The sequence below is a fragment of the Nonomuraea mesophila genome, from assembly GCF_004352805.1.
GTDB lineage: Bacteria > Actinomycetota > Actinomycetes > Streptosporangiales > Streptosporangiaceae > Nonomuraea > Nonomuraea longispora.
Genome location: NZ_SMLD01000068.1, coordinates 1 through 44050 on the forward strand (window position 1 = coordinate 1; position 44050 = coordinate 44050).

Below are 44050 nucleotides of genomic sequence, written 5' to 3' on the forward strand. Positions count from 1 at the left end.
GAAACGGCCAGGCTGATCCGCTCACGCGGACCAGCTGTCACGGCACCGCTCGGGCCTGGAGGCCCTCCCGCGCTGTCGTTTCCTCCCGGGCGTAAACGCCCAGGGTTCCACGCCAGATTCGGCTGAAACAGGCCACCGAGCACGTACGCACCTTCGCCACCCTGCTCACCCAGCCCTACAGCAACGGCCCCACCGAAGGCGTCATCACGAAGATCAAACTGCTGAACGGCAGATGTACGGGCGAGCCGGTCTCGCCCTGCCCCGAAAACGGATCCTTCTCACCATCGCCAGAAACTGAGCGTTACCACAGGGATCTTGGCAGAGCCACTTCAGGTGTGTAAAGATCGTCGCCGGTAGTGACTGAGCGGCTATTACTTGATGCGGCCTGGATAGGTGAGATCAGTTCGATGAGCGCTTCGCGCCAGCCCGTCGCCGTGCTCACCCAGAAGCCCTTGGCCTTGCCGCTGCCCTTGGGCAGGAACATGGCCAGCCCGGTCGGCACGGGACGGGTGCCGCGTCGGACGGCCGGTTGACGAGGTCGGCCTGCTTCTGGCCCGGTTCGCGCACGACCACCTCGATGATCCGCGCGACGCCCGACCGGATGGCAGCGGCAGTACGTGCCCCAGCCCGGGGTGAACATCCCGATCTAGTCCTTGAGCAGCTCGGCCTTGTTGAGCGCGTCCAGCGGGACGGTCCTGCCGGGCAGCTTGACGGTGCCCTCGGAGCCGATCTCGCCGATGGCGCCGTCGGACCCGTGCAGCTCGACCGTGTTCAGCTCGACCGTGTTCAGCTCGACGCACGACGCTTCCGTACCGCCGGCCGAGCCTCGGGCCTGAGGAACACGCGCTCAGCGCGACCCGATCGCCGGTCGCTGTCAGCGCTTGCGGCCGATCGAGGCCGTCAGGGCTTCGCGGGCTTCTTCGTCGCGGCGAGGGCCGTCGCGAACGCCTCCCGCGCGGCATCCGACAACGCTCCGATGGTCTGTGCGCGCGCCTCGGCCTCCAGATGCGCCGCAAGTGGGGACTCCGCGGCGCTGTCAAGCAGGCGCTTGGTCGCCTGCACACCGTACGACGGGTAGGCGGCGATCTCCGCGGCGAGCTGCCGCGCCGCAGCAAGCGGGTCGGCCTCGATCGCCGACGCGAGCCCGTACTCGAGAGCCTGCCCGGCATCGAGCCGCCCCGCGGCGTAGATGAGGCTCGCGGCACGGCCATGCCCGATGAGGCGCGGCAGCAGCCACGACAGGCCGAAGTCGCCCGCGGTCATGCCCAGCCGGAGGAAGGGCGCGGAGAACTTCGCGTCAGGCGACACGATGCGGACGTCGGCCGCGGCCGCGAACGCGAAGCCGGCACCGACAGCGTAGCCCTGCACCGCCGCGATGACCGGCTGGGGGATGTCGCGGATCGCGGCCGTTACGGCGGCCCCGGCGCGCATGCCGGAGTGCATCGACTCCACCGGGTCGGCCGGTGACGGGTCGGCCAGCCCTTCGGCCAGGTCGAGGCCGGCGCAGAACGCGCGGCCTTGGCCGGCGAGCACGACAGCGCCGACATCCGCGCGGGCGCCGATGCCGGTCACGGCGTCGCGCAGGTCTCGCAGGAGGGCATGCGTGAGCGCGTTGAGCCGGTCGGGGCGAGTGAGCGTCACGACGCCGACGCCGCTGTCGATCTCGACCCGGACGGCTTCGCTCCGTCGTGAGATGCCGGAAGCCACGCTCATCACTATAACACCTAACATAGACTTGATCCGTCATCCTAGTCGTAAGCATACTGTGCTCGTCACGGCATGTGACGTCTGAGCGCCGCTGCGAAACGCGCGCCGGAACCGAGAGGAAATTGCCTTGTCCGACAGCAATGCCGTCATCGCCGGGGTCGGGATGATCCCGTTCGCCAAGGCGGGCCGGAGCGATCCGTACAACACGATGGGCGCCGAAGCCGCACGCCGCGCCCTGGCCGACGCGGGACTCGCGTACACCGACGTCCAGCGCGCGTATGCCGGATACATCTACGGTGACTCGATGGCCGGCGAGGCGACGCTCTACGGCCTCGGACTCACCGGCATCCCGATCATGAACGTCCACAACAACTGCTCGTCCGGGTCGGCGGCGCTGCTGCTGGCGCGCGAGGCCGTCGAGAGCGGGCTCGCCGACGTCGCACTCGCGGTCGGCTTCGAGCAGATGGAGGCGAACGTCGAAGGCCGCTGGCCGGAGCGCCCGCACCCGCTCACCGAGCTCGCCAAGGTCGTCGTCGGCAAGTACGGGATGCCCGAGGGCGATCCGGGCGCCGCGCTGTTCTACGGCGCGGCCGGCAAGCAGTACGTGGACGACGGCGTCGACCCGCGCACCTTCGCGCAGATCGCCGTCAAGGCGCGAAAGCACGCCGCGGCTAATCCCTACGCCGTCTTCCGCGACCCGCTGACGGTCGGGGAGGTGCTCGCCTCGCGCGCGATCTACGGCCCGCTCACGAAGTTCCAGTGCTGCCCCCCGTCATCGGGCGCGGCCGCGGCCGTTGTCGTCTCGAAGGCGTACGCCGCCAAGCACGGATTGCGCGGCGATGTGGTCATCGCCGGGCAGGCGATGGAGACCGACTCCCCGAGCACGTTCGAGGGCGACATGAAGAAGCTCATCAGCTTTGATCTCAGCGCCGGCGCGGCGAAGTCCGTCTACGAACAGAGCGGGATCGGCCCGGACGAAGTCGACGTCGTCGAGCTGCACGACTGCTTCACCACGCACGAGTTCCTCATCTACGAAGCCCTCGGGCTCACCCCGGAGGGCACAGCGGAACGGTTCGTGCTCGACGGCGACAACACCTACGGAGGTAAGGTCGTCACGAACCCGTCCGGCGGGCTGCTGTCCCGCGGCCACCCGATCGGCGCGACTGGACTGGCGCAGTGCGCGGAGCTGGTGTGGCAGCTGCGCGGTAGCGCGCAGGACCGGCAGGTCCAGGGTGCCAGGGTCGCGCTCCAGCACAACGTCGGCCTCGGCGGCGCCGCGGTCGTCACGATGTACCGGAAGGTGAGCGCCTGATGGGCAAGCTCGACGGCAAGATCGCACTCCTCACCGGTGGCGGCCGCGGCATCGGCCGCTCGGTCGCGCTCCGCCTGGCGGCGGAAGGCGCGGCGGTCGTGCTCAACGACCTCGACGCGGAGCCCGCCGAGGCGGTCGTCGAAGAGATCGAGGCTCTGGACGGACGCGCGGTCGCCGTGGTGGGCAGCGTCACGGCCGAGGGATTCGCCGGCCGCCTCGTCAACACCGCGGTCGAGACGTTCGGCGGCATCGACATCATCGTCAACAACGCCGGCTACACCTGGGACGCGGTCATCCAGAAGCTCACCGACGAGCAGTGGCACGCCATGCTCGACCTGCACCTCAAGGCGCCGTTCGACATCCTGCGCGCCGCGCAGCCGATCATCAGTGCCGCCGCGAAGAAGGAGAGGGCAGAAGGGCGGGCGGTGCACAGGAAGGTCGTCAACGTCTCGTCGGTGGCGGGCCTGCACGGCAGCGCCGGCCAGGCGAATTACGCCTCCGCCAAGGCGGGGGTCGTCGGGCTGACGAAGACCCTCGCCCACGAGTGGGGCCGCTACAACGTCAACGTCAACTGTGTGGCGTTCGGCTACATCGAGACCCGGCTCTCGGCGCCGAACGACCTCGGCACGATCGAGGTGGAAGGCCGCGAGATCAAGGTCGGCGTACGGCCCGAGGCGGTCGCGGGCCTGAAGATGCTGATCCCGCTCGGACGCGCCGGCACGCCCGACGAGGCGGCGGGGGCGGTGGCACTGCTCACCTACCCGGAGTCCGACTTCGTGTCCGGACAGGTTCTGACCGTCGCCGGCGGCTATGAGTACTGAGAGCGCGCGGATGAACGACGCCAACGGCATCGCAGACTTCGAGGGCCGGGTCGCCTTCGTCACCGGCGGAGCGCGCGGCATCGGCCGTGGCATCGTGCGCGCCCTGTTGCGGCGCGGCGTGAACGTCGCCATCGCCGACATCAGCGCCGCCGCGCTCGACGAGGTGCGCGCGAAATTCGGCGAACCCCAAGACCGCGTGCGCACCTACCGGCTCGATGTCTCCGATCGTGACGCCTACGCCGAGGTCGGCGCCGCCGTCGCCGGGGATCTCGGAGAGGTGACGCTGCTGTTCAACAACGCGGGCGTCATCGACTCCGTCAGCCCGAGCCGGCTGAACTACCGCATGTGGGACCACGTCATGGGCATCAACCTGACGGGCGTCTACAACGGCATCCAGACGTTCGTGCCCGCGATGCTCGCCTCGTCGCGGCGGTGCCACGTCGTGAACACCGCGTCCGAGGCCGGTCTGCTGGAGGCAGGATCCGGGTTCCTCTACCACGCCAGCAAGTACGCCGTCGTGGGCATGAGCGAGTCGCTGCGCCGCGAGCTCGCGCACTCGGGGGTCGGCGTGTCGGTCCTGCTCCCAGGGCCGGTCGCCACGGACATCGTGCAGAACGCCCGTCATCTGCGACCAGACGCGGCACCTGTGCACTCCGCGCGCGTGATCGAGATCCTCGACACGGCGCATCACATGCTCAAGGAGTCCGGCACGCGGCCCGACGGCGTCGGAGAGCTGGTGCTGGACGCCGTGGAACACGACCGCCCTTACGTCGCGACCCGCAACGAGCTGAGCGACCTGCTCGACGCGCGTAACGCCGAGCTGCGCGCCGCCATGGAGCACGCCGAAGCCCTTCTCGCGGCGTCGTAGGATGGCCAGGGTGAGCACTGCCCCGCGACGACGAATCGACGAGATCGGCGACGAGAGCCGTAAGCGCATCCTCGACGCGGCCGAGGAACTGTTCGCCGAGCGGGGGTTCGACCGCACGTCGTTCGTCGACATCGCCGAGCGGTCCGGCATCAGCCGCGGCAGCATCCCGTGGCATTTCAAGAACAAGGACGGGTTGCTCATCGCGGTCGTCGAGCGCGCGCTCGAGAGCTTCATGGCTCCCGAGCGCTACGAGCGGCCGCCGACCCTCGGCGAGATCCTCGACGACTACGCGGCGTGGGTGCGCGACGGCAAGTCGGCTCTCATGTTCATGCTGCTCACCGAGGCGATGAGCAGCACCGGCCTGGTGAAGTCGCACTACCAGGAGTTCCTCAAGCAGCGCCGGCGCGGGCTGCGCCACTGGCTGCGCGCGCTGCGTCCGGAGGGCGCCGACCCGGAGGTCGCGGCCGAGCGTGAGAGGGAGCTGGCGCTGGCCATGAACTCCGCCGTGCTCGGCCTGCACCTTCAGGCGAGCATCGACCCCGAGGGGATCGACTTCGAAAAGTCGCTGCGGTCGCTGGAGAATCTCCTCAACGCGCGCCTCGCCAAGCTGTGGACGGCCCGGGAAACCCTGAACGACGACGCCTGACGCCCGCCCGCGAAGGGCCCGCAACGCGGTGACGACCGCGTGGCGTGACATCCGGCTTGCCTACCTGTGCTGTTCAACATAGACTTGGCCAACATGACGGCGCCCCGCCGCGGCTCGGAGCCGGCCGAGCACGTCGAGACCCAGCCGCCGCTCCCACCCCGATCTCCCGGCCTCCGGGCACGCAGGAGTTCGGCCGAGTCACGGCCATGCCCGGCGCACGTCCCTGACCCACGCTCGATCTGAGGCCCCGGCCCGAGAACTCCTGACCCGAGCCGCCTACATCGCACCGACCGCTTGCCAACGCCGAGGGGTTTACCCATGGATGTATCCGACGTCATGGAACTGCTCGAGGCCAATCCGCCCGAGCCGTACGTGCGCTCGATGGCGCGCCTGGCCGACGACGATCCCGACTTCGTCGCGATCGTCCACGAGGACCGGACGATCACGCGGCGCGAACTGGAGCGCCAGTCGAACCGGCTGGCGCGCGTTCTACGGGATCGCGGAGTGCGGCACGGCGACTACGCCGCGATCGCGCTGCCCAACGGCATCGGCTTCTTCGTCGCGTTCTGGGCGACCCTCAAGGTCGGCGGCGTGCCGATCCCGCTGTCGTACCGGCTGCCGCGCACGGAGCGGCAGGCGATCCTCGACCTCGCGAACCCCGCGCTGCTCATCGGCGTCGATCCGGCCGACCACCCCGGCCACGCGGCGCTGCCCGCGGAATTCGTCCCCGACGCGTCGGTGAGCGACGAGCCGCTACCCGAGGTCGTGTCGCCCTCGTGGAAGGCTCCCACGTCGGGCGGCTCGACGGGACGGCCGAAGCTCATCCGGATCACCGCTCCCGCGCACGGCGCTCCGGCGCTCAACCGCGCGCTGTGGGGGCTCGAGCCCACCGATGTGCAGGCGGTCGTCGCGCCGCTGTATCACAACGCCGCGCTGCAGTTCGCGACGGCGGGCCAGATGCTCGGCCAGCGCCTTGTCGTGCTGACCCGGTTCGACCCCGAGCAGACACTGCGGGCGATCGAGCGGCACCGCGTCAGCTGGATGATGACGGTCCCGACGATGCTGCAGCGTATGTACCGCGTCATCGAGGCGGGCGGCGAGTACGACCTCGGCTCGCTGCGCGCGCTGTGGCACTCGTCGGCGCCGTGCCCGCCGTGGCTCAAGGCCGCCTGGATCGACCTCGTCGGAGCCGACAAGGTCTACGAGGTGTACGCGGGCACCGAGTCCATCGCGACCACCGTCATCACGGGCACGGAGTGGCTCGAACACCCCGGCTCGGTCGGACGGCCGACCGTCGGCGACATGAAGATCGTCGGCAACGACGGGGAGGAGCTGCCGCGGGGCGCGGTCGGCGAGATCTACATGCGCGGCCTCGAAGGCGCCGGCCCGTCCTACGAGTACGTGGGCGCCGAGCGGAAGCCGCGCGACGGGTGGGACTCCCTCGGCGACCTCGGCTGGATGGACGACGACGGCTACCTCTACATCACCGACCGGCGCGCCGACCTCATCGTCGCCGGCGGCGCCAACATCTACCCCGCCGAGGTCGAGAGCGCGATCGACCGGCACCCGAAGGTGGTCTCGTCCGTCGTCGTCGGCCTGAGCGACCCCGACCTCGGCCAGCGCGTGCACGCCGTCGTGCACGCGCAACAGGGGACGACGGCCGAGGAACTCCTGGAATTCCTCGCCGACCACCTCGTGCGCTACAAGATCCCGCGCTCGATCGAGATCACCGGCCAGCCGCTGCGCGACGAGTCCGGCAAGGTCCGCCGCAGCCAGGTCCGCGATGCTGCCAGCGGAAGGACGCAGTCCCGTGCCTGAGACCACCTACGAACAGATCCGCTACGACGAGCCGGTGCCGGGAGTCGCGCGCATCACCCTCGCGCGCGAGGACACCCGCAACGCGCAGGACTACCAGATGCTCCACGAGCTGGACGAGGCGTTCCAGCGCGCGACCCTGGACGACGACGTCCGCGTCATCATCCTGGCCGCGGACGGGCCGCACTTCTCCTCGGGCCACGACCTGCGGAACACCGCGACCGGCGCCGACTTCGAGCCGCACTGCATGACGGGCGGATACCTGCAGCCCGGCCAGGCCGGCGGGATGGCCAATGAGGAGGAGTTCTACCTCGGGATGTGCTGGCGCTGGCGCAACGTGCCCAAGCCCACGATCGCGCAGGTGCAGGGCAAGGTGATCGCCGGCGGTCTCATGCTGGTCTGGCCGTGCGACCTCATCGTCGCCAGCGAGGAGGCCACCTTCGCCGACCCGACCGTCGCGCTCGCGGTCAACGGCCACGAATACCACACCCACACGTGGGAGCTCGGGCCACGCAAGGCGAAGGAGATGCTGTTCCGCGGCTCGCCACTCACCGCAGAGGAGTGCCGTCAGCTCGGCATGATCAACCACGTGGTGGCGCGCGAGTTGCTGGAGTCGTTCACGCTCGAACTCGCGGCCGAGATCGCGCAGCGCCCGTCGTTCGGGCTCAAGCTCGCGAAGATGTCGGTCAACGGCGCCCTGGAGGCGCAGGGCCAGTACAACGCGCTGCGGCACGCGTTCGCCCTGCACCAGGCGGCGCATGCCAACGCGCGCGCGGTGTTCGACGGCATCCCCGTCGACCCGTCCGGCATCGCGGTCATGCGCGAGCTGGCGCGGCGCTGAGCTCCGCGCACGCAGCCCGCTCCCCCCGGGGGGCGGGCTGCGTGCGCGGGTCACAAGGTGGGCTCGTGGGCGCTGAACGAGCTGAGGAGCATGTCGCCGCGCATGCCGATGTACTTCTTCATCATGAGGTCGGTGTGGATCCAGGTCGCCTTGGCCTCCATGCCCGCGATAACGATCTCGCCGACCTCGTCGATGCCCACGCCCTGGGCGATGGCCGCCGCGCTCTCCTCGCTCCCTTCGCCGGGCTCGCGCACGAGGTGGCCGTCGGCGAGCGCCTGGGTGTTCCCGAGGATGCCGGTGCTGACGTAGCCGGGGCACAGCACGCTGACGTCGATGCCGTACTTCGCGCCCGCCACCTTCAGCGACTCCGACAGGCCCACGACGGCGTACTTCGACGTCGAGTACAGCACGTTCGAGCCGGCGACCAGGCCGGCGCCCGACGCCGTGTTCACCACGTAACCGCCCTGACCGCGCTCGATCATGCGGGGCACGAACGTCTGCACCCCGTTGACCACGCCGTGGACGTTGATCCCGAGCGCGAGGTCCCACACCTCGTAGGAGAGCTTCGACAGCGACGTGTACGGCGCGATCCCCGCATTGTTGAACAGCAGGTTCACCGGGCCGAGGTCGGCCTCGACGGCATCGGCGGCCGCGGCGAAGGCGTCGCGGCCGCGCACGTCGAGCGGGTGCGTGACGACGTCGGTGGTCGCCGACAGCTCGGCTCCGGCCGTCGCGAGCGCGGCCTCGTCGATGTCGGCGAGGGCCAGCCGCACACCGCGCTTGCCGAGTGCTCGCGCGATGCCGAGCCCGATTCCCTGAGCACCGCCGGTGATGAAGGCGACTGAGCCCTGCCAGTCCGTCACGGACGCACCTCTTCTCCTCTGCCAGGGACTTCTCTCTGGTCCAGGATCACAGCATACTATGTTGAGCAACTAGGTCTATGCTGTCCGTCATAGAACTGGCAGTGTGAGAAGCGTCGTGAGAGGAAGACGGATGCCGAACCAGGGCAGATCCCCCGCGGGGGTCGTTGTCGACGCGCCTGCGTGGTTCCGCGCCGCCCTCGCGGACGAGCCCCAGACGGGGTACGTCCGCGTCGATGGCGCGGACATCGCCTGGCGTGCGTGGGGGGACCCGGGCGCGGACGGCATCGTCCTCATCCACGGCGGCGCCGCGCACGCGCGGTGGTGGGACCACATCGCCCCCCTCCTCGTCGAGGACCGCCGGCGCGTGGTGGCCGTCGATCTGTCGGGACACGGCGACAGCGATCATCGCGACCACTACGACCTCGACAGGTGGGTCGCCGAGGCCGTAGCGGTCGCGGCCGGCTCGGCGGGGATCCGCGACGGTGCGACGGTCGTGGGTCACAGCCTCGGCGGCCTGGTCGCGCTGCGCGCCGGCATGCTCCACCCCGCGCACCTCGGCGAAGTCGTCGTGATCGACACTCCGCTGGGCGAGCCCAGCCCTGAGGAGCGCGCCGCCCGCGCGGGACAGGCCTTCGGCCCGCTGCGCGTCTACCCGAGCCGCGACCAGGCGCTCACGCGATTCCGCCCGATGCCCGGCCAGCCGGTGATCGACTTCGTCGCCGGCCACGTCGCCGCGCACTCCCTCCGCGAGGTGCCCGGTGGGTGGTCGTGGAAATTCGATCCGGGAGTGCTCGGGTTCGCCTCGCCAAGGACATGGCCGGCGATGCCCGCTCGTACCCGGGTCGTCCTGATCCGCGGAGAGCGCGGCATCCTGCCCCGCCGCATCAGCCCCGCGATCCGCGACCTGCTCGGCGGCACCGCCACGATGATCGAGATCCCGGACGCCGATCACCACGTGATGCTCGACCAGCCGCTCGCGCTGGTAGCGGCGCTGCGAACCGACCTGGCGAGCCGATCCAGGCTTGACCTGACACCGACCCCACCGACTCCCCCACCAGCCCATAGACGAGGACGTCGCACATGAGCACGACAACGCCCACCCCACCCTCGCCGGAGGCAGGGGCCGAGAAGGATCTCAATGCGCGCATCGACCGCATCCCCTCCTACACCTCGCGGATGCGGTGGCTGATCATCCTGCTCGCCCTCATGTTCGGATTCGACCTCGTCGACATCCAGACGTTCGGGCTCGTCGCCCCCGCGCTGCAGCGCGAATGGGGCATCAGTTCCGACCAGGTCGGTTTACTGCAGTCGATGGTGTTCGTCGGAGGTCTGATCGGCGCGCTCATCGCGGGCCCGCTCGCCGACCGCATCGGGCGGCGGCCCGTCGCCATCGGCGCGGTACTGCTCTTCTCCCTGGGATCGCTGGCCTCCGCGTTCGCGCCGTCTCCCGAAATCCTCGGCGCGCTGCGCGTGGTAACCGGCATCGGCGTCACGGCGGGGACCACGGCCATCCTCGTGGCCGCCTCGGAGTTCTTCCCGAAGGCTCTGCGCGGGCGCGGCATCGCGATCATCACGCTCGTGTCCGTCCTCATCATCCCGCTCGTAGTGATCGTCGCGAACGCCACCGTGCCGACCGGCCAGTGGCACGTCGTGTTCCTGTTCGGCGCACTCGGCCTGTTCGTGGCCGTTCCCGCGTTCTGGCTGCTTCCCGAGTCCCCGCGCTGGCAGGCCTCGCGCGGCCAACTGGACCGCGCCGAGCGGACGGTGCGGCTCTTCGAGGATCAGTACACCAAGGGGGGCAGGCGCACCCTGCCCGCGCCGGTCGTGCTCGACGAGGTCGCCCCGGTCGAAGAGCGTTCGGTGTGGTCGATCTTCAAGCCGCTGTTCCTGCGCCGCACGATCGTCGCGACGCTCATCTTCGTCGGCCTCGCCGTCCTGAACACGGGCGTCAACAGCTGGCTCCCGGTGATCCTCAACCAGCGCGGCCATCCACTCGATCAGGTCTACAGCTGGATCGTCGTCCTCTCGTTCGGGGGCCTCGCCGGCACGTTCCTCGCGACCTTCGTCATCGAGTTGTTCGAGCGCAAGTGGCTGGTGTTCACGGTCGCGGCCGTCACCGGCGTCGGATACCTGTTCCTCGGCTTCGTCGACACCGTGCCGGTGATCCTCGGCGCCGGTCTGACGGCGGTCATCGCCTCGTCGATCCTGTCCACGGCGGTATTCACGTACACGCCGGAGATCTTCCAGACCGAGGTCCGTGGCGTCGGCACCGGGTTCGCCCAGGCGGCGTCGCGGATCATGACGATCGCGAACGCGGTCATCATCGGCGTGATCCTCGTCACCTCCACCGAGGCGGTCTTCGTCTACCTCGCCGCCGTCACGGTGCTGATCTGCGTCATGGCCGTGCTCGGGCCGAAGGTGGGCGTGCGCGAGGCGCGCGCCGCCCGGCGCGCCGGCCAGGCGGAACAGAAGCGTTTCAATGCCGATGCCGCCAAGTGACCACCTCACGGAAGGAAATCATGATGGCGAATCAGCAGTCAGGCGACCCCACTCCCCCGATCGGCACCCGGCTCTCTCTGCTCGCGCGGCAGGACCCGGACGCGCCGGTGATAACCGCCGAGGGCGTGACGATCACACGAGACGAACTGGACCGCTCGACGAACCGGCTCGCGCGCGCCTATGCCGAACTCGGCGTGCGGCAGGGCGACTACGTGACGATCATGCTGCCGAACGGCATCGAGTGGGTGCGGGCGGCGGTGGCCGCCTGGAAGCTGGGCGCCACGATCGCCCCGCTCTCCGCTCGGATGCCGGAGCAGGAGTTCGCCGCCATGCTCGAGCTCGCGCCGCGCGCGCTCATCGCCGGCCGCGTCGTGCCCGGCTTCACCTGTGTGCCGGCCGGCTTTCTGCCCGCCACGTCGCTGTCGGACGAGCCGCTGCCACCGGTGGTCTCACCGGTGTGGAAGGCGATGCCGTCGGGCGGCAGCACCGGGCGTCCGAAGATGATCGCGGTCACCGCCGACAGCCGGATCGACCCCACAGGCCCCGCCGCGCTGTTCGGCCTGACCGTCGGCGGCACCCAGCTCGTGACCGGCCCGCTCACGCACAACACCTCTGTGACAACGCTCGTCCACGGCATGCTCATCGGCCAGCACATCGTGCTCACCGCCCGGTTCGACGCCGAGCAGGCGCTGCGTCTCATCGCCGAGCACCACGTGGAGTTCATCGCGACGGTCCCCGCCGTGCTGCAGCGACTGCTGCCCGTGTATCGGGCAAATCCGGACGCCTACGACCTGTCGTCACTGCGACGCCTGTGGCACCTCGGCTCCGCCTGCCCTCCCGAGCTCAAGCAGTCCTGGATCGAGATCCTCGGACCGGACGCGGTCTGGGAGATGTACGGCGGCACCGAGTCGACCGCCGTCACCGCGATCGGCGGCGGCGAATGGCTCGAGCACCGCGGCTCGGTCGGCCGCGCGGTCGTCGGGTCCATCCGCGTCGTGGACGAGATCGGCGAGGACTGCCCGCCCGGCGTCGTCGGCGAGATCGCCATGCGCCCGCCCGCCGGCGTCGAGGCGACCTACCGCTACATCGGCTCCGAGACCGTCAAGCGCGACGGCTGGGACACCCTCGGCGACCTCGGCTGGTTCGACGAGGACGGCTACCTCTACATCAGCGACCGCCGCGTCGACATGTACAACGTCGGCGGTCGTAAGGTGTACCCCTCCGAGGTCGAGTCCGCGATCGCGGCCCACCCGGCGGTGCTCTCGTCGGTGGTGGTCGGTGTGCCCGACGACGAGCTCGGACAGGCCGGCTACGCCCTCGTCGAAGCCGACGCGGCGGCGGGCCTCGACGAGCACGCGCTGTTCGGGTTCCTGCGGGAGCGCCTGGCCGAGTACAAGCTGCCGAGACGCATCGAGTTCCGGGCCGAACCGTTGCGCGACGTGTCGGGGAAGGTACGCCGCTCCGCGATCCGCGACGAGATCGTCGAGCGGTTGCGCGCAGAGGCGTCCGCCGCTCCATGACTTCGCTGCGGATGAGGTCGCCTTGAGCAGCCTGCGCGAACCTGCGGGGGTGGGCCGCGCGGCCCACCCTGTTCCTCGGCGCATCGCCGGGCATCGGTGTCGCCTTCCCTTGACTAGCGAAGACAACTCTGCGGCGGAGGCCTTGCCCGGCGTGGACAGAGCATGACCTTCATCCGGACGTCGGCGAGGCATAACGTGGACGAAAGGGTCACGAGGGAAGGGTGCCGTCATGTCCGTGTTGTCCACCAGACTCACCGCGCAATACGCCATCCCCTACCCGTTCGTCTGCGCGGGGATGTCGTTCGTGGCCGAGACGCCCGAGTTCGCGGCGGCAGTCACCAACGCGGGGGGCATCGGCGCGATCGGCGCCGCGCTCCTGCCCCCGGACCGGCTCAGGGAGATGATCCGCGAGGTCAAGGAACGTACGGCGGGCAAGCCGTTCCACGTCAATCTCATCACCTTCTTCCCCACCGGCGAACTGGTCGAGGTGTGCGTGGCGGAGCGGGTGCCGATCGTCTCCTTCCACTGGGGTCATCCCCCGGCCGAGCAGGTGAGACTGCTACGCGAGGCCGGGGTGTCGGTGTGGGAGCAGGTCGACTCCGCCGAGACGGCCCGGCTCGCCGTGGACGGCGGGGCCGAACTCGTCATCGCCCAGGGCTGGGAGGCCGGCGGGCACAACTACGGCGGGCTGCCGACCATGGTCAACGTGCCCGCCGTCGTGGACGCCGTGGGCGAGCGGGCGATGGTCCTGGCCGCAGGCGGGATCACCGACGGCCGCCAGGTCGCCGCCTCCCTGTGCCTGGGCGCGGACGGCGTGTGGGTGGGGACGCGCATGGTCGCCTCGCACGAGGCCCGCGTGCATCCCGAGCACCACCGACGGCTGGTCGCCGCCGCCGGGGACAGCGCCGTGCTCACGTCGATCTTCGGGCCGGAGTTCCCGCGGTTCAACCCCATGCGGCTGCACCGCAACCGGGTGGTGGCCGAGTGGCAACACCGGCCGGCGGAGCTCCCGGCCGATCTCGATTCCCTGGAACGGGTCGGTACCACGGTCGTCCAGGGCGAGGAGACGCCGGTACGCAAGTTCCCCCTGCTCCTTGCGGTCCCGGAGACGGAGGCCGACTGGGAGGAGATGCCCTGGCTCATGGGACAGGGCGTCGGCCTGATCCACGACATCAAGCCCGCCGCAGACATCGTCACCGGCATGATGGAGCAGGCCGAACGGGTACTGACCGGCTTCGGGACCGGTGCCGGAACGCGCGGCCGGACCGACGAGAGGTGACCCGCAACCCAGGTGCGGTCGTCGGCGCCCGTCATCGCACCAGCGGATGTTCACGCTGGTAGGCCACCGTTCGGCCGCGATTCAGCGCGTCCAGCTCGGCGTGATCACACATGACGCCGCCGCCCAGCGCGCGCCACCTGCTCCACCACCTCGCGCAGCCGACACGGAATCTCGTCATCGACAGAGCAAATAATGACAGAATGTGACCATGCGGCCACCCCGAGCGAGATACTTCAACACCACCGGCCCGTGCGATCCACAGCTCCACTACATGCTTCCCCCCGCACCACGGCTTCCCGAGGCGCGGGCGCTCATCGAGATGGACCGCTATTTCGTGCTGCACGCCCCCCGGCAGACCGGGAAGACGACCATGCTGCGCACCCTGGCCTCCGAGCTGACCGCGGAGGGCGACATCGCCGCTCTGTCGTTCTCCTGCGAGCGCGCCGGGACCGTCGGCGATGACATCGGCGCCGCGGAGACGATTCTGCTGAAGTCTCTCCGCAGGGCCGCTGACTTGTCGGGATGGCCAGAGGAACTGCTGCCGCCGAACCCCTGGCCGCAGAACCCGGTGAGAACCCAGTTCGGCGAGGCGCTGAGCGCGTGGTGCAGCCGCTGCCCGCGCCGGGTCGTGCTGTTCCTCGACGAGATCGACGCCCTGCAGGGCACCAGCATGGTCAACATCCTCAGCCAGCTCCGCGACGGTCACAACATACGGCCAGATGGCTATCCGTTCCCCACGTCGGTGGTGCTGTGCGGATTGCGCGACCTGCGTGACTACAAGGTCGGCTCGGGCGGCGACCCCGGCCGATACAGCCCGATCAGCCCGTTCAACATCATCGCCGACTCTCTGCGCCTCGGCGACTTCACCGCCGACCAGATCGCCGAACTCTACGACCAGCACACCCAGGCGACCGGTCAGGAGTTCGCCAAGGAGGCGGTGGACCGGGTCTTCGAACTGACGCAGGGGCAGCCCTGGCTGGTCAACGCCCTCGCCCATGAGATCACCTACAAGATGGGGGTGTCCGGGACCATCGGCGACAGCCATGTGGAGGATGCCAAGGAGCGGCTGATCCGGGCGCGCGCCACCCACCTGGACTCCCTGGTCGCCCGGCTACACGAACCCCGGGTCAAGCGGGTGATCGAACCGATCGTGGCCGGCACGTTGGTGGCCATGGACGCCGCCATCGACGACGACGTCTCCTACGTCCACGATCTGGGCCTCATCCGCGGGACCAGAGATCCGGAGATCGCCAACCCCATCTACCGAGAAGTCCTGCTCCGAGTGCTGGGCGATCGCACGGAGCGGCAGGTACGCGCCGACCCGCACAGCTTCGTGTTGCCGGACGGCCGGTTCGACCTGCCACGGCTCCTGGAGGAGTTCGTCGTGTTCTGGCGCGAACACGGCGAAGTCCTCATCCAGCAGGAGGGCTACCACGAGGCCGCCTGCCAGATCATCCTCACGGCCTTCCTGCACCGGCTGGTCAACGGCGGAGGCTACCTCGACCGCGAGTACGCCGCCGGCACCAAACGCCTGGACGTCCTCGTCCGCTGGCCCTACACCGGCACCGACGGCGAACGCCTGATGCAGCGCGAGGCCATGGAACTCAAAGTTCGGCGAGCAGGAGAGCATGACCCGACGCCCGACGGCCTCGCCCAACTCGACCGCTATCTGGACCGCCTCACCCTTTCCACCGGCGTGCTGGTGATCTTCGACCGGCGCCCCGAAGCCCCACCCTGGAAGGAACGCGGTGGCTTCGAGCAGGCGACCACCCCTTCTGGACGCCAGGTCACCGTCCTGTGCGTGTGATGGGCCCAAATACATCATCTGGCCGACGACACCTCATTCGGCGACCCAAAAGCTTAATGGGTGCGTGGGACCCGATGACGCTCACGCCCATGGCCGATCGCTGCCACGGGACGGTCGAGCCACCACGGCCAGGACGCGCTGGCCCGGTTCTCCACCATTGCCCCCGCCTATACCTGCCAGGTGTATTACCCGCAGTGCCCTGGCTACGGTCCCCCGGCGGCCGCAGGCTGGTTTCACATACACCACTTCTGACGAAACGGGACGACATGAAAGCGCTCGTGATCGGTGCGACGGGGACGCTCGGCAGCGCGGTGGCTGATGCACTGGCCGCACGCCACGAGGTCGTGCGGGCCGCCCGCAGCGGCCAGGTCCACGCCGACATGACCGACGCTGCGTCCGTGGACCGCCTGGTCGAGGAGGTCGGCCCGGTGGAACATCCCGTCCGCGTCTGCGACCACTACCTCCGCGAATTGCACCATCCGCTGGCGGGCCGGCTCACCCTGTACAACGAGACCCTGCTCCTGCCCGACGACTGTCAGCGCCTCGGACTGTTCTACGCCGAGTCGGACTCACCCTCCGCCGCGGGGCTGAAGCTACTGACGGACCTCGCCACCGCCAGCGCACCACAGCAGCGGCACGCACAAGGAATCCGAGTGACGAGCCGAGCCGAGCGGCTCAGCCAGGGCCCGTGGTGCTGACCGCTATCCCGTGCCGGCGAGCCAGGCGGTCTCGCCCTGGTGGAACGCGTCGAGGTCGGACCGCCGGTCGTCGCCGAGCAGGTCCTGGCTCACCGTCACGCCGCGGGTCGACTGGATCCAGGTGAGGAACCGGTAGGACGGCCGAAGCCCAGCGAGCTGGGCCGCGTCCACCGGGAGCGCCTCACCCGCGTGGACGGGGCGCAGCTCGTCGCGCTCCATCAGGACCTCGAAGCTCATCAGCCTCCACCGTCCTTCGTCCCGGACGGCACGGGAGAAGAACCGGCAGTAGGCGTGGAAGTCGACCTCCACTCCCTCCACCGTGGTCCGGTTGAAGATCTTCGCCGGGCTCTCGACGGTCGCCCGGTCGCCCTCGACCCGCGCGTAGGCGGGGAAGACCCAGTGCTTGCTGTTCCCCGTCCGCTCCATCCACGTCTTCGTCGCCTCGACGTAGGCCTCGCCGCCGCGTCCGTCGTACCACGTGGTCCGTACGTAGGCGTCGTCGTGGAAGCAGTCACGCATCACGTCGAAGAGCCGCTGGTCGCGGGCGAAGCGCTCCCGCCTCACCAGGTCGAAGAGCTCTTCGCGGTCCAGGAGGGCGGCCAGCCGGTCAGCGTTCACCTGACGTCCTCTCGTAGCCGAGTACGGCCTTCACCTCGAGGTATTCCTCGAAGCCGAACCGTCCGAACTCTCGTCCGTTCCCGGACTGCTTGTAGCCGCCGAACGGGAGGCTGCGGTCGAACGGAGCGCCGTTGAGGTAGACGCGGCCCGCACGGATGCGATTGGCGACCTTGCGGGCGCGGTCGGGGTCCTTCGACTGCACGAAGCCCGCCAGCCCGTACGGCGTGTCGTTCGCGATCTCGACGGCCTCGTCCTCGGTCTCGTAGAGCAGGATCGACAGCACGGGGCCGAAGATCTCCTCGCGCGCGATCCGCATCCGCGGCGTGACGTCGCCGAACACGGTCGGGCGGACGTAGAACCCCTTGTCGAGCCCGTCGGGGCGCCCCGGGCCGCCGGCCACGAGCGTCGCGCCCTCGTCGATCCCCGACTGCACGAGCGCGGTGATCTTGTCCAGCTGGGCCTGGCTCACCACGGGCCCCATGGTGGTCGACGGATCGAACGGGTCCCCGAGACGGACCTGCTCGACCGCCCGTCGCGCGGCGGCGTACGCCTCGTCGCGCTGCGAGCGGTGCACGAGCATCCGCGTGGGCGACTGACAGTTCTGGCCGCCGTTGGTGTAGCACGAGTGCACCCCGGCGACGACCGCGGACGCAAGGTCCGCGTCGGGCAGGATGATGTTGGCCGACTTGCCGCCGAGTTCGAGCGCGACGCGCTTCACCGTGTCGGCCGCGAGCTTGGAGACCCTGATGCCGGCGCCGGTCGAGCCGGTGAGCGAGACCATGTCGATGCCGGGCTGTGCCGCGATGGCCTCGCCGACCGTGGGACCGTCACCGTTGACGAGGTTGAACACGCCGGGCGGCAGTCCGGCGTCGTGGATGACCTCGGCGAGCACCATGGCGCTGAGCGGCGCGATCTCGCTCGGCTTGAGCACCACGGTGCATCCCGTGGCGAGGGCCGGGGCCACCTTCGACGCGACCTGGTTCAGCGGCCAGTTCCACGGCGTGATGAGACCGCAGACGCCGATCGGCTCGCGCCGTACGATCCCGGCTCCCGTCTCCTCCTCGAAACGGTAGTCCGCGAGCACGCGGGCCGCCTCCTCGAAGTGGAACAGCGCCACCGTGGCCTGGCGTTCCGTCGAGAACGTGATCGGCGCCCCCATCTCGCGCGTCATCGTCCGGGCGATCTCGGGCAGCCGAGCCCGGAAGCCGGAGATGATCCGCTCGAGGTATTCCAGCCGCTGCTCCACGCTGACCTGGGAGTACGTGGCGAAGGCCGCGCGTGCCGCCGCCACCGCGCGGTCGACGTCCTCGGCCGTCCCGAGGCTGATCTCCGCGAACGTCTCCTCGGTCGCGGGGTCGAGGACGCCCAAGGTGCGGGGCGCGGCCGGATCGGCCCACGCGCCCCCGATGTAGAACTGGTGCCTGGTGGACACTCTCCTACCTCCTCATGGTGTCGCCGCAGCGAGCGGGACGTCGACGCGCGAGCGGAGCTCGTCGAACGAGATCCCCCACGTCTCCCGGACGAGGACCTCGTCCCCTCCGGTGATCTCGAACGTGGCGACGTCGGTATAGACCCGGTCCACGCACCGCAGCGCGGTGAGTGGATACGTGCATTCCCTGACGAGCTTCGGCTCGCCGGTCCTGGTGAACAGCGACATCAGCACGAAGACCTGCTTGGCGCCCACGGCGAGGTCCATCGCCCCGCCGACCGCCGGGATCGCGCCGGGCTCGCCGGTGTGCCAGTTGGCGAGATCCCCCGATGCCGAGACCTGGTAGGCGCCGAGAACGCACAGGTCGAGGTGGCCGCCTCGCATCATGGCGAACGAGTCGGCGTGGTGGAAGTACGAGGCGCCGGGCAGCTCGGTCACCGGGAACTTGCCGGCGTTGATCAGGTCGGGGTCCATCGCGTCGCCCGTCGCCGCCGGCCCCATGCCGAGCATGCCGTTCTCGGTGTGGAGGATGACCCCCGACTCCGGGGGGAGGTGGTCGCCGACGGTCGTGGGCTGGCCGATGCCGAGGTTGACGTACGCCCCGCGGGGGATGTCGCGCGCGAGCACCCTGGCCATCTCGTCCCGCCCGAGAGGTCTGCGATCAATGTGCTGAGCGATCATGCCGCCACCCGTACGATCCGGTCGACGTAGATGCCCGGGGTGACCACGGCCTCAGGATCCAGCGCTCCCGGCTCGACGACGTGCCGCACCTGCACGACGGTGGTCGTCGCGGCCGTCGCCATGACGGGAGCGAAGTTGCGTGCCGTCTTGCGGTAGACGAGGTTCCCGAGGGTGTCCGCGGTGTGGGCGCTGATGAGCGCGACGTCGGCGGCGATGGGCAGCTCCAGGACGTACGTCCGGCCGTCGATCTCGCGGGTCTCCTTGCCCTCCGCGAGGAGGGTCCCGACCCCGGTGCGGGTGTAGAACCCGCCGATCCCGGCTCCGGCGGCGCGCATGCGCTCGGCCAGGTTCCCCTGCGGCGCGACCTCGAGCTCGATCTTCCCGCTGCGGTACAGCTCGTCGAAGACCCAGGAGTCCGTCTGCCGGGGGAACGAGCACACGATCTTGCTCACCCGTCCGGCCGCGAGCAGCGCCGCGAGCCCGGTGTCCGCGTTGCCCGCGTTGTTCGACACGACGGTGAGGTCCCGCGCTCCCTGCCGGATCAGCGCGTCGATCAGGTCGAACGGCAGGCCGGCCGTGCCGAAGCCGCCGACCAGCACCGTCGAGCCGTCGGCGATGCCGCTGACCGCCTCGTCGGCAGAGGTGCAGAGCAGCGTCATGCGACGTTCTCCAGCACGACCGCCAGGCCCTGACCCACACCGATGCAGATGGCCGCCACGCCCCATCGTTCACCGGACTCCACGAGCCGCGCCGCGAGGGTCCCGAGAATGCGCCCGCCCGAGGCGCCCAGTGGGTGCCCGATGGCGATCGCCCCGCCCTTGGCGTTGACGACCTCGGCGTCCCGCAGCCCGAGCTCGAGCCAGGCATCGACGCAGGCGATCGCCTGGACGGCGAACGCCTCGTTCAGCTCGACGGCGCCGACGTCCTCCCAGGTGATGCCGGCCCGCTCGAGCGCGTCGCCGGCGGCCTCGACCGGGGCGTAGCCGAACTGCTGCGGCTCCAGCGCCGCCCAGCCGCGACCGGCGATCCGCGCGACCGGGTCACGACCGATGGTCGCGGCCGCGCTCGCCGAGCCCAGCAGGACCGCGCTCGCGCCGTCGTTCAGCGGTGAGCAGTTCCCGGCGGTGATCGTCCCGTCGGGCCGGAACGCCGGCTTCAGCCCTGCCAGCGTCTCGAGCGAGGTGTCGGTACGGATGCTCTCGTCCTGGTCCAGGCCGGTGCCGGGGACGGACACCACGAGGTCGTCGTAGAAGCCCTTCTTCCACGCCTCCGCCGCGAGGCGGTGCGAGCGGGCGCCGAACTCGTCCTGCCGCTCGCGCGAGATCGAGAACTTCTCCCGCAGCTGCTCGTTGCACTCGCCCAGCGAGGCCGTCCACTCGGCGGGCATCCGCTCGTTCACCAGCCGCCAGCCGAGCGTCGTCGAGACGGCGGTGACGTCGCCCGCCGGGAACCGGCGCGACGGCTTCGGCAGGACCCACGGCGCCCGCGTCATCGACTCCACGCCGCCGGCGATCGCGATCTCCGCGTCGCCGACCTCGATCATGCGTGCGGCCATCATGGCGGCGTCCAGCGACGAGCCGCAGAGCCGGTTCACCGTGGTGGCGGTCACCGAGACGGGCATGCCCGCCAGCAGCACGGCCATCCGGCCGACGTTGCGATTGTCCTCGCCGGCGCCGTTGGCGTTGCCCCAGAACACGTCGTCGACCAGGCCGGGATCCAGGCCCGGCGAGCGGTCGAGAAGCCCCTTCAGCGCGGTCGCGGCCAGATCGTCGGTCCTCGTGTCGGCCAGGGCTCCGTTGAACCGGCCGAACGGGGTCCGGACCGACGCGTACACGAATGAGCTGCTCATTCGGGTCGTCTCCACTTCCTGCCCCATCTCAGGAGGCGTCCTTCGCTTGCTTGCGGATGTCGTCGTAGGAGAAGTCGTTGATGGCGTCGAGAAGGTCGGTCGTGTAGATCTCCGTGGCCGGGAACGCCTTGTCCACGAGCCCGGCGGACGTCATGAACTCGACCATCCCGGTTGCCGCCTTCGGCTCGATCCGGCCCCAGTCGTCGTCCTCGATCCCCTGGTCGGCCAGCCGGACCTCGAGGATCTTGACCTGGGACGCCATCGCGTCCTTCTCCGGTCCGGTGCCCCGGGTCTCCGGGTGGAGCTTCCACAGGTCGCGGATCGCGGCCTCAGGGTTGGCCTGGGCGAAGGCGAAGCCCTTCGCGACGGCGCGGCCGAACCGTTCCAGGACGTCCTTCCGCTCGTCGATCGTCTTCCGCGTCGCCGCGAACCCGCCGCCCCAGATGCCGGCGGTCTGGGGCACCGGCAACGGGGTGAGCTCGATCCCGGAGTCCTCGACGATCGCGTACTGGGTGTCCCAGAGGGCCAGCGCATCGACCTGGCCGCTCTTGATGGCGTTGATCTGCTGGGCGCCGGCACCGATCGGCACCAGGCCGGCAGCGTTCTCGCTCATCCCGTTGAGCTCCATCGCGGTCCGGGCGAACGTCCCGCCCGAGCTGGCCACCGCGGTCACCCCGACCTTCTTGCCCTGCAAGTCCGCGATGCTCCTCACATCCGAGCCCTGGGGCAACTGCAGGCTGTAGATCCAGTGCGGGTAGTACGACGCGAAGTAGACCAGGTCCAGGTTCTTGGCGTGACCGATCGCGACCGGCTCACCGGTCATCAGTCCGATGTCGGCGCCGCCGGCGGCCAGTTGCTGAGCCGACTGCGTGCCGGAGGGGAACAGCTGGATCTTGACGTCGAGCCCCTCGTCCTTGAAGTAGCCCTCGGCCTCGGGGACCACCAAGGTGGTGTAGCCGGCGTTCCAGCTGGGCGCGCTCAGGGCGAACGTGACGGTGTCGAGGTCGCCGCCGCCCGCCGGGTCGCCCCCCTCCGAACCGCACGCGCTCAGCGTGGTCACCATGAGGATGCCCGCGAACAGGGCGGTCAGGCTCTTGAGTGGTCTCGTCATCGTCGGTCATTCCCCATCGGAGCTCGTGATCGCGTCGGAAGTCGTCGTGTCGTGCCAGTGCGGGAGGACGTGCCGCCCGACGAGGTCGAGCGTGTGGCGGGCGACCTCCGGCGGCGTGCCGTACGGGGCGACCCGCAGCTGGACGGACGTGACTCCCGCCCGGACGTACCGGGCGATCGTCGCGTCGATCTCGTCGGGTGTGCCCACCATGGGGAGCTCGAGCTCGGCGGGGCCGTCCGCACCCATCCATGCGCCCCGCTCGGTGTAGTAGCCGGTCGCGGCCTTCAGGTGGCGCGCGGCGAGCTCGCGGGCGGTGGCGGCGTTTTCGTGGACGACGCAGAACCTGGTGGTGGCGACCACCCCGCCCGTCCCACCGCGATATGACCGGTACGCGGCCGACTGCTTGATCAACAAGTCGTCGCGGTAGTTCGTCGCGCCGTAGAATCCGTCGGCGAGCGTCGCGGCACGACGGGCCGAGGCAGCCACCTTGCCGCCCACCAGGATCCGCGGCCCGCCGCGCTGCACCGGGGGTGGGATCGCCACCGGCGCATCGGCACTCGCGTCGGCGGACCAGGCGTCGCGCAGCAGCTTCAGCGTGGCGTCGAAGGCCGCGCCGGCCGGACCCGACGCGGGCAGCCCGACCCGTTGGGCGACCTCCGGGCTGCCGAGCCCGAGGCCGAGGGTGAGCTTCCCGCCGCACAGCTGGTCGAGCAGCGCGGCCTCGTAGGCCAGCTTCTCCGGACTGTACGCGCGCAGGAGCAGCACCGCTGATCCCAGCGCCAGGGACGTCCGTCCGGCCAGATGTCCCAGGACCATCAGGGCGGACGGGAGGTGGAACGGCTGAGCGGCCGCGTGATAGCTCTCCCCCACCCACGCGGAGTCGAAACCGTGCTGCTCCGCGTGGCCGAGCATCGTGACCGTGCGATCCACCTGTGGGCGGACCGGCTCCTGGGAGCTCAGGTCGAGCGCGATCCCCAGCCGCATTCAGCCGGCGCTCTCTGCTTGCTTGACGACGTCGTCGTAGGAGAAGTCGTTGAACGCCTTGAACATCTCGTCGGTGTAGATCTCCTTCGCGGTGAACTTCTTGATCAGTCCGGCCGAGGCCATGAAGTCGAGCGAACGGGTGAACGCCGTCTCGTCGATCCTGCCCAGGGTCTTGTCGTCGAAGCCCTGTCCGTCCAGGCGGACCTCGAGGACCTTGACCCCGTCAGCCAGCGCCTTCTCCTCCGGGTCGGACCCGCGGGTCTCCGGGTGGAGCTTCCACAGGTCGCGGATCGCGGCCTCCGGGTTGGCCTTGGAGAAGACGAACGCCTTCGCCACCGCACGACCGAACCGTTCGAGGACGTCCTTCTTGGCCTCGAGGTTCTTCCGGGTCGTCGCGAAGCCGCCGCCCCACGCCTCCGCCGTCTCCTTGACCGGAAGCGGCGTCAGGGTGACGCCGGCGTTCTTGACGATCTGGTACTGGATGTCCCAGAGCGCCAGTGCGTCGGCCTGGCCGCTCTTGATGGCGTTGATCTGCTGGGCGCCGGCACCGATCGGCACCAGGCTGGCGGCGTTCTGGCTCATCCCGTTGAGCTCCATCGCGGTCCGGGCGAACGTCGCGCCGGAGCTCGCGACCGCGGAGACACCGATCTTCTTGCCCCGCAGGTCGGCGATGCTCTTCACGCCGGAACCGGCCGGCACCTGCAGGCTGTAGATCCACTTCGCCCAGTAGGAGCTGAAGTAGGCCAGGTCCAGGTCCTTGTCGTGCCCGATGGCCACGGGCTCGACCGTCATGAGGCCGAGGTCGGCCCCGCCGCCGGCGACCTGCTGCGCTGCCTGGGTGGCCGACGGGAACAGGTTGGTCGTGACCTTCAGCCCCTCCTCCTCGTAGAAGCCCTCGGCCTCCACGACGGCCATGACCGCGTAGCCGGCGTTCCAGCTCGGGGACGCCATCGCGAATGTCACCGGCGTCAGCCCGCCGGACTCGGCCGAGGTCTCGGGTTCGCTGTCGGAACCGCACGCACTCAGCATTGCGGTCGCGCACAGGACGGTGAGCGCACCACTCACGACTTTCATGGCTCGTCTGGTCTTCACGACGGAACCGCCCTCTTACTGGTTGGGGAGTGGGTAGGTGTCCTCGTTGAGCACCCGGCCCGGCGTCAGGGAGAAGTCCAGACGCGGCGGGCAGAAGATGTCGATCAGCTGGTTTGTTTCCGAACCCACGGCCTCGCTGGTGTGGATCATGGGCGGAGGGATCACGGCCACCGAAGGACTGCCGCACCGCAGGTGCCGGTCCTCGCGCCACTCGCTGCGGCGCCTGGACCACGGGGTCCGCAGGTGGTGGACGTACTCCCCTTCCACGGCGAGCGAGCACTGCTCGAAGTCGTCGTGGTCGTGCGGCGAGAGGGTGTTCGGATCACGCGGACCGATCCTGGGCGCCAGGAAGTTGATCATGAAGGTGCTGCACCGCACGATCTGGCCCGGACGGATGGCGTCCTGCGTCACCTCGAGGTCGGCCAACCGGTAGGGCCGGATGCGGTAGCCCTCCGGCGGGTCCGGCCACGGCTCGAACGGCTTGGTGTTCGGGTGCGGATCTGCGTACGAATCCCGGTTGCGCGCCTTGTCCAGCAGGTCGGTGGACCGAGAGCTGAACAGCCGCACGACGGTGCAGTCGTCGACGCCGACGATCGCGCTGCCGCCCGGCGGGACCATCACCACCGCCTTGCCCGAGACGGGCGCGACCTCCCGCGACGCACGGACCTCGACGCCGCACTCCTCGTAGGGGAGGATCACGACGTACTCGTCCGGCTGCTCACCCCGCTCCAGCACGTCGCCGGCGACCAGCGTCGTGTAGGCGAGCACGAAGTTGTGTCCGCGGAAATACCACGTCGACGATCCGGCAGGGGTCGTCTCGTCGGGATCGCCCGTACCGAGGTCGGAGAACTCCACGTCGGGTGGGGTGGCCAAGGTGGTCATCGTCTGTCCTCATCAGTCGTAGGGGGTGTGGTCGTTCAGTCGTCCAGGCCGAGCAGGAAGGCCGGGTTGTCGCAGAAGATCTGCCGCAGCGACCTCTCGTCCAGGCCGAGGTCCAGCAGCGCGGTCGCGACGCGGATGTAGGAGTCCACCGGCAGCGGCCGATCCTTCTGGCCGAGGTCGGAGGCCATCACGGTGTGCTCCGGGCCGATCTTCTCGATCCAGTCCAGGAGGAGCCTCGGGTCCCACTTCTTGGTCCCCTCGGGGTCGTAGAAGCCGGTCTCGTGCTCGATGAACGCTCCGTAGCCGACCAGCTCACGGCACTTCGCCTCGTCCGCGCCGATGACGTAGTCGGGATGGTTGAGCAGCATCCGGGTGACGCCCTTGTCCTTGGCCGCGGCGAACAGCTGGGTGATCGACTCGGTCTCCATGTGCCCGCCGGTCACCATCGCGCCGGTCTCCTTGACCAGGTCGAGCACCTCGTAGACCTCGGGGATGAGCTCGCCGTTCTCCTGGTGGACGTCGACCCGGGACGACGGCACCTCGACGCTCGCCGTGGGGAAGCCGACGCCCTCCGGATGGCAGTCGATGTGCCGGCCGGCCGAGAACGTCGGAAACCACACGGCCTTGCCCCCCATGCGCAGGCACATGGCCACCGCCTGGGGGTTGATGCCGCCGACCATGCTGTTCAGGGTGATGCCGCCGAAGACGGGGGTCTTGATCTCCGCCAGCCGGTCGCCCATGGCGAGCAGGTCCATGACGGTGTTGTGGTGGTGGGACTTCACCAGCACGCCCCGCATGCCGAGCCGCTCGCCGTCCTTGCCGGCCTCGGCATGGTCGATCCGTCGGGGGAACGGGTTCGGGCCGGAATGGCAGTGCAGGTCAACGCAGCCGTTCAGCAGCTTGATGATGGCGGGTGTGTCAGTCATGCAGTCTCCAGGCGTCGGCACTGTTCGCATCACAGACTGTGAGTTCGCTATCCGGTCTGTCAATAGGGTGCATTCGGAAAACGCTGCTGCGAATCCCCAGTAAAACCTTGCAGGGAGACGCAGGGCACACTTACTCTCTGTCCGTACTACGAACTATGAGAACTCTTTGTGGACACTCAACGAGACGGGGGGCCGATGACGGAGCACGAGGTCGACAAGCCGGTGACTGCTCGCGAGCAGGACATCCAGGCGGTGAGCCGGACCGCGCAGATCCTCGGACTGTTCGATCCGGAGACTCCGGAGCTCTCCGTCGCGGAGACCACCCGCCGGCTCGGTCTGAACCGGACCACGGTGCACCGCTACTTCAGCTCGATGATCAGCTCCGGCCTGCTCGAGCGCGTGGAGGACTCCGCACTCGTCCGTCCCGGACGGTCGATCCTGCAGCTCGGCAGCTTCATGCTGGGACAGCAGCGCATCATGCAGATGGCGCCGGCCTACATGCGCGAGCTCGCGCTCGAGATCAAGGTCAGCACCGTGCTGTCGCTGTGGGGCACCTCCGGCCCGGTCGTCTCGCTGGTGGAGGAGGCCGACCATCCCACCCTGGTGACGGTGCGCGTGGGCTCGCAGCTCGCCCTGGACTCCTCGCAGGCCAAGGTCTTCCTGGCCTTCCTCCCCGACCAGTTCCACGCCGACCGGCTCACCGGCAGCCTCCCCGAGCCCCAGCGCACCGAGACTCGTCGTCGTATCGAGGCGATCCGGCAGGCCGGCATGAGCAGCCACGTCAACCACCGCGGCATCTGCATCGTCGCGGCGCCGGTGTTCGCGGCGACCGGGATCTGCGCCACGATCGCGGCCGTCGGCACCGAGCGGATGCTGCCGGAGGCGCTGGACTCCCGAGAGGCCACGGCGTTGAAGGCCGCATGCAAGCGACTGACCAAGGAGATGGGCGGCACGTGGCCCGAGGCGGCCGACTGATTGCTGCCAGCACGACGACCGGGGCGCGGGCAGCGCGCTCGAATCAGGTGAGGAATGACAGACATGCCGACCAGCACCGACACCGACTGCGCGATCCGCTTGGACTCGCTGTCCATGCTCTACCCGACCAAGTCCGGCGGGACCGTCCAGGCTCTCGACGACGTCTCCCTCAGCGTCCGAGCCGGTGAGTTCATCTCCATCGTCGGCCCCAGCGGCTGCGGCAAGAGCACGCTGCTGCGGATCATCATGGGCCTGTCCCACCAGACCTCCGGACAGGTCACCTTCGGGCCGTCGGAGGACACCCACCGCAACCAGCTCGGGATGGTCTTCCAGCAGCCGCTGCTGCTGCCCTGGCGTACCGTGCGGAAGAACCTGCTGACCTCGCCCGACCTGCACCAGCGCCGGGACGCCGCCACCCACGCGAAGGCCGACGAGCTGCTGGTGATGCTCGGCCTGGAGGAGTTCGGCGACCGGTACCCCAACGAGCTGTCCGGCGGGATGCAGCAGCGGGTCGGGATCGGCCGCGCCCTGATGCACGACCCGCGCATCCTGCTCATGGACGAGCCGTTCGGCGCCCTCGACGCGATGACCCGCGACCAGATGGGACTGGACCTGCTGAAGATCTGGGACCAGGACCGCAAGACCGTGCTGTTCGTGACGCACAGCATCCCCGAGGCGGTGCTCCTTGCCGACCGCGTCGTGGTCATGACACCGCGACCCGGCCGGTTGGCGGACGTCGTCGAGGTCGCGCTCCCTCGACCGCGGCGGCTCGAGAACATCAACACGCCCGAGTTCGGCGAGATCGTCCTGAAGATCCGCAAGCTGCTCGACTCCGAGCACAGCGCCCACTAGGCCTAGGAGACCTGATGTCCACCCACACCAAGCGCCACGCAGCCGACCGAGAGGCACTCGCCGGCCCGGACGGCGAGACCGTGCCGGTGGAGGCGCCCACGAACTCGGACACCCCGGCCCGACGCCGACGCCGCCGAGTACCGGAGATCACCTACAGCGTGCTCGTGTTCATCGGGCTGTTGGTCGTCTGGCAGGTCGTCGTGGAGATGTTCGACGTCTCCAACATCCTCGTCCCCGCGCCCACGGCCGTCGCCGCCTCCCTGGTCGACGGCTTTCAGGACGGCAGCCTGATGACCCACTCGATCGTCACCCTGAAGGAGATTCTGATCGGGTTCGGCATCGCGGTCGGCTCGGCACTGGTCTCCGCGGTGCTCATCACCCAGTTCCGGACGGTGGAGCGCGTGCTCTTCCCGCTGCTCATCCTGACCCAGACCATCCCGAAGGTCGCCATGGCGCCTCTGCTGATCGTCTGGTTCGGCATCGGGATCAGCTCGAAGGTGCTGACCGTGGCCCTGATCGCGTTCTTCCCCCTCCTCATCAACGCCGTCCTGGGATTCCGGTCCGCCGCCTACGAGCAGGTCGAGATGCTCCGGTCCTTCGGCGCGTCCCGCATGCAGGTCATGCGGCACCTGCAGATCCCGTCGGCGCTTCCGCACATCTTCGCGGGACTGGAGGTCGCCGTCATCCTGTCCGTGACCGGCGCCGTGGTCGCGGAGTTCGTGGGCAGCTCCGAAGGTCTGGGCTACCTGATCCAGGCGAGCAACTTCACCCTGGACGTGGCCAGGACCTTCGCGGTGATCGTCGTGCTGTCGGCCGTCGGCATCGCACTGCACGCGGTCGTCGTACAGCTCGGCAAGTGGCTGGTCTTCTGGACCACCACCCCCACCGACACCGCCGGCGAGGTCTGAGCCATGGCACGGGTACGCGACGGCATCAACGGCGGCACGCTCGGGACCTGGATCAAGCTCTCCAGCCCCGAGAGTGTCGAGATCATGGCCCACGCGGGCTTCGACTTCGTGGTCATCGACCTCGAGCACACGACACTGGACCTGGGCGCCGCCTCGACCCACATCGCGATGGCCCGCGCCCTCGGGGTGGACCCGCTCGTCAGGGTGCCTGACCACGGCCTCAGCGTGATCCAGCGGGTCCTGGACGCCGGCGCGGCCGGTGTGGTCGTGCCACACGTCGACACGGTCGAGCAGGCCCGGTCGGTCGTGCGGGCCACCCGCTTCCCGCCGCGCGGCGACCGCGGGTCCGGCGGCACCAGCCGAGCGGGGCGCTGGGGGCTGCTGCCACGGGCGGACTACCTCGCGTACGGCAACGAGCAGGTTCTGTGCGTCGTACAGCTCGAAAGCGAGGCGGCGATGAGGAACGCGAGGGAGATCCTGGCCCTCGACGGCGTCGGCGCCGCGCTCGTCGGGACGGCCGACCTGTCGATGTCGATGGGCGTCGCGGCGGGAAGCGACGAGGTGGACCGGCTCGTCACGTCCACGCTGGAGGCCGCCGCCGCGGCAGGCGTCCCCATCGGCACCGCGTCCGCCACGAGCGACCAGGCCAGGGCCGCGCTGGCCCGGGGCTACGACTACGTGGTGGTCAGCAACGACACCTCGATCCTCGCCGGCGGAAGCCGGGCGATCGTGAACGCGGTGAAAGCGCCCGTCGCCGAGGGAGCCGCCCTATGAGCGCGCCACGTGTCGCCATCGTGACGGGCTCGAGCTCCGGCATCGGCGAAGGCATCGCTCGCGCGCTCGCCGCCGACGGCTTCACCATCGTGGTGAACTCGGCCACCTCGGTCGACGCCGGTGAGCGGCTCGCGGCCGAGCTCCCGGGGGCGAGCTACGTCCAGGCCGACGTCGCCGATCCCTCCGATGCCCTGCGCCTGGTGGAGACCGCCGTGGAGCGGCACGGCCGGCTCGACCTGCTGGTGAACAACGCCGGGGTGTCGCGACCTGTCCCCCACGCCGACCTGGGTGCGATCACCGCCGACGACTGGCACCGGATCCTCGGCGTCAACGTCGTCGGGACGTGGCAGGTCTCCGTCGCCGCCGTGAAGGTCATGGAGCCCGGCGGCCAGATCATCAACATCACCTCGGTGGGCGGCTCGCGCCCCCTCGGCAGCTCGATCCCCTACTCCGTCAGCAAGGCCGCGCTCGACCACCTGACGAGGCTGCTGGCCAAGGCCGTGGGTCCGGACGTCCGGGTGAACGCGATCGCCCCAGGGCCGCTCCAGACCCGGCTGACCTCGGACAGCCTCGCCACGCGGGCGGCGCGCACCGTGGCGATGACACCGCTGGGCCGGCTCGGGCAACCATCCGACGTCGCAGCGATGGTCCTGGCGCTCGTCAAGGCCCCCTTCGTCACCGGTGAGGTGATCAACGTCGACGGCGGCATCAACCTCGTCACCCACATGGACGCGCCCCGCAACGACGACGCGTGATCCGCCCAGCCGACCACGTCGAGCCGCGGATGCGACTCGGCCCGGGCCCGCTCGAGCACCTGGGTGGACACCTCGCCTCGGCTGGGCGCCCGCGACGCCGTACTTGCGCGGTCACGCTCAGCCGGTCGGCAGGCGCGGCGTGGCCGGCGTTGCCGGCGTTGCCGGGTGAGTCAGGGGCAGGCCCGCCTGTTTCCACGCCCGGAAGCCGCCGATCACGTCGGTGGCCCTGGCCAGGCCGATCGTGCGCAGTGAGGCAGCCGCCAGGGACGAGGAGTAGCCCTCGTCGCAGATCAGGATCCAGGCGATGTCGTGGCCGGTGGCTTCGGGGATTCTGGCCGGGCTGGTGGGGTCGAGACGCCATTCCAGATGGTTGCGTTCGATGACGATCGCGCCGGGGATCTCGCCGTCGGCCGCTCGCTGGAACTGTGGGCGGGTATCCACCAGCCGGGCTCCCCCGGCGATCGCTGCGGCGGCTTCGGCGGGAGACATCCGGAGCAGCCCCGCCCGCGCCACGGCGAGCATGCCATCGACGGTCAGCGGCCGCAGGACCTCCACATGCTCACCCATCGAGGAACGTGGTCCGGGAGTCCCATCCGCTGATGTCACCTTGTCCACGTTGTCCACGTTGTCTTCATTGCCCAACCCTCATGAGGGGAGTCGAAGCCGGTGCCCGGATTTCCACACCCTTAGGTCGAAAATTGTGGAAACCCGGTCCGTGGTTCCGGCTTCTCCAGCACAAGGAGCAGCAGCGTGTTCCGGCTCCACCGTAGCGCGAGGGCCAGGCCGTCGCCGCTACGGTAATGATCAAGATTCGTGGGAGAAACGTCAGAGCGAGCGGCTTGAGAGCCTGATGGGCAGGAGGGGAAGAACTCCTCGCGCCCCTGTGCAGCGCACAACTCCTCGAACGCGTGGCATCGGCAGGGCTGTCCGCCACGTGCGTGCTGCTCGCCCTCGCGCAGCCCCTGGTGGTCGGACCGCTGCTGGGCGTCAGCCCACTCGCCAAGCCGACGGACACGGCGGTCCAGGACCTACGAGCCGTCCAGGTCGCGGCGGCGAAAGCCGTACAGGCCGATCAGGAGCAGGCACGCCGCGAGCGCCGTGAGCATCACCAGCGGGGCGAGGCTGAAGTCCTCGACCGGCATCCGGGGAATGTGGTCGAACGGCGACAGGCCCCTCGCCCAGCCCGGCAGGTCAGCGCCCCAGAAGCGGATGACCGCGCCGAGGGCGAGCACGGCCCAGGCCAGTGCCGCGCCCCTGGGCGCGAGCCCGAACAGCGTGGCGGCCACCCCCAGCAGGAAGAGGATCTCCGGAATGCGGGCGAGCACGGCGGCGGCCGCCGCCGTGCCCCAGGCTGCGTCACCAAGCGCCAGGGCGGTGCCGACGCCCATCGACAGACCCGAAACCGCCAGCAGCGCGACGGCGGCAAGTCCGGTGGCCAGGAGGGACGACCCGAGCCAGGCCCATCGGCCGGTCGGCGTGGCCAGCAGCGGTGCCACCCGACCGCGCCTTTCGTCCGTCCGCAGCCGGGTCGCGGCCAGAACCGTGAAGATCCCCACGAGGAAGACCATCCCGACCGCCATGAGGCTCAGGTAACCGCCCACCACATCTGGACCGCCGCCGAGGAACTCCTCGACCATGCCCTCCCGCATCGAGCCGGTGAGCCCGCCGAAGACCAGACCGGCCGCCAGCAGGGACCCGCCCCACCACAGGATGGACGCGCGCTGGAGCCGGAACGCCAGCGCGAACGGCGAGCGCAGCCCGCGGGCCGCCCGCGCCCGGCCGGGGCGCGAGGCCACCAGCCCGGCGCCGAGGTCCCGCCGCCCCGACAGGGCGTACGCGACCGCCGTCAGAGCCGCGCTGAGCAGCACCGGCAGAGCCAGCGGCCACCAGCGTCCGTCGCCCGCCACCCGGGTGAGCTGTGCCCACCCCATCGGGGAGGTCCAGATCAGCCAGCCGCCCTGGACGGCGCCGACGGCGCGGAGCAGCCACACGACGGCCAGCACTCCGCCCGCGATCCCGGCGGCGGCTCTGGCCTGCTCGGTGAGCTGCGCGCTCACGGCGGTGACCGCGGCGAAGACGAGACCCATCGCGGCCGTGGCCGCGCCGAACAGCAGCGCACCGCTCACGGTCATTCCGACGCCGAGCGCCGCCGCGGTCAGCAGCAGGGCCAGGACCGCGTTGGTGATGACGGCGACGAGGAGCGCGGCCGTGAGTGCGGCATGCCGGCCGACGACCGCGGCGCGAACCAGCTCGGCGCGGCCACTCTGCTCCTCGGCGCGGGTGTGCCGGGCGACGAGCAGCATGTTCATCAGCGCCGCGCCCAGCAGGAACTCCGGGAGGTAGACGTTGACCAGGTAGCCGAGCGTCGTGGGGTTCTCCATGCCGAACATGGGACCGGAGAACAGCCGCAGCATGGGGATGTTGATCATCTCCGTGCTGGCTGCCAAGGCCTCAGGGGTCGGGTTCGTCCTGGCCACCACGGCGGCGAAGTAGGGGAGGAACAGGGTTATCCCGAGCGTCCACGCCGGCAGCTTGACCCTGTCCTTGCGCAGGGCCAGCCGCAGCATCGCGCCGGTGCCGGTCAGGGCGCCACCGCCGGCAGCGGCGGCCGTGCGGCGGCTTACGACGGTATTGGTCATGCCGCTGCTCCGTTTCCGTAGTGGCGCAGCATGAGCTCCTCCAGCGTGGGCGGATGGCTGCTCAGCGCCCGGATGCCGAAGGCGCCCACGTGCTTGATGGCGCCGTCGAGGTGCTCGGCGTCCACGCTGAAACGCACCCGCCCGTTCCCGCCTTCGGCGTCGTGCACCCCGGGGAGGGCGGCCAGGCCGGTGACCGGTGCGGCGGTCTCGGCCTCCACGGTGGTGCGGGTCAGATGGCGCAGCTCGGCCAGCGTGCCGGCCTGCACGATCCTGCCCTGCCTGATGATGCTGACCCGGTCGGCCAGCTTTTCCACCTGGGCCAGAATGTGGCTGGACAGCAGGACGGTACGGCCGGACTCACGCGTCTCCGCGACGACCTCCTGGAAGACGGCCTCCATCAGCGGGTCGAGACCCGAGGTCGGCTCGTCCAGGACCAGCAGCTCCACGTCGGCGGCGAAGGCGGCCACGAGCGCCACCTTCTGCCGGTTGCCCTTGGAGTAGGTGCGGCCCTTCTTGGTGGGGTCGAGCTGGAAACGCTCGACCAGCTCTGCGCGGCGGGTCTCGTCGAGCCCGCCGCGCAGCCGGCCGAGCAGGTCGATGACCTCGCCTCCGGTAAGGTTCGGCCACAGCTCCACGTCGCCCGGCACGTACGCCAGCCGCCGGTGCAGCTCGGAGGCGTCCGCCCACGGGTCACCGCCGAGCAGCTCGGCCCGGCCGGAGTCGGCACGCACCAGGCCGAGCAGGACGCGGATGGTGGTGGACTTGCCCGCCCCGTTGGGGCCGAGGAAGCCGTGGATCTCGCCGGTGTTCACGGTGAGGTCGAGCCCGTCCAGGGCGCGGGTCGGGCCGTAGGTCTTGACCAGATCGCGGGTCATGATGGCTGTCATGGGGCGGCTCACCACTCCACCGGGAGGCTCTTGGGGCCGAAGAAGGCCGAGTCGTCTTTCATGGGAATCTCCTGTGCGGGCACCGCGAGGTGCAGGCCGGGGAAGCGGTCGAAGAGCGCGGGCAGCGCCGCGCGCAGCTCTACTCGGGCCAGTTGCTGGCCCAGGCACTGGTGGATGCCGTGCCCGAAGGTGAGATGTCCTTGGGCCGGTCTGGTGATGTCGAACTCGCCGGGGCGTTCGAAGCGGGACGGGTCGTGGTTGGCGGCGCCGACGAGCAGCTCGACGGTCTGGCCCGCCCTGATCAGCTCGCCGCAGATCTCCACATCCTCCACCGCCGTGCGCAGCATGCCGCTGGGCCCGGTCAGGAAACGCAGCAGCTCTTCGACGGCGTTGTCGGTCAAGCTCGGGTCGCGGCGCAGTGCCTGGAGCTGGCCGGGGTGCTCAAGGAGCGCGAACGCCCCCAGTGCCAGCATGCCGGAGGTCGACTCGTACCCGGCCGCGAACAGCAACAGCCCGATGGAGGTGAGCTCCTCGTCCGAGAGACCACCGTGGTTGATCAGACCGCTGTAGACGTCACTGGTGGGCTTTTCACGCTTGTCCGCGATCAGCGGCGGGAAGACGCCGAGCATGGTCGCGTACGCCTGCTGGATCTGCTCCTGGGTCGACTCCCCGTCGAGCGCGGTGGCCGCGGCCTGCTGGAACACGGGCAGGGTGGATTCGGGGATGCCGAGCAACTCGCAGATGAGCAGCGCGGGCACGGGAACACACAGGGCGGTGACCAGGTCGGAAGGTGGCCCCGACCGCTCCATGGCGTCCAGGCAGTCCTCGGTCACCTCGGCGATCCTGGCCTCGAGCCGCCGCATCCTGCGCACGGTGAACTCGCCGACCAGCAGCTTGCGGTAGCGAGTGTGCTCCGGCGGGTCCATGCGGACGAACATCCCGGGCGGCGGCGGCGCGGTGAACACAGCCTGGGCGCCGGCGTTGGGCATCGTGACCGGCGGGTGGGCCACCTCGCGCCGGATGCTGAAGCGGCTGTCGGCAAGGATGGCCCTGACCACGTCATAGCCGGTGGCCAGCCAGCCCTGGTGGCCGTCGGCGAAGATCATGGGCCGGAGCGGGCGCTCGCTCCTGAGCGTGGCGATGATCTGAGGCGGATCGAAGAGGCCAGGTCGGGTGGTACGCGCCGTCCAGGGGAGCTCGATGGCGCCCTCTGTCATATCGCACTCCTAGAAGCGTGGTTGGGGTGTCTTGTCATGGATCTTTTCGAGGGCTTCCCGCAGCGAGGCGGCCGTCTCCGGGGTGAGCACCGGGTGGGAGTGGATGTCGAGGAGGGTCAGCGCGAGCAGGTGCGCGCCCTCCGGGGTGGCCAGGTCGACGCCCAGCCCGCGGGAGACGTGCTGGTACAACACCGGCACGATCAGACTCATCGCGGTAGCGACCGTCGCGCGGGCCTTGCGACTGGCGTACGGGGGATCAGGGCGGGACTTGTCGACCTCCTCCAGCCATTCCTCGTACACCTGGACCATTTCGTCGAACAGCGGCGCCGCCCACCCCTCGGCCAGGGCCCGTGCGAGATACCGCTGGTACGGCCCGAACGCGGCCAGCGCGGAGCCGACCGGGTTCACGTCGGGAGGCGTGGAGCCGGTGCGTGTCTCGTCGCCCAGCCGGCGTATCTCCTTGAGGAGATAGTCGTCACACGCCTCCCGCAGCGCCTGTTTGGAGCCGAAGTGGTGGCGCACCAGCCCCGAGGAGACCCCCGCAGCCTCGGCGATGCCGCGGATCGTCGCCCTTTCGAACCCGTGCTCACCGATCTGCCGCAGCGCGGCGTCCCTGATGCGGGCGCGAGCCGTCAGATCCTCCAGGTCTGCCTCGATCCTGGCCATCATCACACTCCCTACACACTCGGACATTTAACTATACACATGTGTAGCCGCCCTCGACACGATGGCATCGCCTCCGCACTTGCACGGCCTCAGTGAACAGCCGAACTCAGCCGGCCCGTGCGCGAGACAGCAGCGGCTCCGCAAGCACGCCTGCACTACACAGGCGAGATCTCTCGAAATGCCGTACGACGTCGCCACCTTCGAGCGCCGACGTCAGGGCGGCCCGCCGCCGCACCGCCCGAGGCCCGATCGCCCGTGATCCGCGTGAGCGTCGCGCCGTACTGCCGTCCTACCGAGGGCCGGTGAGCGCCCTTGACCCGTTCGAGACTTTGCCGCCGGACGGCACGCCCGGGATCTGGCGCACGATTTCGCGGCCATGAGGTCCGACGCGAAATCGATGGACGTGCTGGCGGTCATGGTCCGCGGAAATCTCCCCGGAGTCGTGATTTGGACTTCTCTGGGCGTCCCCAGGCGACGCTCTCGCTACCGAAGGTGCTCGATCTACTGCTGCCGTGGCCGTTTCGTGAGAGCCCGACAGCGTAGCCCGCTTGCCACGGTCTTCGACGCCCATGCCGGTCCAACGTGATCTGTGCTCACCGTCTGATCACGCGACTCTTGCAGGCACTCAGCGAGGGCTCGATAGGGCAGAGGGCCGGGTGCCGCTCATGATGGTTGCTCAGGCCAGCCCAGAAGTCGCGCGCCGAGAGTCGCGGTCTCGAGCGCATGTCGCTGGATCGGGTTGTTCAGGTCATAGCCGGTAAGCTCGCGGATTCGCTGCAGGCGATAGGCCACCGTACGCACGCCGATGTGCAGGCGGCGTGCCGTCGCCGTTGCCACGCCCTGGGCGGCGAAGTAGGCGAACAGCGTCTCCAGCAGCGCGCCGGGGCCTCCTCTAGCGGTCCGCAGAGGGCCGAGCACGGCTTCGACCAATTCGCTGATCGCCGCGTTGTCCCTCACCAGCACCTGAAGAACAAGCAGATCGGACGCATGCAGAATCCGCTCGGGGAGTTCCAGGCGATGGGCGAACGACACCACGCTGCGGGCTTCCTCGAAGGAGCGCACCACGCCGCCCAAACCGTGGTGGTTGCGGCCCACCCCGATCCGCAACAAACGGTCGCCCTTCATCATCTCCTGCACCGCCGAGCCGAAGGCTTCGCTTACGCCTTTCACGTAGCCGGAGGATATGCAGACCAGCAGGCCCTCCTTGGTGGCGATCAGGATGTCACGCAGGCCGAACCGGGACAGCAGGGACGCTTCCACATGCCGTGAGACCGGCCCGCCGTCGAAGAAGGGCTGTTCGGCCTCGGCGATGGCGACCACGTGGGCGCCGGCCAGCCGCAGCCCGAAACGCTCCGCTTGCTCGGCGAGGGTGCCCACGTCGCGGCGTCCGTGGAGCAGGTCGTCGATGAACTCCCGGCGTTGTGCCTCCTCGCGGCGGATCATCAGGCGCTGGGCCGCCTCGTAGCCCTCCACCAGCGCCACAATCGACCGGTCCGCGGCCTTGAACACCGCTTCCCCGGCGGACCGGAGCTCCTCCGCCCGCCTGCTTCGGACGATGCCCGGCAGGGCGGGCCATGCCAGCCATGTCGCGCTCAGGTGCACATCGATGATGGCGCGCAGGGGGACGCCGTCCCGCGCCGCGGTCTCACCACATTCCCGCATACGTGCCAGCGCCGCCGCGTCGGGGCGTCGCCCGGTCTGACTGACGTCGGCCAGCAGCGGGAGATAGTCCCCCAGCCACTGGGCGGGAACGCCTCCGGCGTCAGCGCTGGCACGAGCGGCGATCTCAGCGAAAGGCAAGTGATCCATGTGTCCGCCGGTGCTGTGCCGATCTTCCCTGTCCCAGCGATGAGTCATCGTTCCAGACTGCTCCGGGAAGGCGTCAATCGGCAAGATATAGAGAGGTATTGGCAGGTATGTAGATTTCTGCTTGCCGGAGGCCGGCAATGAGCGCCGCAGCGGTAAGGACTGTCTGGCGCGTGTCCCAGCGTTTCATCCGTCGTGGACGAGGGATGGCCGCAGCTCTTGCCGGGCTGCCGGCCATGGTGACGGTGGATCCGGATGGCGTCCTGAGCCGGTCCTCTCGCACGCCGATCCGGCGATCACGGCCACGTGCTGCGCACGGATCGAGGGTCACGCCGGCTTGTTCCGTTGCCTGGGCCGCGCACGGTCCACGCGGTCGTGGTCGGCGAGATGTTGACGGCCGGCGCGGTTGCCATGAACGGCACGGTGGTCAAGGGGGGCGACGTGGCTTTGACAGACATCGGGGATGCTGTCACGGTCCTGCTCCGCGGTCTCGGCCTTGTGCAGGCGCCGGTGAACACGGTTACGCAGACGCAGGATCACCGACGCCAGCAGCGCCGCGGCGACAGAGCCGCCGAGCACGGCCATCTTGACGTAGTCGCCGCGCTCGCCACCGGCGCCGAAAGCCAACTCGCCGATGAGCAGCGACACGGTGAAGCCGATGCCGGCCAGAATCGACAGACCCAGCACGTCGACCCAGTTCAACCCCTCGTCGAGGTGGGCACGGGTGAATCGAGCCACCAGCCAGGTCGCGGCCATGATTCCGATGGGTTTGCCGACGACCAGACCGACCACGATGCCGATGGCGATCGGGTCGCTCAGGGCGGTGAGGGTGCCGTTCAGCCCACCCAGGTGCACGCCCGCCGACAAGAACGCGAACAAGGGCACCGCCACCCCGGCTGAGAGCGGCCTGAACCGGTGCTCGAAGTGCTCGGCCAACCCCGGCCCAGCTTCCGGCCCGCCGCCGCCCCGGCGGCGCATGACCGGCACGGCGAACCCCAGCAGCACGCCGGCGACGGTGGCATGCACGCCCGAGGCGTGCACCAGGACCCAGACCGTTGTCGCCAGCGGCAGCAGCAACCACCAGGAACGCAGCCGGCGCTGCACCAGCACGGTGAAGATCGTCAATGGAACCAGCGCCACCAGCAACGGGATCGGCGCGAGGTCGCTGGTGTAGAAGACGGCGATGATGACGATCGCCAGCAGGTCATCGACCACGGCCAGGGTCAGCAGGAACGTGCGCAGCGCCGCGGGCAGGAATCGGCCGATCACCGCGAGCACCGCCAGCGCGAAGGCGATGTCGGTCGCGGTGGGGATCGCCCAGCCTGCGGCGGCGCCGTCGACGTCCCGGGTGAGCAGCAGGTAGAGCGCGGCCGGGACGATCACACCTCCGAGGGCCGCGGCGACCGGCACCGCGGCCCGCCGCGGCTGGCGCAAGTCCCCGGCGACGAACTCGCGTTTGAGTTCCAGGCCGGCCACGAAGAAGAAGATGGCCAGCAACCCGTCGGCGGCCCAGGTGGCCATGGTGAGGTTCAGGTGCAGCCAGGCAGGGCCGATGGTGAAGCTGCGGACCTCCTCGTAGGCGGCTGACCACGGGGAATTGGCCAATGCCATGGCCAGTGCCGCGCCCGCCAGCAGCAGGGCGCCGCCGATGGTCTCCTTGCGGAGAATGTCGGCGATGCGACGGGCTTCAGCCCAAGATCGCCGCCCGAACAGGCGGGGTGCGCTACGCGCGGTGCCAGTCATGAATACTCCAAGTCTGTACGGCAGGCGGGACCTCGTCCTCCTGTAACCGGGTCGAACGCTCAGGCCGCTTCGGAGCCGTCGCCGCAAGCGGCCCAGCTCGGTGCCGGCGTCGCGGCGGCTCACGCGGCCGGCGACCGTTCACGCAGGTGCGAGCACACTCTCGCTTGCTGTCGCGACACCTACGAGGCCGAGTTGCTGTGCGGTCTCCGGCCGAGACTGGCTGCCGCAAGCCGTCGTGGGCATCCGCCGGCGGTTGTGCTCCTGGCCGGGCATGACGTCAAGCGGCGGGCAGCTGTGGACCCGGTCCTCCCCGTAGCCCTCGCCACGTGGGCCATGAATGTCGCTCGCGCACCCGTCGTGGCCCGGCAACCGACCACCCCGTGTCACGGAAGTGCCGCCGCATCTCACCCGAGATCAACCGGACCGCGTCCATAGTGAAGGTGTCGCCGCGGCTGATGTCGAACCTGTCGATGGCCTTCACCAAATCGACATGGCCCGACCGCATGAGATTCCCACAGGCTGGTCGCGGTGCGCGCCGCGCCCTCGGTCCGACCATCCTGTGATGCCGTCGAGAAAGCTCCTGCCGTGGCCGGTTCCGGAAGGGATGACGAGCGGAGAGACCGCCCAGATGCTCGAACGTGTGTTTCTCACCAGCCCCGGCCCCATCCGCCTCTCCACACCGTGGCGTTCGAACCGTCACAGCGGTTTTCTCCAGGGCAGTCTCACCCCCCGGCTGTCGTCCCCTGCCTGAAGCCTGCCGGAAAACGTGACAGGCGACCAGGGCTACCGGCCGCAGCCTTGACGGGCAGTACGTTGCCGCGGAACGGCAACTTCGCAGGCCTGCAGGACCTGTCGTGGCCCTTGACCGGCAGCCGGGAAGGCGCGGTCCGGACCCTGCTGCACAGCGTGGCCCATCCGCGGCGCCCCTCGATACACCCCTGCGGAGTGACCGGTCAGCTGCCGTCCGGGCACCTCGCGAGCAGCCCGGAAGGATCTGAAGACCGTCAGCCCTCCCGCAGGTCACGCCGCTGGAAGGCGACGGTCCCCGCCGACAGGAGCGCTGCCGTGAGCACGCCGAGCCACAGCAACGGACCGGCATCCAAGGGGTGGATCAGCGCCTGTGGGACGTGTGCGAAGGGAGACAGGTTCCTGACCCGGTCGTCCAGTTGGAGTAGCTCGCCGAGCTGGCCGAGCAGGGCGAAAGCCACCAAGGCCGCCCACGCCAGAGCCGTCAGGCGGGGCAGCAGCCCGAACAGCAGCATCGCGATGCCGGCCAGGGTCCACGTAGCCGGCACCTGGACCAGCGCCGCACCGAGCAGGCGCGTGGCCTGACGGGCCGGCTCGCCGATCCGCAGGCCGTGTGCTAACCCGGCCGCCAGCCCGCCCGCGCCGATGATCAGAACGCTGCCGCCGAGGGCCATGCCCAGATGACTCAGGGCCCATCGCCAGCGGACCACGGCCGTGGCCAGGACCGGCTCCGCCCGCAGAGCCGACTCCTCCCCCTGCAGTCTCAGCGTCGCCTGCACCGCATAACCGCCGGCGACCAGGCCCAGGAGGCTCAGCGCGGCGGCCAGGAACGTGTCGGTCAAAGCGCCCGCGCCGCCGACCTGATCAAGTATCGCGGCCAGTTGCGGGTTGTCACCGACGATGTCGCCGACGCTGTGGGCCAGGGCGCCGAACAGCAGGCCCACGACCACGAAGCCGATCCCCCAGCCGAGCAGGCCGCCGCGCTGCAACCGCCATGCCAGCGCCAGCGGGCCCGCGAGATAAGCGGCGGCGTCAGGCTTGCCCGGCCGCGTCGGCACGAGTCCGGCGCCGAGGTCGCGCCGCCTGGCAAGCAGCACCGCCGCGGCAACCAGCGCCAGCCCGGTGACGACGAACAGGGCGAGCACCCACCAGCGCTCCCCGGCGAATGCCCGTACCCGCTGCGCCCAGCCCAGCGGGGACAGCCACGCGAGCGCTTCCACCTTGGCGGCGTCGCCGAGCGCGCGCAGGAGGAAGGCCAGGCCGAGCGCCGCGGCGGCGAGGGCGTTGGTGGTTCGCGCATGAGTGGTGAGCTGGGCGGCGAGCAGAGCAACACCAGTGAACACCCATCCCGTGCCGCCCACGGCCGCGCCGAAGGCTGCAGCGCCCGCCACGGGCAGCCCCTGCGTGGCCAGGCCCAGCGTGATCAGCAGAGCGATGAGCACGTTCGCACCCGTGGCCACGAGCACCGCCGCAGCCGACAATGCGTGACGGCCCACCCTGCAGGCACCGACCAGTTCGGCCCGGCCGGTCTCCTCCTCCGCCCGTGTGTGCCGAGTCACCACCACTATGCTCATCAACGCCGCCAGGGCCGCGGACATGGTGGTGGCCCGCCACGCGGTCAGCCCGCCGACCGAGGTCGCGTCGAACACCGGCCCGGTCAGTGCCTGCAACGCCGGCGCGGAACCGATGGTCACTCCCAGCGCGATACGCTGGCCGGCTTGCGGATACAGGTCGGCGATGGCCGCGGCGCTGACCGTGATCACGCCGGCGACCACGACGACCCAGACGGGGAGCGAGAGGCGGTCGCGGCGCAGCGCCAGCCACACCATCGTCAGCGTGCCGGTCATGCCGCGACCTGGTAGTGGCGCAGGAAGAGCTCCTCCAACGTGGCCGGCTGACAGGTCAGCGCGCGCACGCCGGCGTCGGTGAGCAGGCGCAGCACCGCCTGGAGATGCTCACCGTCGATCTGGAAACGGACGTGACAGCCGTTGACGGTCAGGCCATGAACTCCGTTCAGCCTGGGCAGACCGTCGGGGAGGTGGTCGAGTTCGGCACTGATCGTGGTGCGAGTGAGATGGCGCAGCCCGGCCAGGGTCCCGGTTTCCACCGTCCGCCCGTCGCGGATGATCGTGACCTGATCACACAGCGCCTCCACCTCCGACAGCATGTGGCTGGACAGCAGCACCGTACGGCCGGCGCGCCGTTCCTCGGCGATGACCTCCCTGAAAGCCGACTCCATCAGCGGATCCAGGCCCGAGGTCGGCTCGTCGAGCAGCAGCAGCTCGACCTCCGATGCCAATGCGGCGATCAGGGCCACCTTCTGGCGGTTGCCCTTGGAGTAGGCACGTCCCTTCTTGGTGGGGTCGAGGTCGAAGCGTTCCAGCAGCGCCGCCTTGCGCTGCCGGTCGATCCCACCGCGCAACCGGCCGAGCAGATCGATGGCCTCCCCGCCCGACAGCGTTGGCCACAGCACGACGTCGCCGGGCACGTACGCCAGCCGCCGATGCAGCTCGACCGCGTCCCGCCACGGCTTGCCGCCGAGCAACTCGGCGTGCCCCGATTCGGCCCGGAGCAGGCCGAGCAGAATGCGCAGGGTGGTGGTCTTGCCCGCGCCGTTGGGACCGAGGAAGCCGTGGACCTCACCGGTCCGTACCGTGAGGTCTAGCCCGTCGAGGGCACGATCCTTGCCGAAATGCTTGGTCAAGCCGCTGACGAGGACGGCTGGGCTGTTCGTCAAGAGAGCCTCCGCGAAGGCGGTCCGATAGGACGTTGCCGACCAGACTTCCCGGCGCTCCAGCACGACAGTAACAGCGCCGCCGGGCGTCCACCAGATGGCCGCGACCTCGCAGCGCACGCAGGGTGCGGTCGCCGGATGCGCGCCCCCCGCTCGTCGCCCGGTACATCGCCACACCTTCGACCTGCTCCAGCAACGGCTCTTGAACGCTCACATGCCCGCCCCTCGAAGAACCCTGGATGCGCGGGTTTGTGCTCCACTCCTGGCGCCTCCCTCACGGCTGGTGTATTAATAAAGCGAGCCTCGCTTTATTAATAGGAGTTGAGAGTGGCACGGACGGTCAACCCGACGGCGTACGCGGCCAGGAAGGACGCGTTCCTGGACGCCGCGCAGCACCTCATCGAGACCAAGGGTTACGCGCAGATGAGCGTGCAGGAACTGGCGGAGCGGGCGGGCGTGTCGCAGGGCGCCTTCTACCACTACTTCGATTCCAAACCGGCGCTGCTGGAGGCCCTGATCGAGCGGGCCGCGGACCAGTTGCGCGCCCACCTGTCCACCGCGTTGGACGAACCCGGTCCGCCAGCGGTGCAACAGCTCCAGCGCTTCCTTTCCGCGCTGGCCGGCTGGAAGCTGGCGCGCAGAGACGCCCTCATGGCGCTACTGACGGTGTGGTACTGCGACGACAACGCCGTGGTCCGCCAGAAGATGCGTCCCCGGCTGGCCGAGCGCATGGCGCCACTGCTGTCTGCGATCGTCCGCTCCGGGATGGACGAGGGCGCCTTCTCCGTACGCCACCCGGATCAGACCGGCCGCGTGCTGGTCTCCCTCATCCAGGACCTCAACGACACACTCGGCGAGCTGTTTCTCACCGGCCGCACGACGGCCGACGAGATCGAACACACCGTGGCCGCATACACGGACGCGATCGAGCGAGTGCTCGGCGTGCCCGCCGGCTCGGTGACGCTGATCGACGCAACGACACTGCACGACTGGCTCGCGAAGGAGTGAACGATGGTCATCGCCCTGAAGATCCTGCTCGGCCTGTACGCGCTGCAGGCCCTGGTCAAGTTCGTCAACATGTTCGCGGTGCCCTATCCGG

Annotated in this window: 41 protein-coding genes; 18 read left to right on the top strand and 23 right to left on the bottom strand. The window is 69.7% G+C overall.

The window, feature by feature from the left end:
- Positions 1–301: 301 nt before the first annotated feature.
- Positions 302–484: a hypothetical protein gene (locus E1295_RS24470; RefSeq protein ID WP_132633026.1), complete on the bottom strand. Its 183-nt coding sequence runs from the start codon at positions 482–484 to the stop codon at positions 302–304.
- Between the two features lie 416 nt (positions 485–900).
- Positions 901–1707, bottom strand: coding sequence for an enoyl-CoA hydratase/isomerase family protein (locus E1295_RS24475; RefSeq protein ID WP_220448865.1), 807 nt, complete (start codon positions 1705–1707; stop codon positions 901–903).
- A 127-nt stretch (positions 1708–1834) separates the two neighbouring features.
- Between E1295_RS24475 and E1295_RS24480 the strand changes: the two genes are divergently transcribed.
- The 6 genes from E1295_RS24480 to E1295_RS24505 all read left to right on the top strand — a co-directional run bounded on the left by E1295_RS24480 (position 1835) and on the right by E1295_RS24505 (position 8010).
- The gene (locus E1295_RS24480; protein ID WP_220448866.1) at positions 1835–3019 is read left to right on the top strand and encodes a thiolase C-terminal domain-containing protein; all 1185 of its coding nucleotides are present in this window, start codon (positions 1835–1837) and stop codon (positions 3017–3019) included.
- Complete coding sequence (locus E1295_RS24485; RefSeq protein WP_181958038.1) at positions 3019–3840, top strand: SDR family NAD(P)-dependent oxidoreductase; 822 nt, start codon at positions 3019–3021, stop codon at positions 3838–3840. The genes E1295_RS24480 and E1295_RS24485 overlap by 1 nt, the downstream gene beginning before the upstream one ends.
- The gene (locus E1295_RS24490) at positions 3830–4708 is read left to right on the top strand and encodes an SDR family oxidoreductase (protein ID WP_132633034.1); all 879 of its coding nucleotides are present in this window, start codon (positions 3830–3832) and stop codon (positions 4706–4708) included. Before E1295_RS24485 ends, E1295_RS24490 begins: the two co-directional genes overlap by 11 nt.
- Positions 4709–4718: 10 nt before the next feature.
- Positions 4719–5354, top strand: coding sequence for a TetR/AcrR family transcriptional regulator (locus tag E1295_RS24495; protein ID WP_166427390.1), 636 nt, complete (start codon positions 4719–4721; stop codon positions 5352–5354).
- A gap of 318 nt (positions 5355–5672) precedes the next feature.
- Positions 5673–7172 carry an AMP-binding protein gene (locus E1295_RS24500; RefSeq protein WP_220448867.1) on the top strand — a complete coding sequence of 500 codons (1500 nt, stop codon included), beginning with the start codon at positions 5673–5675 and terminating at the stop codon, positions 7170–7172.
- Positions 7165–8010 carry an enoyl-CoA hydratase gene (locus E1295_RS24505; RefSeq protein ID WP_220448868.1) on the top strand — a complete coding sequence of 282 codons (846 nt, stop codon included), beginning with the start codon at positions 7165–7167 and terminating at the stop codon, positions 8008–8010. The genes E1295_RS24500 and E1295_RS24505 overlap by 8 nt, the downstream gene beginning before the upstream one ends.
- A gap of 50 nt (positions 8011–8060) precedes the next feature.
- Here the strand turns inward: E1295_RS24505 and E1295_RS24510 are convergent, their stop codons facing one another.
- Complete coding sequence (locus E1295_RS24510) at positions 8061–8873, bottom strand: SDR family NAD(P)-dependent oxidoreductase (RefSeq protein ID WP_132633040.1); 813 nt, start codon at positions 8871–8873, stop codon at positions 8061–8063.
- A 130-nt stretch (positions 8874–9003) separates the two neighbouring features.
- On the opposite strand from E1295_RS24510, the gene E1295_RS24515 reads away from it, so the two are divergent.
- From E1295_RS24515 to E1295_RS24530, 4 genes are all read left to right on the top strand, one after another.
- The gene (locus E1295_RS24515) at positions 9004–9957 is read left to right on the top strand and encodes an alpha/beta fold hydrolase (RefSeq protein ID WP_132633042.1); all 954 of its coding nucleotides are present in this window, start codon (positions 9004–9006) and stop codon (positions 9955–9957) included.
- Positions 9954–11372, top strand: a complete 1419-nt coding sequence (locus E1295_RS24520) for an MFS transporter (RefSeq protein WP_132633044.1) — start codon at positions 9954–9956, stop codon at positions 11370–11372. Before E1295_RS24515 ends, E1295_RS24520 begins: the two co-directional genes overlap by 4 nt.
- A gap of 20 nt (positions 11373–11392) precedes the next feature.
- Positions 11393–12892, top strand: coding sequence for an AMP-binding protein (locus E1295_RS24525; RefSeq protein ID WP_220448869.1), 1500 nt, complete (start codon positions 11393–11395; stop codon positions 12890–12892).
- Positions 12893–13121: 229 nt separating this feature from the next.
- The gene (locus tag E1295_RS24530; protein WP_132633046.1) at positions 13122–14171 is read left to right on the top strand and encodes an NAD(P)H-dependent flavin oxidoreductase; all 1050 of its coding nucleotides are present in this window, start codon (positions 13122–13124) and stop codon (positions 14169–14171) included.
- 31 nt (positions 14172–14202) lie between these two features.
- Here E1295_RS24530 and E1295_RS48935 read toward each other — a convergent pair whose 3' ends face one another.
- On the bottom strand, positions 14203–14349 hold the full coding sequence (locus E1295_RS48935) for a hypothetical protein (protein WP_166427391.1): 147 nt from the start codon (positions 14347–14349) through the stop codon (positions 14203–14205).
- Between the two features lie 30 nt (positions 14350–14379).
- On the opposite strand from E1295_RS48935, the gene E1295_RS24535 reads away from it, so the two are divergent.
- Both E1295_RS24535 and E1295_RS24540 read left to right on the top strand, forming a co-directional pair.
- Positions 14380–15978: an AAA family ATPase gene (locus E1295_RS24535; protein ID WP_220448870.1), complete on the top strand. Its 1599-nt coding sequence runs from the start codon at positions 14380–14382 to the stop codon at positions 15976–15978.
- A 266-nt stretch (positions 15979–16244) separates the two neighbouring features.
- A complete protein-coding gene (locus tag E1295_RS24540) occupies positions 16245–16676 on the top strand; it encodes an MmyB family transcriptional regulator (RefSeq protein ID WP_132633048.1) in 432 nt (143 codons plus the stop codon).
- A gap of 3 nt (positions 16677–16679) precedes the next feature.
- Here E1295_RS24540 and E1295_RS24545 read toward each other — a convergent pair whose 3' ends face one another.
- From E1295_RS24545 to E1295_RS24590, 10 genes are read right to left on the bottom strand one after another with little or no spacing between them, the layout of a single operon-like run.
- Positions 16680–17294 carry a nuclear transport factor 2 family protein gene (locus E1295_RS24545; RefSeq protein WP_132633050.1) on the bottom strand — a complete coding sequence of 205 codons (615 nt, stop codon included), beginning with the start codon at positions 17292–17294 and terminating at the stop codon, positions 16680–16682.
- Positions 17284–18726 carry an aldehyde dehydrogenase family protein gene (locus E1295_RS24550; protein WP_132633052.1) on the bottom strand — a complete coding sequence of 481 codons (1443 nt, stop codon included), beginning with the start codon at positions 18724–18726 and terminating at the stop codon, positions 17284–17286. The genes E1295_RS24545 and E1295_RS24550 overlap by 11 nt, the downstream gene beginning before the upstream one ends.
- A gap of 12 nt (positions 18727–18738) precedes the next feature.
- Positions 18739–19404, bottom strand: a complete 666-nt coding sequence (locus tag E1295_RS24555; RefSeq protein ID WP_132633054.1) for a 3-oxoacid CoA-transferase subunit B — start codon at positions 19402–19404, stop codon at positions 18739–18741.
- Positions 19401–20063 (bottom strand): 3-oxoacid CoA-transferase subunit A, encoded by a 663-nt coding sequence (locus E1295_RS24560; protein WP_132633056.1) that lies wholly within the window; start codon positions 20061–20063, stop codon positions 19401–19403. Before E1295_RS24560 ends, E1295_RS24555 begins: the two co-directional genes overlap by 4 nt.
- On the bottom strand, positions 20060–21253 hold the full coding sequence (locus E1295_RS24565) for a thiolase family protein (RefSeq protein ID WP_132633058.1): 1194 nt from the start codon (positions 21251–21253) through the stop codon (positions 20060–20062). Before E1295_RS24565 ends, E1295_RS24560 begins: the two co-directional genes overlap by 4 nt.
- 28 nt (positions 21254–21281) lie before the next feature.
- Positions 21282–22364 (bottom strand): ABC transporter substrate-binding protein, encoded by a 1083-nt coding sequence (locus E1295_RS24570; RefSeq protein WP_220448871.1) that lies wholly within the window; start codon positions 22362–22364, stop codon positions 21282–21284.
- A gap of 6 nt (positions 22365–22370) precedes the next feature.
- A complete protein-coding gene (locus tag E1295_RS24575) occupies positions 22371–23348 on the bottom strand; it encodes an LLM class flavin-dependent oxidoreductase (RefSeq protein WP_132633060.1) in 978 nt (325 codons plus the stop codon).
- Positions 23349–24422 carry an ABC transporter substrate-binding protein gene (locus E1295_RS24580; protein WP_132633062.1) on the bottom strand — a complete coding sequence of 358 codons (1074 nt, stop codon included), beginning with the start codon at positions 24420–24422 and terminating at the stop codon, positions 23349–23351.
- Positions 24423–24455: 33 nt separating this feature from the next.
- Complete coding sequence (locus E1295_RS24585; protein ID WP_132633064.1) at positions 24456–25322, bottom strand: cupin domain-containing protein; 867 nt, start codon at positions 25320–25322, stop codon at positions 24456–24458.
- Between the two features lie 35 nt (positions 25323–25357).
- Positions 25358–26248, bottom strand: a complete 891-nt coding sequence (locus E1295_RS24590; RefSeq protein WP_132633066.1) for a DUF6282 family protein — start codon at positions 26246–26248, stop codon at positions 25358–25360.
- A gap of 195 nt (positions 26249–26443) precedes the next feature.
- Between E1295_RS24590 and E1295_RS24595 the strand changes: the two genes are divergently transcribed.
- The 5 genes from E1295_RS24595 (at position 26444) to E1295_RS24615 (ending at position 30512) form a co-directional block, all read left to right on the top strand.
- Positions 26444–27223: an IclR family transcriptional regulator gene (locus E1295_RS24595; RefSeq protein WP_132633068.1), complete on the top strand. Its 780-nt coding sequence runs from the start codon at positions 26444–26446 to the stop codon at positions 27221–27223.
- A gap of 63 nt (positions 27224–27286) precedes the next feature.
- On the top strand, positions 27287–28075 hold the full coding sequence (locus E1295_RS24600) for an ABC transporter ATP-binding protein (RefSeq protein WP_132633070.1): 789 nt from the start codon (positions 27287–27289) through the stop codon (positions 28073–28075).
- A 14-nt stretch (positions 28076–28089) separates the two neighbouring features.
- Positions 28090–28983: an ABC transporter permease gene (locus tag E1295_RS24605; RefSeq protein ID WP_132633072.1), complete on the top strand. Its 894-nt coding sequence runs from the start codon at positions 28090–28092 to the stop codon at positions 28981–28983.
- A 3-nt stretch (positions 28984–28986) separates the two neighbouring features.
- A complete protein-coding gene (locus E1295_RS24610) occupies positions 28987–29757 on the top strand; it encodes an HpcH/HpaI aldolase family protein (protein ID WP_132633074.1) in 771 nt (256 codons plus the stop codon).
- Positions 29754–30512: an SDR family NAD(P)-dependent oxidoreductase gene (locus E1295_RS24615; RefSeq protein WP_166427392.1), complete on the top strand. Its 759-nt coding sequence runs from the start codon at positions 29754–29756 to the stop codon at positions 30510–30512. The genes E1295_RS24610 and E1295_RS24615 overlap by 4 nt, the downstream gene beginning before the upstream one ends.
- A 117-nt stretch (positions 30513–30629) precedes the next feature.
- On the opposite strand, the gene E1295_RS24620 is transcribed toward E1295_RS24615, so the two are convergent.
- The 9 genes from E1295_RS24620 to E1295_RS24660 form a co-directional block, all read right to left on the bottom strand.
- Positions 30630–31136 carry a rhodanese-like domain-containing protein gene (locus tag E1295_RS24620; RefSeq protein ID WP_425465363.1) on the bottom strand — a complete coding sequence of 169 codons (507 nt, stop codon included), beginning with the start codon at positions 31134–31136 and terminating at the stop codon, positions 30630–30632.
- A gap of 404 nt (positions 31137–31540) precedes the next feature.
- Positions 31541–33151 (bottom strand): ABC transporter permease, encoded by a 1611-nt coding sequence (locus tag E1295_RS24625; protein WP_132633076.1) that lies wholly within the window; start codon positions 33149–33151, stop codon positions 31541–31543.
- Positions 33148–34038, bottom strand: a complete 891-nt coding sequence (locus E1295_RS24630; protein ID WP_132633078.1) for an ABC transporter ATP-binding protein — start codon at positions 34036–34038, stop codon at positions 33148–33150. The genes E1295_RS24625 and E1295_RS24630 overlap by 4 nt, the downstream gene beginning before the upstream one ends.
- A gap of 8 nt (positions 34039–34046) precedes the next feature.
- Positions 34047–35255 carry a cytochrome P450 gene (locus tag E1295_RS24635; RefSeq protein WP_132633080.1) on the bottom strand — a complete coding sequence of 403 codons (1209 nt, stop codon included), beginning with the start codon at positions 35253–35255 and terminating at the stop codon, positions 34047–34049.
- Between the two features lie 9 nt (positions 35256–35264).
- Positions 35265–35924 carry a TetR/AcrR family transcriptional regulator gene (locus tag E1295_RS24640; RefSeq protein WP_246080310.1) on the bottom strand — a complete coding sequence of 220 codons (660 nt, stop codon included), beginning with the start codon at positions 35922–35924 and terminating at the stop codon, positions 35265–35267.
- 660 nt (positions 35925–36584) lie between these two features.
- Entirely contained in the window at positions 36585–37778 is a 1194-nt protein-coding gene (locus E1295_RS24645) for a PucR family transcriptional regulator (RefSeq protein WP_246080312.1), read from the bottom strand.
- A 276-nt stretch (positions 37779–38054) separates the two neighbouring features.
- Positions 38055–39470 carry a Na+/H+ antiporter NhaA gene (nhaA, locus tag E1295_RS24650; RefSeq protein ID WP_132633082.1) on the bottom strand — a complete coding sequence of 472 codons (1416 nt, stop codon included), beginning with the start codon at positions 39468–39470 and terminating at the stop codon, positions 38055–38057.
- A 1004-nt stretch (positions 39471–40474) separates the two neighbouring features.
- Entirely contained in the window at positions 40475–42064 is a 1590-nt protein-coding gene (locus tag E1295_RS24655) for an ABC transporter permease (protein WP_132633084.1), read from the bottom strand.
- The gene (locus E1295_RS24660; protein WP_132633086.1) at positions 42061–42954 is read right to left on the bottom strand and encodes an ABC transporter ATP-binding protein; all 894 of its coding nucleotides are present in this window, start codon (positions 42952–42954) and stop codon (positions 42061–42063) included. The genes E1295_RS24655 and E1295_RS24660 overlap by 4 nt, the downstream gene beginning before the upstream one ends.
- A gap of 324 nt (positions 42955–43278) precedes the next feature.
- Between E1295_RS24660 and E1295_RS24665 the strand changes: the two genes are divergently transcribed.
- Complete coding sequence (locus tag E1295_RS24665) at positions 43279–43959, top strand: TetR/AcrR family transcriptional regulator (RefSeq protein WP_132633088.1); 681 nt, start codon at positions 43279–43281, stop codon at positions 43957–43959.
- Positions 43960–44050 lie beyond the last annotated feature (91 nt).

Bases quoted from the DNA above. Each gene is read 5' to 3' on its own strand.
- E1295_RS24470 (WP_132633026.1), bottom strand. From the start codon at position 484: ATGTTCCTGCCCAAGGGCAGCGGCAAGGCCAAGGGCTTCTGGGTGAGC.
- E1295_RS24485 (WP_181958038.1), top strand. From the start codon at position 3,019: ATGGGCAAGCTCGACGGCAAGATCGCACTCCTCACCGGTGGCGGCCGC.
- E1295_RS24490 (WP_132633034.1), top strand. From the start codon at position 3,830: ATGAGTACTGAGAGCGCGCGGATGAACGACGCCAACGGCATCGCAGAC.
- E1295_RS24500 (WP_220448867.1), top strand. From the start codon at position 5,673: ATGGATGTATCCGACGTCATGGAACTGCTCGAGGCCAATCCGCCCGAG.
- E1295_RS24515 (WP_132633042.1), top strand. From the start codon at position 9,004: ATGCCGAACCAGGGCAGATCCCCCGCGGGGGTCGTTGTCGACGCGCCT.
- E1295_RS24520 (WP_132633044.1), top strand. From the start codon at position 9,954: ATGAGCACGACAACGCCCACCCCACCCTCGCCGGAGGCAGGGGCCGAG.
- E1295_RS24525 (WP_220448869.1), top strand. From the start codon at position 11,393: ATGATGGCGAATCAGCAGTCAGGCGACCCCACTCCCCCGATCGGCACC.
- E1295_RS24530 (WP_132633046.1), top strand. From the start codon at position 13,122: ATGTCCGTGTTGTCCACCAGACTCACCGCGCAATACGCCATCCCCTAC.
- E1295_RS48935 (WP_166427391.1), bottom strand. From the start codon at position 14,349: ATGACGAGATTCCGTGTCGGCTGCGCGAGGTGGTGGAGCAGGTGGCGC.
- E1295_RS24535 (WP_220448870.1), top strand. From the start codon at position 14,380: ATGCGGCCACCCCGAGCGAGATACTTCAACACCACCGGCCCGTGCGAT.
- E1295_RS24540 (WP_132633048.1), top strand. From the start codon at position 16,245: ATGAAAGCGCTCGTGATCGGTGCGACGGGGACGCTCGGCAGCGCGGTG.
- E1295_RS24555 (WP_132633054.1), bottom strand. From the start codon at position 19,404: ATGATCGCTCAGCACATTGATCGCAGACCTCTCGGGCGGGACGAGATG.
- E1295_RS24560 (WP_132633056.1), bottom strand. From the start codon at position 20,063: ATGACGCTGCTCTGCACCTCTGCCGACGAGGCGGTCAGCGGCATCGCC.
- E1295_RS24565 (WP_132633058.1), bottom strand. From the start codon at position 21,253: ATGAGCAGCTCATTCGTGTACGCGTCGGTCCGGACCCCGTTCGGCCGG.
- E1295_RS24570 (WP_220448871.1), bottom strand. From the start codon at position 22,364: ATGACGAGACCACTCAAGAGCCTGACCGCCCTGTTCGCGGGCATCCTC.
- E1295_RS24575 (WP_132633060.1), bottom strand. From the start codon at position 23,348: ATGCGGCTGGGGATCGCGCTCGACCTGAGCTCCCAGGAGCCGGTCCGC.
- E1295_RS24580 (WP_132633062.1), bottom strand. From the start codon at position 24,422: ATGAAAGTCGTGAGTGGTGCGCTCACCGTCCTGTGCGCGACCGCAATG.
- E1295_RS24585 (WP_132633064.1), bottom strand. From the start codon at position 25,322: ATGACCACCTTGGCCACCCCACCCGACGTGGAGTTCTCCGACCTCGGT.
- E1295_RS24590 (WP_132633066.1), bottom strand. From the start codon at position 26,248: ATGACTGACACACCCGCCATCATCAAGCTGCTGAACGGCTGCGTTGAC.
- E1295_RS24595 (WP_132633068.1), top strand. From the start codon at position 26,444: ATGACGGAGCACGAGGTCGACAAGCCGGTGACTGCTCGCGAGCAGGAC.
- E1295_RS24600 (WP_132633070.1), top strand. From the start codon at position 27,287: ATGCCGACCAGCACCGACACCGACTGCGCGATCCGCTTGGACTCGCTG.
- E1295_RS24605 (WP_132633072.1), top strand. From the start codon at position 28,090: ATGTCCACCCACACCAAGCGCCACGCAGCCGACCGAGAGGCACTCGCC.
- E1295_RS24610 (WP_132633074.1), top strand. From the start codon at position 28,987: ATGGCACGGGTACGCGACGGCATCAACGGCGGCACGCTCGGGACCTGG.
- E1295_RS24615 (WP_166427392.1), top strand. From the start codon at position 29,754: ATGAGCGCGCCACGTGTCGCCATCGTGACGGGCTCGAGCTCCGGCATC.
- E1295_RS24625 (WP_132633076.1), bottom strand. From the start codon at position 33,151: ATGACCAATACCGTCGTAAGCCGCCGCACGGCCGCCGCTGCCGGCGGT.
- E1295_RS24630 (WP_132633078.1), bottom strand. From the start codon at position 34,038: ATGACAGCCATCATGACCCGCGATCTGGTCAAGACCTACGGCCCGACC.
- E1295_RS24635 (WP_132633080.1), bottom strand. From the start codon at position 35,255: ATGACAGAGGGCGCCATCGAGCTCCCCTGGACGGCGCGTACCACCCGA.
- E1295_RS24640 (WP_246080310.1), bottom strand. From the start codon at position 35,924: ATGATGGCCAGGATCGAGGCAGACCTGGAGGATCTGACGGCTCGCGCC.
- E1295_RS24645 (WP_246080312.1), bottom strand. From the start codon at position 37,778: ATGACTCATCGCTGGGACAGGGAAGATCGGCACAGCACCGGCGGACAC.
- nhaA (WP_132633082.1), bottom strand. From the start codon at position 39,470: ATGACTGGCACCGCGCGTAGCGCACCCCGCCTGTTCGGGCGGCGATCT.
- E1295_RS24655 (WP_132633084.1), bottom strand. From the start codon at position 42,064: ATGACCGGCACGCTGACGATGGTGTGGCTGGCGCTGCGCCGCGACCGC.